Origin of the sequence: Streptomyces sp. NPDC002619, assembly GCF_042889305.1 — a bacterium.
Classification (GTDB): Bacteria; Actinomycetota; Actinomycetes; order Streptomycetales; family Streptomycetaceae; genus Streptomyces.
Genome location: NZ_JBIAQV010000013.1, coordinates 113,482 through 170,931, shown reverse-complemented (window position 1 = coordinate 170,931; position 57,450 = coordinate 113,482). Strand labels below are relative to the sequence as shown.

48 protein-coding genes and 1 pseudogene (2 of these 49 cut by a window edge) are annotated in these 57,450 nt (G+C 71.4%); 15 read left to right on the top strand and 34 right to left on the bottom strand.

Features of this window, described 5'->3' with window-relative positions:
• The 4 genes in view from ACFYXB_RS22070 to ACFYXB_RS22055 are tightly spaced (at most 25 nt apart) and all read left to right on the top strand, a layout consistent with a single transcriptional unit that may run on beyond the window.
• On the top strand, window positions 1-214 hold the final stretch of the coding sequence (locus tag ACFYXB_RS22070) for an ABC transporter permease (RefSeq protein WP_389584884.1). Its footprint begins 746 nt before the window's first position; 214 of the gene's 960 nt are visible here — the last part of the coding sequence; the start codon falls outside the window, past its left edge; it ends in the stop codon at window positions 212-214.
• Window positions 215-239: 25 nt separating this feature from the next.
• The gene (locus ACFYXB_RS22065) at window positions 240-2,216 is read left to right on the top strand and encodes a dipeptide/oligopeptide/nickel ABC transporter permease/ATP-binding protein (RefSeq protein WP_389584882.1); all 1,977 of its coding nucleotides are present in this window, start codon (window positions 240-242) and stop codon (window positions 2,214-2,216) included.
• The gene (locus ACFYXB_RS22060; RefSeq protein ID WP_389584880.1) at window positions 2,213-3,229 is read left to right on the top strand and encodes an oligopeptide/dipeptide ABC transporter ATP-binding protein; all 1,017 of its coding nucleotides are present in this window, start codon (window positions 2,213-2,215) and stop codon (window positions 3,227-3,229) included. The genes ACFYXB_RS22065 and ACFYXB_RS22060 overlap by 4 nt, the downstream gene beginning before the upstream one ends.
• On the top strand, window positions 3,229-4,164 hold the full coding sequence (locus tag ACFYXB_RS22055; protein ID WP_389584877.1) for a dihydrodipicolinate synthase family protein: 936 nt from the start codon (window positions 3,229-3,231) through the stop codon (window positions 4,162-4,164). The genes ACFYXB_RS22060 and ACFYXB_RS22055 overlap by 1 nt, the downstream gene beginning before the upstream one ends.
• On the opposite strand, the gene ACFYXB_RS22050 is transcribed toward ACFYXB_RS22055, so the two are convergent.
• The 6 genes from ACFYXB_RS22050 to leuA form a co-directional block, all read right to left on the bottom strand.
• Entirely contained in the window at window positions 4,161-5,339 is a 1,179-nt protein-coding gene (locus ACFYXB_RS22050; protein WP_389584875.1) for an exo-alpha-sialidase, read from the bottom strand. The two genes, ACFYXB_RS22055 and ACFYXB_RS22050, sit on opposite strands and share 4 nt — an antisense overlap.
• Window positions 5,336-6,007, bottom strand: coding sequence for a response regulator transcription factor (locus ACFYXB_RS22045; protein ID WP_351354502.1), 672 nt, complete (start codon window positions 6,005-6,007; stop codon window positions 5,336-5,338). Before ACFYXB_RS22045 ends, ACFYXB_RS22050 begins: the two co-directional genes overlap by 4 nt.
• A complete protein-coding gene (locus ACFYXB_RS22040) occupies window positions 6,004-7,227 on the bottom strand; it encodes a sensor histidine kinase (RefSeq protein ID WP_389584871.1) in 1,224 nt (407 codons plus the stop codon). Before ACFYXB_RS22040 ends, ACFYXB_RS22045 begins: the two co-directional genes overlap by 4 nt.
• Window positions 7,228-7,274: 47 nt before the next feature.
• Window positions 7,275-9,347 carry an MMPL family transporter gene (locus ACFYXB_RS22035; RefSeq protein ID WP_389584869.1) on the bottom strand — a complete coding sequence of 691 codons (2,073 nt, stop codon included), beginning with the start codon at window positions 9,345-9,347 and terminating at the stop codon, window positions 7,275-7,277.
• Between the two features lie 142 nt (window positions 9,348-9,489).
• A complete protein-coding gene (locus ACFYXB_RS22030) occupies window positions 9,490-10,185 on the bottom strand; it encodes a TerB family tellurite resistance protein (RefSeq protein WP_389584867.1) in 696 nt (231 codons plus the stop codon).
• Window positions 10,186-10,370: 185 nt separating this feature from the next.
• Window positions 10,371-12,092, bottom strand: coding sequence for a 2-isopropylmalate synthase (leuA, locus tag ACFYXB_RS22025; RefSeq protein WP_389584864.1), 1,722 nt, complete (start codon window positions 12,090-12,092; stop codon window positions 10,371-10,373).
• A 330-nt stretch (window positions 12,093-12,422) separates the two neighbouring features.
• Here leuA and ACFYXB_RS22020 point away from each other — a divergent pair, with 330 nt between their 5' ends.
• Genes ACFYXB_RS22020 through ACFYXB_RS22005 form a run of 4 tightly spaced genes read left to right on the top strand, consistent with a single transcriptional unit; the run spans window position 12,423 to window position 16,396 of the window.
• Window positions 12,423-13,493 (top strand): M4 family metallopeptidase, encoded by a 1,071-nt coding sequence (locus tag ACFYXB_RS22020; RefSeq protein WP_389584861.1) that lies wholly within the window; start codon window positions 12,423-12,425, stop codon window positions 13,491-13,493.
• A gap of 20 nt (window positions 13,494-13,513) precedes the next feature.
• Complete coding sequence (locus tag ACFYXB_RS22015) at window positions 13,514-13,780, top strand: protealysin inhibitor emfourin (RefSeq protein WP_351354484.1); 267 nt, start codon at window positions 13,514-13,516, stop codon at window positions 13,778-13,780.
• A 46-nt stretch (window positions 13,781-13,826) separates the two neighbouring features.
• Complete coding sequence (locus tag ACFYXB_RS22010; RefSeq protein WP_389584859.1) at window positions 13,827-15,143, top strand: GH1 family beta-glucosidase; 1,317 nt, start codon at window positions 13,827-13,829, stop codon at window positions 15,141-15,143.
• Window positions 15,140-16,396: an MFS transporter gene (locus tag ACFYXB_RS22005; protein WP_389584856.1), complete on the top strand. Its 1,257-nt coding sequence runs from the start codon at window positions 15,140-15,142 to the stop codon at window positions 16,394-16,396. Before ACFYXB_RS22010 ends, ACFYXB_RS22005 begins: the two co-directional genes overlap by 4 nt.
• A gap of 7 nt (window positions 16,397-16,403) precedes the next feature.
• Here ACFYXB_RS22005 and ACFYXB_RS22000 read toward each other — a convergent pair whose 3' ends face one another.
• A complete protein-coding gene (locus tag ACFYXB_RS22000) occupies window positions 16,404-17,258 on the bottom strand; it encodes an NAD-dependent epimerase/dehydratase family protein (RefSeq protein WP_389584854.1) in 855 nt (284 codons plus the stop codon).
• 119 nt (window positions 17,259-17,377) lie between these two features.
• Here ACFYXB_RS22000 and ACFYXB_RS21995 point away from each other — a divergent pair, with 119 nt between their 5' ends.
• Window positions 17,378-18,232 carry a helix-turn-helix transcriptional regulator gene (locus tag ACFYXB_RS21995; RefSeq protein ID WP_389584853.1) on the top strand — a complete coding sequence of 285 codons (855 nt, stop codon included), beginning with the start codon at window positions 17,378-17,380 and terminating at the stop codon, window positions 18,230-18,232.
• A gap of 24 nt (window positions 18,233-18,256) precedes the next feature.
• On the opposite strand, the gene era is transcribed toward ACFYXB_RS21995, so the two are convergent.
• A complete protein-coding gene (gene era / locus ACFYXB_RS21990) occupies window positions 18,257-19,210 on the bottom strand; it encodes a GTPase Era (RefSeq protein WP_389584851.1) in 954 nt (317 codons plus the stop codon).
• Window positions 19,211-19,459: 249 nt separating this feature from the next.
• Here era and ACFYXB_RS21985 point away from each other — a divergent pair.
• Together ACFYXB_RS21985 and ACFYXB_RS21980 are read left to right on the top strand one after the other, a co-directional pair.
• Window positions 19,460-19,963, top strand: a pseudogene (locus ACFYXB_RS21985) (ammonia channel protein); the annotation flags it as partial.
• On the top strand, window positions 19,960-20,298 hold the full coding sequence (locus ACFYXB_RS21980) for a P-II family nitrogen regulator (RefSeq protein ID WP_389584848.1): 339 nt from the start codon (window positions 19,960-19,962) through the stop codon (window positions 20,296-20,298). The pseudogene ACFYXB_RS21985 and the gene ACFYXB_RS21980, both read left to right, overlap by 4 nt.
• On the opposite strand, the gene ACFYXB_RS21975 is transcribed toward ACFYXB_RS21980, so the two are convergent.
• From ACFYXB_RS21975 to ACFYXB_RS21935, 9 genes are all read right to left on the bottom strand, one after another.
• Entirely contained in the window at window positions 20,192-21,181 is a 990-nt protein-coding gene (locus tag ACFYXB_RS21975) for a DUF916 domain-containing protein (protein ID WP_389584846.1), read from the bottom strand. The two genes, ACFYXB_RS21980 and ACFYXB_RS21975, sit on opposite strands and share 107 nt — an antisense overlap.
• 135 nt (window positions 21,182-21,316) lie before the next feature.
• A complete protein-coding gene (locus ACFYXB_RS21970; protein WP_389584843.1) occupies window positions 21,317-21,670 on the bottom strand; it encodes a cytidine deaminase in 354 nt (117 codons plus the stop codon).
• Window positions 21,671-21,724: 54 nt separating this feature from the next.
• Window positions 21,725-22,084, bottom strand: a complete 360-nt coding sequence (locus ACFYXB_RS21965) for an MmcQ/YjbR family DNA-binding protein (protein WP_389584842.1) — start codon at window positions 22,082-22,084, stop codon at window positions 21,725-21,727.
• On the bottom strand, window positions 22,081-23,382 hold the full coding sequence (locus ACFYXB_RS21960; RefSeq protein ID WP_389584840.1) for a hemolysin family protein: 1,302 nt from the start codon (window positions 23,380-23,382) through the stop codon (window positions 22,081-22,083). Before ACFYXB_RS21960 ends, ACFYXB_RS21965 begins: the two co-directional genes overlap by 4 nt.
• A 15-nt stretch (window positions 23,383-23,397) precedes the next feature.
• A complete protein-coding gene (gene ybeY, locus ACFYXB_RS21955; RefSeq protein WP_351354451.1) occupies window positions 23,398-23,895 on the bottom strand; it encodes an rRNA maturation RNase YbeY in 498 nt (165 codons plus the stop codon).
• A gap of 15 nt (window positions 23,896-23,910) precedes the next feature.
• The gene (locus ACFYXB_RS21950; protein ID WP_389584837.1) at window positions 23,911-24,978 is read right to left on the bottom strand and encodes a PhoH family protein; all 1,068 of its coding nucleotides are present in this window, start codon (window positions 24,976-24,978) and stop codon (window positions 23,911-23,913) included.
• A 215-nt stretch (window positions 24,979-25,193) separates the two neighbouring features.
• Window positions 25,194-26,339 carry a carbohydrate kinase family protein gene (locus tag ACFYXB_RS21945; RefSeq protein WP_389584834.1) on the bottom strand — a complete coding sequence of 382 codons (1,146 nt, stop codon included), beginning with the start codon at window positions 26,337-26,339 and terminating at the stop codon, window positions 25,194-25,196.
• Window positions 26,340-26,551: 212 nt separating this feature from the next.
• Entirely contained in the window at window positions 26,552-27,841 is a 1,290-nt protein-coding gene (locus ACFYXB_RS21940) for a glucarate dehydratase family protein (RefSeq protein ID WP_389584831.1), read from the bottom strand.
• Complete coding sequence (locus tag ACFYXB_RS21935; protein WP_389584973.1) at window positions 27,838-28,734, bottom strand: 5-dehydro-4-deoxyglucarate dehydratase; 897 nt, start codon at window positions 28,732-28,734, stop codon at window positions 27,838-27,840. The genes ACFYXB_RS21940 and ACFYXB_RS21935 overlap by 4 nt, the downstream gene beginning before the upstream one ends.
• A 146-nt stretch (window positions 28,735-28,880) precedes the next feature.
• Here ACFYXB_RS21935 and ACFYXB_RS21930 point away from each other — a divergent pair, with 146 nt between their 5' ends.
• Window positions 28,881-29,660: an IclR family transcriptional regulator gene (locus ACFYXB_RS21930; protein ID WP_389584828.1), complete on the top strand. Its 780-nt coding sequence runs from the start codon at window positions 28,881-28,883 to the stop codon at window positions 29,658-29,660.
• Between the two features lie 6 nt (window positions 29,661-29,666).
• Here the strand turns inward: ACFYXB_RS21930 and ACFYXB_RS21925 are convergent, their stop codons facing one another.
• The 9 genes from ACFYXB_RS21925 to hrcA all read right to left on the bottom strand — a co-directional run bounded on the left by ACFYXB_RS21925 (window position 29,667) and on the right by hrcA (window position 40,213).
• Window positions 29,667-30,659 carry an adenosine deaminase gene (locus ACFYXB_RS21925; protein WP_389584825.1) on the bottom strand — a complete coding sequence of 331 codons (993 nt, stop codon included), beginning with the start codon at window positions 30,657-30,659 and terminating at the stop codon, window positions 29,667-29,669.
• A gap of 20 nt (window positions 30,660-30,679) precedes the next feature.
• A complete protein-coding gene (locus ACFYXB_RS21920) occupies window positions 30,680-31,585 on the bottom strand; it encodes a ribonuclease Z (RefSeq protein WP_389584822.1) in 906 nt (301 codons plus the stop codon).
• 14 nt (window positions 31,586-31,599) lie between these two features.
• The gene (locus tag ACFYXB_RS21915; protein ID WP_389584819.1) at window positions 31,600-31,953 is read right to left on the bottom strand and encodes a histidine triad nucleotide-binding protein; all 354 of its coding nucleotides are present in this window, start codon (window positions 31,951-31,953) and stop codon (window positions 31,600-31,602) included.
• Window positions 31,954-32,099: 146 nt separating this feature from the next.
• The gene (locus ACFYXB_RS21910) at window positions 32,100-35,246 is read right to left on the bottom strand and encodes a S41 family peptidase (RefSeq protein ID WP_389584970.1); all 3,147 of its coding nucleotides are present in this window, start codon (window positions 35,244-35,246) and stop codon (window positions 32,100-32,102) included.
• A gap of 117 nt (window positions 35,247-35,363) precedes the next feature.
• Entirely contained in the window at window positions 35,364-35,873 is a 510-nt protein-coding gene (locus ACFYXB_RS21905) for a hypothetical protein (protein WP_389584817.1), read from the bottom strand.
• A gap of 160 nt (window positions 35,874-36,033) precedes the next feature.
• The gene (locus ACFYXB_RS21900; protein ID WP_389584814.1) at window positions 36,034-36,774 is read right to left on the bottom strand and encodes a 16S rRNA (uracil(1498)-N(3))-methyltransferase; all 741 of its coding nucleotides are present in this window, start codon (window positions 36,772-36,774) and stop codon (window positions 36,034-36,036) included.
• Window positions 36,771-37,847 (bottom strand): nitronate monooxygenase, encoded by a 1,077-nt coding sequence (locus tag ACFYXB_RS21895; RefSeq protein WP_389584812.1) that lies wholly within the window; start codon window positions 37,845-37,847, stop codon window positions 36,771-36,773. Before ACFYXB_RS21895 ends, ACFYXB_RS21900 begins: the two co-directional genes overlap by 4 nt.
• Window positions 37,848-38,059: 212 nt before the next feature.
• Window positions 38,060-39,196, bottom strand: coding sequence for a molecular chaperone DnaJ (gene dnaJ, locus ACFYXB_RS21890; RefSeq protein ID WP_351354414.1), 1,137 nt, complete (start codon window positions 39,194-39,196; stop codon window positions 38,060-38,062).
• Window positions 39,197-40,213, bottom strand: a complete 1,017-nt coding sequence (gene hrcA / locus ACFYXB_RS21885; protein WP_388502312.1) for a heat-inducible transcriptional repressor HrcA — start codon at window positions 40,211-40,213, stop codon at window positions 39,197-39,199. It abuts the gene before it with no gap.
• 161 nt (window positions 40,214-40,374) lie between these two features.
• Here hrcA and ACFYXB_RS21880 point away from each other — a divergent pair, with 161 nt between their 5' ends.
• Complete coding sequence (locus ACFYXB_RS21880) at window positions 40,375-41,097, top strand: MBL fold metallo-hydrolase (protein WP_389584808.1); 723 nt, start codon at window positions 40,375-40,377, stop codon at window positions 41,095-41,097.
• A gap of 34 nt (window positions 41,098-41,131) precedes the next feature.
• Window positions 41,132-41,941, top strand: coding sequence for a DUF3097 domain-containing protein (locus tag ACFYXB_RS21875; RefSeq protein ID WP_389584805.1), 810 nt, complete (start codon window positions 41,132-41,134; stop codon window positions 41,939-41,941).
• Between the two features lie 70 nt (window positions 41,942-42,011).
• Here ACFYXB_RS21875 and hemW read toward each other — a convergent pair whose 3' ends face one another.
• From hemW to lepA, 5 genes are all read right to left on the bottom strand, one after another.
• Complete coding sequence (gene hemW, locus ACFYXB_RS21870; RefSeq protein WP_389584803.1) at window positions 42,012-43,244, bottom strand: radical SAM family heme chaperone HemW; 1,233 nt, start codon at window positions 43,242-43,244, stop codon at window positions 42,012-42,014.
• 27 nt (window positions 43,245-43,271) lie between these two features.
• A complete protein-coding gene (locus ACFYXB_RS21865) occupies window positions 43,272-45,197 on the bottom strand; it encodes a SpoIIE family protein phosphatase (RefSeq protein WP_389584800.1) in 1,926 nt (641 codons plus the stop codon).
• Window positions 45,198-45,416: 219 nt separating this feature from the next.
• On the bottom strand, window positions 45,417-51,053 hold the full coding sequence (locus tag ACFYXB_RS21860) for an AAA domain-containing protein (RefSeq protein ID WP_389584798.1): 5,637 nt from the start codon (window positions 51,051-51,053) through the stop codon (window positions 45,417-45,419).
• Window positions 51,054-51,217: 164 nt separating this feature from the next.
• On the bottom strand, window positions 51,218-53,092 hold the full coding sequence (locus ACFYXB_RS21855) for an AMP-dependent synthetase/ligase (protein WP_389584796.1): 1,875 nt from the start codon (window positions 53,090-53,092) through the stop codon (window positions 51,218-51,220).
• A gap of 260 nt (window positions 53,093-53,352) precedes the next feature.
• Entirely contained in the window at window positions 53,353-55,221 is a 1,869-nt protein-coding gene (gene lepA, locus ACFYXB_RS21850; RefSeq protein WP_351366186.1) for a translation elongation factor 4, read from the bottom strand.
• 220 nt (window positions 55,222-55,441) lie between these two features.
• Here lepA and rpsT point away from each other — a divergent pair, with 220 nt between their 5' ends.
• Complete coding sequence (gene rpsT, locus ACFYXB_RS21845; protein WP_053750780.1) at window positions 55,442-55,708, top strand: 30S ribosomal protein S20; 267 nt, start codon at window positions 55,442-55,444, stop codon at window positions 55,706-55,708.
• Window positions 55,709-55,912: 204 nt separating this feature from the next.
• On the opposite strand, the gene holA is transcribed toward rpsT, so the two are convergent.
• The 3 genes from holA to ACFYXB_RS21830 all read right to left on the bottom strand — a co-directional run.
• Window positions 55,913-56,902, bottom strand: coding sequence for a DNA polymerase III subunit delta (gene holA, locus ACFYXB_RS21840; RefSeq protein WP_388502325.1), 990 nt, complete (start codon window positions 56,900-56,902; stop codon window positions 55,913-55,915).
• 95 nt (window positions 56,903-56,997) lie between these two features.
• Entirely contained in the window at window positions 56,998-57,243 is a 246-nt protein-coding gene (locus ACFYXB_RS21835) for a hypothetical protein (RefSeq protein WP_351366180.1), read from the bottom strand.
• Window positions 57,244-57,284: 41 nt separating this feature from the next.
• On the bottom strand, window positions 57,285-57,450 hold the end of the coding sequence (locus ACFYXB_RS21830; RefSeq protein WP_389584792.1) for a YceI family protein. Its footprint extends 716 nt past the window's final position; only the last 166 of its 882 coding nucleotides appear in the window; the start codon falls outside the window, past its right edge; its stop codon occupies window positions 57,285-57,287.

Genomic DNA, 57,450 nt, shown 5'->3' with positions numbered 1-57,450 from the left:
GCGGGTCGGCTATCTGCTGGGCGGCGCCGTCGTCATCGAGACGATCTTCTCGCTGCCCGGCATGGGCAAGCTGATGATCGACGCCGTACAGAACGGCGATCCCGCCGTCGTCCAGGGGGTTGTGCTGACGACCGCGGCCGGGTTCGTCGTCGTCAACCTCGTCATCGACATCCTCTATCTGCTCGTCAACCCACGGCTGCGGGAGGCGACTTGATGGTCACGCGCAGGGAGGCGACCTGATGCTCACGCGCAAGGACCTCGCCGAGCGGCTCTCCCGGCCCGGCGTCCGGCTGCTCGGCTGGCGCAGGCTGCCGCCGCTGTCGAAGGTCGCCGTCTGTTTTCTGGTCGTGGTGGTGCTGACGGCCCTGTTGGCGCCGGTCCTCTCCCCCGACGACCCGCTGGACCAGCAGCCCCCGGTGGACGGCACCGGGCACCCGTCCACCGAGCACTGGATGGGGCAGGACAGTCTCGGCCGGGACATCCTCAGCCGTTTGATGTACGGCGCCCGCTGGTCCCTTGCCATCGGGCTCGGCGCGACCGCCCTCGCACTGGTGGTGGGGGCGGTGATCGGGGCCGTCGCCGCCACCTCCCGCAAGGCGGTCGACGAGACGCTGATGCGCTGTCTGGACGTGGTGATGGCGTTCCCGGGCATCGCGCTGGCCGCGGTGCTCGTCGCGGTGTTCGGCGGCGGCATCACCGTACTGATCTGCGCGATCGCGTTCCTGTTCACGCCGCCGGTGGCCCGGGTCGTACGGGCGAACGTGCTGGACCAGTACGGCGAGGACTATGTCACGGCGGAACGGGTCATCGGCGCCCGCACCCCGCACATCGTCCTACGGCACGTGGCGGTCAACTGCGCCGCCCCGGTGCTGGTGTTCTGCACGGTGCAGGTCGCCGAGGCCATCGTCTTCGAGGCGTCGCTGTCCTTCATCGGCGCGGGCGTCCGGCCGCCGGACCCGTCGTGGGGCAGCGTCATCGCGGACGGCAAGAACATGGTGCTGACCGGGGGCTGGTGGGCGACCGTCTTCCCGGGCCTGTTGATGCTGGTCACCGTCCTGTCGCTGAACATCCTGTCCGAGGGTGTGTCGGACGCGTGGGCGGCTCCGGCGGCGCGGGACGTGGAGGTGCGCGAGGAGGACCGGCTGGAGACGCCGGAGCCCAGCAGTGGCGAGGTGATCCAGCTGCCCGGTCTCACGGAGGCGGCCCAGCGGCTGCGCTCACGGGCCCGGCCGCTGCCCGACGCGGACGGGCAGCCGGTGCTCGCGGTGGAGAACCTCGCCATCGGCTTCGAGGGCCGCCATCGCGGCGTGGACATCGTCGACGGGATCAGCTTCGAGGTGCGGCCCGGTGAAGTCCTGGGCCTGGTGGGCGAGTCGGGCTGCGGCAAGTCGCTGACCGCGCTGACCATCATGGGGCTGCAGCCCGCGGGCGCCCGGATCAAGGGCCAGGTCCGCTTCAACCAGCGGGATCTGCTCGCCGAGCCGATGCGCGTCCGGCGCCGGCTGCTCGGCCACGAGATGGCGATGGTGTACCAGGACGCCCTGTCCTCGCTGAACCCGGCGATGACCATCCGCGCCCAGCTCAAGCAGCTCGTACGGCGTGGTGGGCGCCGCAGTCCCCAGGAGCTGCTCACCCTCGTCGGCCTCGACCCCGAGCGCACCCTGCGCAGCTATCCGCACGAACTCTCCGGCGGGCAGCGGCAGCGCGTCCTGATCGCCATGGCGCTGTCCCGGGACCCGAAGCTGATCGTCGCCGACGAGCCGACGACCGCGCTGGACGTGACGGTGCAGGCGCAGGTCATGGAGCTGCTGCTGGGGCTTCGGGCGGAGCTGGGGTTCGCGCTGATCCTGGTCTCGCACGATCTGGCGCTGGTCGCGGACGTCACCGACCGGGTGGTGGTGATGTACGGCGGGCAGATCGTGGAGACGGGCGTGACCGCCGACCTGGTGGCGGCGCCGGCCCATCACTACACACGCGGACTGCTGGGCAGCGTGCTGTCCCTGGAGTCGGCGGCCGAGCGTATGACGCAGATCAGGGGCGTCGTGCCGGCCCCGGCCGACTTTCCGGCGGGCTGCCGCTTCGCCGACCGGTGTCCGCTGGCGAGCGAGGTGTGCCGTACGACGGCGCCCGTGCTGGCCGGTACCCGCACGCACACGGCGGCCTGCCATCACCCGGCGGTCGACCTCGTGACGACCGAGAGCGAGGCCGTGAAGTGAACGCCGTCGTCGAACTCTCCGGCGGCCATGTCGTCCACAAGGCCCGCAGCGGCGGTGTGTTCACCCGGGACCGGGTGTACGCCCTCACCGGCGCCGACCTCGCCGTGGCGCCCGGCGAGACGGTCGGGATCGTCGGTGAGTCGGGGTGCGGGAAGTCGACGCTGGCGAAGGTGCTGGTGGGCATCCAGCGGCCGACGGCCGGGACGGTGACCTTCCACGGCCGCGATCTGTGGGCCCTGCCGGACGGCGAGCGCCGGGCGACCGTGGGTGCCGGCACCGGGATGATCTTCCAGGACCCGGCGACGGCCCTGAACCGGCGGCTGCCGGTGCGGAAGATCCTGCGCGATCCGCTGGACGTCCACCATCGCGGCTCCAGGGCCGGGCGGGACGAGCGAGTGCGGGAGTTGATGGGTCTGGTCGGGCTGCCCCGGGCGCTCGGCGACGCCCTGCCGGGGCAGCTGTCCGGCGGGCAGCGGCAGCGGGTCGCCATCGCCCGCGCGCTGGCCCTCGATCCCGATCTCGTGGTCGCCGACGAGCCGACGAGCGCCCTGGACGTCTCCGTGCGCGCCCAGATCCTCAACCTCCTGCTCGACCTGAAGGAACGCCTGGGGCTTGCCCTCGTCTTCGTCTCGCACGACATCCAGACCGTGCGGCGGATGAGCGACCGGGTGATCACCATGTACCTCGGCCGGATCGTCGAGGAGACACCGGCCGACCGGGTGACCGACCAGGCCCGGCACCCGTACACCCGCGCCCTGTTCTCCGCCACGCCCGGCCTGCTCGACCCGATCGACCCGATCCCGCTGACCGGGCCGGTGCCGTCGGCGACCCGGCCGCCGGGCGGATGCCCGTTCCGCACCCGCTGCTGGAAGGCGGACGAGGTGTGCGTTTCGGTCATGCCGGACTTTTCGGCCGCGTCGCGCCCGGAACATCGCTATCGGTGTCACCATCCTGTGGGGGAGGACCAGTCGACCCGCGACCTCGTGCGCCAAAGTCTCCCCAGGGAACCTTGATGACCTTCCCCGCCCCGCTCACCGGTGTCGTACCGCCCGTCTGCACGCCCCTGACACCGGACCGCGAGGTGGACGTCGCCTCGCTGATCGGGCTCGTCGACCATCTGGTGGAGGGCGGGGTGCACGGGCTGTTCGTGCTCGGCTCGACCTCCGAGGTCGCGTATCTGACCGACCGGCAACGCAGGCTGGTCACGGAGACCGTGGCCGCGCATGTGGCAGGTCAGCTGCCCGTCCTCGCGGGCGTGATCGACATGACCACGCCCCGGGTGCTCGAGCACGTCGCCGCCGCCACGGCGGCCGGGGCGGACGCGGTCGTCGCCACCGCGCCGTTCTACACCCGCACCCATCCCTCGGAGATCGCCCGCCACTACCGGCTGATCGCGGCCAGGAGCGGCGTCCCGGTCGTCGCGTACGACATCCCGCCCGCCGTCCACACCAAGCTCCCCGCCGAGCTGGTCCTGGAGCTCGCCTCCGACGGCGCGCTGGCCGGCCTGAAGGACTCGAGCGGTGACCTGGCCGCCTTCCGGGAGGTCGTCACCGGTGCCGGCAACCTCCCCGGCACCAGCGGCTTCGCCGTGCTCACCGGCTCCGAGCTGGTCGTCGACGCGGCGCTCGCGCTGGGCGCCGACGGTGCCGTGCCCGGTCTCGCCAACGTCGACCCGCACGGCTACGTCCGCCTCTACCGCCTGTGCCGGGCCGGCGACTGGACCGGTGCCCGCGCCGAACAGGAGCGACTGTGCGCCCTGTTCGGCATGGTGCGGGTCGGGGATCCGGCACGGATGGGCGGCAGTTCGTCGGCTCTCGGCGCGTTCAAAGCGGCGCTGCATCTGCGCGGGGTGATCGACTGCCCGGCGACCGCCGAACCGCAGGTCCCGCTGTCGGCGGAGGAGACCGAGCGGGTGGGCAAGTTCCTGGCGGCCGCCGGGCTCCTCTAGCTCAAGGACAGCCTTCGGAAGGTGATCGTGTCGTACGTCCCGGTCGTGCCCGTCTCGTAGAGAAGACCGACCGTGCCTTGGCCGAGCTGTACGAGGTCGGAGTAGGCGGCCCTGTCCTGCGACAGCGTCAGCGCCTTGGTGAAGGTCAGTCCGCCGTCCGTGCTGCTCCATACGGCCATGGCCTGGCGGGCGGTGGGCACGGAGGGGCCGGAGAACAGCAACGGGGCCTGTGCACCGCGGAGTTGGAGGACGGAACCCTGGACCACGGGGACGTCGTCCAGGGTGTGCTGGACGGCGTAGGGGCGGTCGAGGCTCCGCCCGCCGTCGCTGGAGTAGGTGTCGAGGCGGTTGCCGGGGGTGGTGCCGTTCTGGTCGCGGGAGCTGAAGTAGAGGCGGCCGTCGGGGAGTTGGGCGGCCGTGGACTCGTTGGAGTTCTCGCGGCCGTCGTACGAGTCGTCGACGAAGCCCAGATGCCAGGTGCGGCCGCCGTTGTCACTGTAGAGGGCGTGCGCGCCGTAGTACTTGGCCTCCTGGCCGGTGTCGGCGGAGCCCACGGGCGGGGCGGCCGAGTGGTTGGCGGGGACGACCATGCGGCCCCGGTGCGGGCCCCGGGTGAGCGCCACCGCGTGCCCGGGGCCGGTGGCGTACCAGCGCCAGCCGGACGGTTTCACGGCGGCCGTGATGTCGTACGGCCGTGAGAAGTGCTGTCCGTCGTCCCAGCTGCGCTGCACGAACACCCGCCGGCTCTGTTGCGGCGTGACCTCGCCGCGCATGATCTGCGCCTCGGTCACATCGCCGCTGTTGTAGGAGGTGACGAGCACGACGGCGCCGGTGCGCGGGTCGACGACGGGGGCCGGGTTGCCGCGGGTGTCGCCGTCCCCGGCGGCCACGACGCTCATCGGGCCCCAGGTGCAGCCCCCGTCGGTGGAGCGTCTGAGGACGACGTCGATGTCCCCGGTGTCGCCGGCGCTGTTGTGCCGGCCCTCGGCGAAGGCGAGCACGGTGCCTCGGCGCGTGGTGACGGTGGCGGGGATGCGGTACGTGTCGTAGCCGCCCGCCCCCGAGACGTACGGCACGGAGGAGGTGCACCCGGGGCTCGCGGCAGCGGTGTGGACGGTGACGAGGGGAGTGAGGAGCACGGTCGCGGCGAGAATGGTGCGGCTCAGGAAGGTCACGGGGACATGTTCCCCGGAGTCACCAGTCCCGACTCGTACGCCACGATGACCAGTTGTGTGCGGTCCCGCGCCCCGAGCTTCCCCATGATCCGGCTGACGTGTGTCTTCGCGGTGAGCGGGCTCAGACCGAGCGCCTCGCCGATCCCGGTGTTGTTGAGGCCCCGCGCGACCAGGGTCAGCACCTCCCGCTCCCGGTCGGAGAGGCAGTCGGGGCCGCCCGTCACCGGGGTGGTGGGGCTGCGCAGGAAGCGGGCGATGAGGCGGGCCGTGGGTCCCGGGGAGAGCAGGGCGTCGCCCGCGGCCACCGTCCGGATGGCGTCGAGCAGTTCAGCCGGACGAGTGTCCTTCACCAGGAATCCGGAGGCGCCGGCGCGCAGCGCCTCGACGATGTTCTCGTCGGTGTCGTAGGTGGTGAGGACGAGGACTTTGACCCCGGCCAGGTCCTCGTCGGCGGCGATGAGCCGGGTGGCCTCGATGCCGTCGAGGTCGGGCATGCGGATGTCCATCACGACGAGGTCGGCCCGCGCGCTGCGGGCCAGGGCGACCGCCTCGCGGCCGGTGCCGGCCTGCCCGACGACCTCCATGTCCCTGGCGGACTCGACGAGCATCGCGAACGCGGCCCGTACCAGGGTCTGGTCGTCGGCGAGCAACACCCGGATGGTGCTCATCGGGTCGCCTCCAGGGGCAGTACGGCGCTCACCTCGAAGCCCTGGTGGGGCAGCGCCCCCGCGTCGAGCGTGCCGCCGACACTGCGGACCCGCTCCCGCATCCCGGCCAGCCCGAAGCCGGGGGTGCCTGCACCGGCGCCGGTCCCGTCGTCGATGACGCGGACCTGGAGGGCGCCGTCGTGCGCGGCCACGCTCACCCGTATGGAGAGGTCGTCCCGGCCGCCGTGCCGTACGGCGTTGGTGAGCGCCTCCTGCACGATCCGGTAGACGGCCGCGCCCACGGCGGGCGGCACCCCGTCGGCGGTCACGGCCAGGTCGACCTCGGCTCCGGCGGCGCGGGCGGTCTGCGCGAGGTCGGGCAGACCGTGCAGGCCGGGCAGGGGGTCGCGGGTGTCCGGGGAGCCGGGGTCGCGCAGGACCTCCAGGGTCGTACGGAGTTCACCGCGGGCGGTGCGGCAGGTCTCGGCGATGTCGTCGAGGGCCTTGGCCACGGCGGCGCGGTCGAGGCGGTCTGGGTCGGCGGCGAGGACGTGGGCGGCCACGGAGGTCTGGACGCCGATGAGGGTGATGGTGTGGGCGAGGAGGTCGTGCAGATCGCGGGCGATGCGCAGACGTTCCTCGGCGACGCGGCGGCGGGCCTCCTCCTCGCGGGTGCGTTCGGCGCGTACGGCGCGTTCGACGATGCCCGCGACGTACTGGCGGTAGTAGCGGACGTCGACGCCGAAGAAGAGCACGGCGATGACCCAGCCGGACACCCGCAGCAGCTCGAAGGCCCGATGGGTGTCGACGGTGAGCATCACGCTCATGGAGACGGTCAGCACGATGATACCGGTCAGCACCGTGCGCAACGGGCGGCCGGTGACGGCGACCGTGTAGAGCGCGATGTACGCGGCCGGGGTGGGGGCGATGTGGTTGTAGTCGAGAGCGTGGAACGGCGCCACACAGGCCGCCACCGCCGCCAGAACCAGGACCGGACGGGTGCGTCGCCACACGAGCGGCACATGGGCCGCGAGCAGCAGGACCCAGCCGAGCGCGCCGGGAACGCGCTCCCCGTCGCCGAGGAGCGCGATGACCGTGGCGAGAGCGGCGACACCGGCCGCCAGCAGGGCGTCGTTGCGGGTGCGGTGCGGCGCTGTCAGCGGGTCACGGTTGATCGCCGCCATGATCCGCTCGCCCCGGCGGGGCCGCTCGGCTGTCGTGGTTGGTTGCACGGGGTTCATCTTCCGACAGGCGGGCGCCCCTCGGGGAGGGAGGGGCGCCCAGCGGTTCACACGGGCTCCGGCTGCCGTTCGGTTCGTACCGGGTCCGGCTTCCGGGACAGCCGGCCCGGCCACCAGACCTTGCGGCCGAGTGCCACGCTCGCGCTGGTCACCAGGTAGGTGCGGACGAGGAAGGTGTCCAGGAGGACGCCGACCGCGATGACGAAGCCCAGCTCGACGAGTTGGACCAGGCCCATGTTCGTCAGCACGGCGAAGGTGGCGGCGAGAACGAGTCCGGCGGAGGCGATGACGCCGCCGGTGGTGCGCAGGGCGGTGAGCGCCGCTGCGGAGGGTTCCGCGCCGTTCAGGGACTCCTCGCGCATGCGGTGCATGAGGAAGATGCCGTAGTCGACGCCCAGGGCGACGAGGAACACGAAGGACAGCAGGCCGAGTCCGGGATCGGTGCCCTCGAAGCCGAGGACCGGTCCGAACACCAGGCCGCCGATGCCGAGCGCGGCGCCCCACACCGCGACCACCGCGGCGACCAGCATCAGCGGCGCGACGAGGGAGCGCAGCAGGGCGATGAGGATCAGCAGGACGGAGAGCAGGACGATCGGGACGACGACGAGCCGGTCGCGGGCGTTGGTGTCCTCGAGGTCGATCTGCTGGGCGCTGGGCCCGCCGACGTAGGAGCCCTTCAGGGTGTCCCGTAGGTCCTTGATGGTGGCGGTCTCGCCCGCTGACTGGGGCGGGGCGGAGGCGATGACGGAGATCTCGGTCCAGCCTCCTCCCGTACGGCCCTGCTGGGCGCTCGCGACGCCGTGCGTGCCGCGGATCGCGGTGAGCGTGGCGTCGGCGCGGGCGGCCGGGGTGATGATGTCGATGGGCTGCGCGGACCGCTCGGGGTAGGCCGTGGCGAGGGTCTCCAGGGCGGCGACGGACTCGGGCTTGTCGACGAAGGAGTCCTGCTGCTTGACGGTGCCGGGCAGGTTGAGGGCGCCGAGGGCGAGCGCGCCGAGCAGGACGGCGCCGGAGGCGAGGACGGTCAGCGGGCGGCGCCCGGCGGAGCTGCCCATCGCCGCGAACAGGGACCGGCGGGCCTTGGGTGTGCTGCCGAACGCGGGCACGAGCGGCCAGAACACGCGGCGGCCGAACAGCACGAGCAGCGCGGGCAGCAGCGTGAGCATGGCTACGAGCGCGCACAGCACACCGACGGTCCCCAACGGGCCCATGCCGCGGCTGGAGTTGAGGTCGGCGGCGAGCAGGCAGAGGACTCCGACGGCCACGGTGCCGGACGAGGCGAGCACGGCGGGTCCGCAGCCGCGCAGTGCGGCCCGCATGGCGTCGTACGGCCGCTCGTGGCGCCGTAGTTCCTCGCGGTAGCGGGAGACGATGAGCAGGGCGTAGTCGGTGCCGGCGCCGAAGACGAGGATGGTCATGATGCCGGTGCTCTGGCCGGAGATGGTGGTGCCGAAGGCCTGGTTGAGGCCGTAGGCGACGCCGGTGGAGAGGTAGTCGGCGGTGCCGACGACGACTAGCGGGACCAGCCACAGCAGGGGGCTGCGGTAGATGAGGATCAGCAGGACGGCGACGACGGCGACCGTGGTGTAGAGCAGGGGTCCGCCGAGGGACTGGTACACGTCCGAGGCGTCGGTGGCCAGGGCACCGGGGCCACCGACCTGGACGGTCAGCCCGTCCTGGTCGTGGGCGACCTGGCGTACGTCGTCGACGAGGGCGTCGCGCTTCTTCTCGTCGGTGCCGGGCTCGTTGCTCGCGACCGGGTACATGACGGTGGTGCCGTCGCGGGACGGCACCGGCTGCGGTGTGCCCGTGAGCACGTGCTGCTCGGCGATGGTCTCGACCTGCCGTGCCGCGGTCGTGCGGTCGGCGGCGGTGAGGCCGCCGTCGCGGTGGTAGACGAGGACCAGCTCAGTGGTCTGGCCGCCCGGCAGCCGGTCCTGGATCTTGGCGACCTGGGTCGAGTCGGCGCTCGCGGGCAGGTAGTCGGTGACCCGGTCGTGCTGGGCGTCGGCGAGTTTCGAGGCGAACGGCGCGACGACGGCCAGGACGCCGATCCACAGTGCGAGCAGCAGCCAGGGAATGGCTCGTCGTCGCGTACGTGATGTTTCTGCGGCCCCCATGGAATGGGCCCTCCCTCCGGCGCGGATGTCTGGATGCGTGTCCCAGACTCCCGGCGCGGTGGGCCGGAATCGTCGCGCGGGAGGGCGAGTTCGGGGGTACTGCGACGGGTGGCCGGACGGGCGGATTACTCCCCGGGGAGTATCAGGAGGGGGTGCGCGCGGCGGCGAGCAGCCGGGCCACGTCGTCGGAGCAGATGGTGAGGGCGGCGCCGACGGTGGTGAGGACGTCGCGTTCGGCGGGGGTGTAGGGGGCGTCGGCGAGGGCGATGCGGGCGGCCTGGAGGAGGATCGACTCGCGGCCGGCGGGGGCGAGGTGCGGGGCGAGGGGGTCGAGGGCCTCGTGCAGTTCTATGGCCAGGCTCGCGCCGGACGGCTGGTCGAAGACCCGGCCGGTGTCCGCGGCCAGCGCCTCGACGAGTGCGGCGAGCTGTTCCTCGGTGCAGTCGTTGGAGCCGGCGGCGCGGACGGTGCTCGCGGCGGTCTCCAGGGCCGTACGGGCGCAGGCGCCACCGGCGGCCAGGACGGCGAGGGCGACGGTGTGCACGGCGTCGCGGAGCATCGCGGAGAAGCGGGAGGTGGTCGGGTGGTCGAGGACGTCGGTGCCGAAGTGTTGCCGGCAGCTCGCGCACTCGACGACCGGCCCGGTGGTGCCGCGTGGCAGGACGGGCACGCCGAGGAGCGTGAAGCGGCGGCGTCCGGTGAGGCGCTGGTAGTTGCGGTCGCCTCCGCAGCCCGGGCAGAAGAACTCGCCGTCTCCGACGGGTGTCCAGACGGTGCGGATGCCCAGGATGCGGGCAGCCCTGGTGCCACGGCCGTTTCGTCCCCGTACTGGCAGCACGTCGCACCTCCGTAACCCCGCGGCAACATCGCCGCGCTGGCGTGATGTTAGCCACATCGGGGAGGTGCAGTCAGTACCTTGGACGAGACCTTTCCGTGACCTCCATGGCCACGTGGCCGATAACAGACGGGGCCCAGACCGCCGTATACGGCGGTCTGGGCCCCGAAATGCCCGGTCAGAAGGGGTCAGCGGGCGGCGCGGTTCACCGCGGAGACGACCGCCTTCAGCGACGCACGCGTCGTGTTCGCGTCGATGCCGATGCCCCACAGAACCTTGTCACCGATCGCGCACTCGATGTACGAGGCGGCCTGCGCGGAGGCGCCCTCGCTCATCGTGTGCTCCTGGTAGTCCAGGAGGCGTACGTCGATGCCGATGGACTGCAGGGCGTCGAAGAAGGCCGAGATCGGACCGTTGCCGGAGCCGGTCAGGACGGTGTCCTCGCCGTCGACCGTGGCCTCGACGGTGAGCGTGTCCACGCCGTCGGTGTCGGTGGTCGACTGGCCCTTGCGGACCTGGATGCGACCCCACGGGTTCTCGGGGTTGGGCAGGTACTCGTCCTGGAAGACCGTCCAGATGTCGCCCGGCGTGATCTCGCCGCCCTCGGCATCCGTCTTCGCCTGGATGAGCTTCGAGAACTCGATCTGCATCCGGCGGGGCAGGTCCAGCTTGTGGTCGTTCTTCAGGACGTACGCGACACCGCCCTTGCCGGACTGCGAGTTGACGCGGATGACGGCCTCGTAGGAGCGGCCGACGTCCTTCGGGTCGATCGGCAGGTACGGCACCGCCCACTCGAGGTCGTCGACGGTGACGCCGTTGGCCTTCGCGTCGGCCTCCATGGCGTCGAAGCCCTTCTTGATGGCGTCCTGGTGGGAGCCGGAGAAGGACGTGTAGACCAGGTCGCCCACGTACGGGTGGCGCGGGTGGACCTCCATCTGGTTGCAGTACTCCCACGTACGACGGATCTCGTCGATGTCGGAGAAGTCGATCTGCGGGTCGACGCCCTGCGAGAACAGGTTCATGCCCAGGGTGACCAGGTCGACGTTGCCGGTGCGCTCGCCCTGCCCGAACAGACAGCCCTCGACGCGGTCGGCGCCGGCCATCACGGCCAGCTCGGCCGCCGCCACGGCCGTACCGCGGTCGTTGTGCGGGTGGACCGACAGGCACACGTACTCGCGGCGGGAGAGATTGCGGTGCATCCACTCGAAACGGTCCGCGTGCGTGGACGGCGTCGAACGCTCCACCGTGGCGGGCAGGTTGAGGATGATCTCGCGGCCCGGGCCGGGCTGCCAGACGTCCATGACCGCCTCGCAGACCTCCAGCGCGAAGTCCAGCTCGGTGTCGGTGAAGATCTCCGGCGAGTACTGGTAGCCGAACTCCGTCTCCGGGCCCAGCAGCTTCTCGGCGTACTCCATGACCAGCCGCGTGCCGTCGACGGCGATCTGCTTGATGTCGTCCTTGGAGCCGCGGAAGACGACCCGGCGGAAGACGGGGGCGGTGGCGTTGTAGAGGTGGACGTTGGCCCGCTTCGCGCCCTTCAGGGACTCCACGGTCCGCTCGATCAGGTCCTCGCGGGCCTGGGTCAGGACGGAGATCGTCACGTCCTCGGGGATCGCGCCCTCTTCCTCGATGATGGAGCGCACGAAGTCGAAGTCGGTCTGGCCGGAGGCGGGGAAGCCGACCTCGATCTCCTTGTAGCCCATGGTGACCAGCTGGTCGAACATCCGGCGCTTGCGCTCGGGCGACATGGGGTCGATCAGTGCCTGGTTGCCGTCGCGCAGGTCCGTGGAGAGCCAGCGGGGGGCGGCGGTGATCCGCTGGTTCGGCCAGGTGCGGTCCGGGATGTCTACCTGCTCGTACCGGCCGTACTTGTGGATCGGCATGGAACTGGGCTGCTGGCGGTTCGCCATGATTGCGTGGGCTCCTCAGGGTGTCCGGACTGGCCGGCCGACGACGCAACGCAAAGCTCCGCGGGGAGGGAGTCGGCCTCGACTACAGGCCCTCGCCGCGGCAGCTAAGAAGAAGCAGCCCGAAACGCATGATGCTCGGCAGCCTAGCCGAGCCACGCCGGATGCGCGGGCCTGTATCAGTATGCGGGACCCGAACGACAAAAAGAATAAACAGGACAAAAAGTGCGCCATACCACTCTGGGCGACGATCACGCGCCGAATGTCCGCGTATTTCACCAATCATGGTTGCGGGTCGTGACAACAAAGTCACTCAGTGCAAGGGTGCCGGACATGACGACCAACGGGGGCTTCCAGCCCGTCTTCTGCACCATCGTGCCGCCCCACGTCCTCGACAAGCTCGCCCAGCACGGGGACTCCGCCCTGGCCGACCCCGCGCGCCGGACCCTGGAACGCGACGCCTACGAGCGCACCCACCGCCGCCTGACCACGGTCCTCGGCGCGCCCGCCGTCGCCCCGCCCGCGGACGCAGCCGCCGACCAGCCGCACCGCACCATCTACGACGCGGGCCACCAGGAGGAGCTGCCCGGCGAGAAGGTCCGCGAGGAGGGCTCGGAGCCCGGCCAGGACGCCACCGTCAACCGCGCCTACGCGGGCCTGGGTGCCACCTTCGAGCTGTATCTGGAGGCGTACGGGCGCAACTCCATCGACGGCGAGGGACTGCCGCTGGACGCCACCGTGCACTTCGGCGAGGGCTACGACAACGCCTTCTGGAACGGCGAGCGGATGGTCTTCGGCGACGGCGACAACGAGATCTTCCTCGACTTCACCATCCCGGTGGACGTCATCGGCCACGAGTTGACCCACGGCGTCACCCAGTACACGGCGAATCTCACCTACTTCGGGCAGCCCGGTGCGCTCAACGAGTCGCTGTCCGATGTCTTCGGCTCGCTGATCAAGCAGTACTCGCTGGGCCAGAGTGCCGCCGAGGCCGACTGGCTGATCGGCGCGGGCCTGCTCGCCCCGCGTGTCACCGGCACCGCGCTGCGCTCGATGAAGGCACCGGGCACGGCGTACGACGACGACGTCCTCGGCAAGGACCCGCAGCCCGCGACGATGGACGGCTTCGTGAAGACCGGCCGCGACAACGGCGGCGTGCACATCAACTCCGGCATCCCCAACCACGCCTTCTATCTGGCGGCCACCACCCTCGGCGGCAACGCCTGGGAGCGGGCCGGGCAGATCTGGTACGACGTGCTGACCAGCGGCGAGCTCCCGTCGCAGGCGAGCTTCTCGGACTTCGCGAAGCTGACGGTCGCGGCGGCGAAGACGCGCTTCCAGGAAGGCGAGGAGCTGCAGGCCGTGCTGAAGGCGTGGGAGCAGGTCGGGGTGCAGACGGCCTAGTTCCGTACTAGACAGGGCCCATGCGTATTCAGGTGAGGCGTACGGGCGGGTTCGCGGGCATCGAGCGCCGTGCCGAGGTGGACACCTCGGGGCGGGCCGACGCGCACGAATGGCAGGCCCTGGCCGAGCGGGTACTCGCCGCCGGCCGGGGCACGCCGCCCGCCGGGGTGCCGGACGGCTTCAACTACCAGATCACCGTGGACGGCAGGACCGTGTACGCGGCGGATCCCCGGCTGACCGAGGAGCAGCGGACCCTCATCACGCGGGTACTCAAAGAGGGGGCGTAACTTCCGCTTCACTCCTGGGCGTTGACTTCCGTTACCGTCGGTAAGGATGATCCGGCCCATGGTGACGAACCCGATACCTCAGTTCCCGGCCGGATTCCTGTGGGGCGTGTCAACCTCGGCCCACCAGATCGAGGGCGCGGCAGACGAGCGCGAGCCCTCTGTGTGGGACGCGTTCACGGCAGAGCCGGGGCGGGTGAAGGACGGCTCGACGGCGGCGGTGGCCTGCGACCACTACCACCGCCACGCCGAGGACGTGGCGCTCCTGGCCGGCCTGGGCGTGGACGCGTACCGCTTCTCGATCTCCTGGCCACGGGTGAACTCCCCCCAGGGCCTGGACTTCTACGACCGCCTGGTGGACGAGCTGTGCGCGGCGGGCGTCCGCCCGGTGCCGACGCTGTTCCACTGGGACCTGCCGGTCGGGCTCGACTGGCTGGAGCGGGACACGGCGTCGCGATTCGCGGAGTATGTGTCGCTGGTCGTGGGGCGGCTCGGCGACCGCGTCACGAAGTGGATCACTCTCAACGAGCCCGCCGAACACACCCTGCTGGGACACGCGTTGGGCGCCCACGCCCCCGGCAAGCGGCTCCTGTTCGACGCGCTCCCGGTGGCCCACCACCAGCTCCTCGCCCACGGCCTCGCGGTACGGGCCCTGCGCGCGGCCGGCGCGACGGACATCGGCATCGCCAACTCCCACGGGCCGACCTGGGCGGCCTCGGACGAGGCTGCGGACGTGGAGGCGGCGGGCTTCTACGACCTCCTGCTCAACCGCATGTTCGCCGAGCCGGTCCTCCTCGGTGCATACCCGGAGGGCATCGGCGAGTTGATGCCGGGGGACGTCGAGTCGGACCTCAAGATCATCGGCGAACCCCTCGACTGGTACGGCGTCAACTACTACGCCCCGACGAAGGTGGGCGCCCCGCAGGGCACCGAGATCGAGTTCGGCGGGCTGACGATGCCAGCCGAACTCCCTTTCTCCGTACGGGAGATCGAGGGCCGCCCGGTGACCGACTTCGGCTGGCCCGTCGTACCGGAAGGGCTCACCGAGCTGCTCACCGGCTTCCGTGACCGCTACGGCGAACGGCTCCCGCCCGTCGTCATCACCGAGAACGGCTGCTCGTACGAGGGTTTCGACGACCAGGAACGGATCGCCTATCTGGACGGCCACATACGGGCGTTGCACCGGGCAGTGGAGGCCGGCGTGGACGTACGCGGCTATTTCGTCTGGTCGCTGCTCGACAACTTCGAGTGGGCGCAGGGGTACGCGCGCCGCTTCGGGCTCGTGCACGTGGACTTCGAGAGCCTGGAGCGGACCCCGAAGGCCTCGTACCGCTGGTTCCGTGACGTGCTGCGGGCGCAGAGATGACGACGACCGAGTCCCTTCCGGGTGCCCTGGCCGAGCCCGTCGAGCCGGTCGGCCGGGGCTGGACGACGGCGCTCTCGCTCGCCAACGGGGCGATCTGGGTGGGCTGGTTCGGCCCGCTGCAGATCCTGCTCGCCTCCCAGGCCGAGGACTTCTCGCCCGGCTCCGGCATGTCCAAGGAGACGATGCTGGCGTGGGTCACGGGCGTGGGCGCGGTGGTGTCGCTGGTCGCCAACCCGCTGTTCGGCGCGCTCTCGGACCGCACGACGTCACGCGCGGGCCGCCGTACGCCGTGGATCGTGGCCGGTGCGGCGGGCGGCGCGCTCTCGCTGCTGCTGCTCGCGGGCGCGGGCGGGCTGTGGACCATGGCGCTGGGCTGGTGCCTGGTGCAGCTCACGCTGAACGCGGCGTTCGCGGCAGTGACTGCGGCGGTGCCGGACCGGGTGCCGCGGCTCCAACGGGGAGCCGTGGGCGGCTGGTTGGGAGCGGCGCAGATCCTGGGCGTGGTCGTCGGGACGGGGCTCGCGACCGCGGCGGGCGGCATCGCTGCCGGGTATGCGGCGTGCGCGGTGTTCACGGCGGTGGGCGTGCTGCCGTACGTGCTCAGGTACCCGGATCTGCGGCTGGCCGAGGCGGACCGGCCGGCCCGGTCCTGGCGGGGCTTCCTCGCGGGCTTCTGGCTGAGCCCGCGCCGGTACCCGGACCTGGGCTGGGCATGGCTGACCCGCTTCCTGATCAACCTCAGCAATTCGCTGGTCCTGCTGTACCTGCTCTACTACCTGCGCGACCGCATCGACTACCAGGACCCCGAACAGGGCGTGCTGATCCTGACGGCGGTGAACGGTCTGACGCTGCTGGGCACGGTCGTGGTCGGCGGCGTCTGGTCGGACCGGGTTGGTCGGCGGAAGCCGTTCGTGATCTGGTCCGGGGTGCTGATGGCGGTGGCCACGGCCGCGCTGGCCGGCTGGCAGACCTGGCCGGGCGCGATCGCGGCGGCGGCGGTGCTGGGCGTGGGCTTCGGGGTGTTCACGTCGGTGGACTTCGCGCTCATGACGGACGTACTCCCGAAGGCGCTGGACCGGGGCAAGGACCTGGGCGTCATCAACGTGGCCAACGCCCTGCCCCAGGTCGCGGCCCCCGCCCTGGCCGCGCCGATCGTGACCTATCTCGGCGGCTACCGGGTGCTGTACCTGGTGGCGGCGGTGATCGGGCTGGCCGGGGCGGGGCTGGTGGGCCGTATCAGGGGCGTCGAGTAGCGAGGTGTCAGAGGGCTCCGGCGTCCCGGGCCGTGAACGCCGTCGGGTACTGCGGGCGGTAACCCAGCTCGCGGCGGATGCGGTCGGTGGAGACGATGAGGTGCCAGGGGTCGGGGTCCGAGCGGGTGTGGGCCTCCTCGGGCAGGTCGGCGCCGAGCAGCCGATGGATGTCGAGGGTGGTGACGGGGGCGTCGTCGGCGATGTTGTAGACGCGGCCGTCGGCGCCGGGGGCGTACAGCAGGCGCAGCAGGCCCTGCGCGACGTCGGCGACGTGGACCAGGTGGAAGAGCTTGGTGGCCGGCCAGTGCGTGAGCCACTGCAGGGAGTTGGCGAGGTGCGGGTCGCCCTCGCCGTACACGAAGGCGAGGCGGCCCACGCGGACGTCGAGCCCGTCGAGCGCGAGCAGCCCGCGCTCGGCCTCCGCCTTCGACGCCGGGTAGGTGCCCCAGAACGCCCCGCCCGGGATGCTCACATCGTCCTCGTCGAGCGGGCGGGCGCGCCCCTCTCCGTAGACCGTGTTGGTGCTGACCTGCACGAACCGCTGTACGCCGGAGGTCACGGCGGCCCGCCCCAGCTCCAGGGCCGCATCACGATTGACGGCCCGCGCCTCGTCGTCCGGTACGCCCCGGAAGGAGGCGGCGATGTTGACGACGGCGTCGGCTCCCGCGAGGGCCTTGCCGACGGCCTCGGCATCGCGCAGATCACCGACGACGATCTGGGCGCCGCGGTCGGCGAGCGCGGCGGCCCGTGTCTCGTCGCGTACGAGGACACGTACGTGTTCTCCGGGGCGGGTCTGCGCCAGCAGCCGGGGTACGAAGCCGCGGCCCACCTGTCCTGTCGTGCCGGTCACCAGGGTCAGCATGATGGTGCTCCTCTCGTCCCCGCCAGCTTCGGCCGACGGCGCGGGCGACGGGAGAGACCTCTCGATCGGGGGATCGGCACTCCCTGGATAAGCCGGGCGGGCTCGGCCACGCTGGAGGAGTGAACCGAACCGAACTCGCCGACTTCCTGCGCCGCGGCCGCACCCGTCTGGACCCGGCCGACGTGGGCCTGGCCCCGGGGGCCCGTCGTCGTACGCCGGGGCTGCGCCGGGAGGAGGTCGCGTCGCTGGCCGGAATGTCGGTGGACTACTACACGCGCCTGGAGCAGTCCAGGGGCCCGCGCCCCTCACGCCAGATGCTGACGGCACTGGCCCGCGCCCTGCGCCTGACGGACGACGAACGGGACCACCTCTTCCATCTGGCGGGCGAGGAGCCCCCGCGCCACGCGACCACGTCCGGCCACGTCCGCCCCGGCCTCCTGCTGGTCCTGGACCGCCTGCACGACGCCCCGGCGATGGTGATCACGGACTGCGGTGACGTCCTGGCGCAGAACGCGCTGTCGAGGGCGCTGTCGGGTGATGTGTCGGCCCGTCCACCCGGGGACCGCAACCTACTCCGCCGCTACTTCCTGGACCCGTCGGCGCGCGACATGTTCCCACCGGAGGACCGCGAGGAACACGCCCGCCAGCACGTGGCGAACCTACGAGCGGTGACGGCGTCCCGCCCCACGGACCCGCGACCGGCCGCGCTGGTAACCGAACTACGCGACCGCAGCGAGGAGTTCGCCCGTATGTGGACGAACCACGAGGTGGCGGTACGCCGAGCCTCGACAAAACGCTTCCTGCACCCTTTGGTGGGCCTCCTGGAACTGGACTGCGAGATCCTGCTCAGCACGGAACACCACCAACACCTCATCATCCACACGGCCCGCCCCGGCACGGAGTCGTACGAACGGCTCCAACTGCTGCGGGTGGTGGGGCTGCAGGACATGACACCGTCACCAAGCGCACCCTGATCCGATGAATCAGAGACGCCCCCGCTAGAACCCCAGCCGCCGCAGCTGCTTGGGATCCCGCTGCCAGTCCTTCGCCACCTTCACGTGCAGGTCCAGGAAGACCGGCGTGCCCAGCAGGGCCTCGATGTGCTTGCGGGACTTGATGCCGACCTCCTTCAGGCGCTTGCCCTGGGGGCCGATGATGATGCCCTTCTGGCTGGTGCGTTCGATGTAGAGGTTGGCGTGGATGTCCAGGAGGGGGCGGTCGGCGGGGCGGTCCTCACGCGGGAGCATCTCCTCCACCACCACCGCGATGGAGTGCGGCAGTTCGTCGCGGACGCCCTCCAGTGCCGCCTCGCGGATCAGCTCGGCGACCATGACCTGCTCGGGCTCGTCCGTGAGGTCGCCCTCGGGGTAGAGCGCCGGGCCCTCGGGCATCATCGGGATGAGCAGGTCCGCAAGCAGCGCCACCTGCTTGTCGCCCACCGCCGACACCGGGACGATCTCCGCCCACTCGATGCCCAGCTCCTTGCCCAGCTGGTCGATCGCGATCAGCTGCTCGGCCAGAGCCTTGCCGTCGACCAGGTCGGTCTTGGTGACGATCGCCACCTTGGGGGTCTTGCGGATCCCGGCGAGTTCCTTCGCGATGAAGCGGTCGCCCGGGCCGATCTTCTGGTCCGCGGGGAGGCAGAAGCCGATCACGTCGACCTCGGCCCAGGTGGTGCGGACCACGTCGTTCAGGCGCTCGCCCAGCAGGGTGCGCGGCTTGTGCAGACCAGGCGTGTCGACCAGGATCAGCTGGGCGTCGGGGCGGTGCACGATGCCCCGTACCGTGTGCCGGGTCGTCTGCGGCCGGTTGGACGTGATCGCCACCTTCCGCCCGACCAGAGCGTTCGTGAGGGTGGACTTGCCCGCGTTGGGGCGGCCCACGAAGCAGGCGAAGCCGGCACGGTGGACGGACTCGGCCGGCTGCTCGGATGACTGGGTACGCACGCTCATGGCGTTCATTGTCCCTGATCCACGAGGCCCGAAGGCACCACCGCCCACGACGTGAGCTTCCGGTAACCCGCACGCAACGAAACGTCACGGAAACATACCCGTACGCAATCGGAAATCCTGAGCCGTGAGCCTCTGACGCGAGCCCCCCACCGTTGGAGACCGACCGTGACCCTCGCCGCAGCGCACGCGGACACCGGCGACACCGCCTGACTGCTCGCCGCCACCGCCCTGGTCCTGCTGATGACCCCCGGCCTGGTCGCCATCACGCCGTCCTGCGGCTCGGTCTCGCTGCTCGGCGCGCTGGTCGTGGGCCTCGCCGCCGGCGTCATCTGCTCCTACGCCGTGAGCTGGAAGTTCAAGCTCGACTACGACGACTCCCTCGACGTCGTCGGCGTCCACCTGGTCGGCGGTGTCGTCGGCACCCTCTTGATCGGCGTCTTCGCGGAGAAGGCGATGACCGGCGGCGCCGAGGGCCTGCTGTACGGCGGCGGGCTCGGGCAGCTGGGCAGGCAGTTGGTGGCGGTCCTCGCCGTAGGCACGTACGCCTTCGCCGTGACGTACGGCATCGGCAGGCTGATCGACCGGACGATCGGGTTCCGTGCGAGTGAGGAGCAGGAGCACACCGGGCTGGACCTTACGGTGCACGCCGAGAGCGCCTACGATCACGGGGTCCTGGGCCATGGCGCCCCGGTCGGCCACTCCGTCGTCCCCTCCGTGATCAACTCCGCCCAGAAGGTCGAGCCGCAGGCATGAAGCTCATCACCGCGATCGTCAAGCCCCACCGCCTCGACGCGGTCAAGACCGCGCTCCAGGAGCTGGGCGTGCGCGGTCTGACCGTGACCGAGGCCAGCGGGTACGGCCGTCAGCACGGCCACACCGAGGTGTACCGGGGTGCCGAGTACCGGGTCGACCTGGTGCCCAAGGTGCGCATCGAGGTCGTCGTCGAGGACGCGGACTCCGAGGCCGTGATCGACGCGATCGTCAAGGCCGCGCAAACGGGGAAGATCGGGGACGGGAAGGTGTGGGCGCTGCCCGTCGAGACGGTCGTACGCGTACGGACGGGCGAGCGCGGCCCCGACGCGCTCTGACCAGCAGCACCCCGCCCACGACTCCGGCGGCGAACACCACCGCCACCACCAGCCACGGCAGCGCCAGGAACGAGGCGCTCGCCGACTCCCGCGTGCCCGTGGCGCTCGCCGTCAACGTCACGTCTCCCCAGTCGAGTTGGAGTGCGCCGCGCCAGCGCTCGGTGAGCCGCACCCGCTGCCCGAGCAGCAGTTCGGAGGGGACGCGGCTCAGGTCGCGGGCGAGGAGCGTACGGCCGAACAGGCCCCGGGCGCGCAGTTCCACCTTCGGGTCGAGGGTGACGTTGCCGGTGTTGTGCAGGGTGCAGGAGATCGTCGCCGTGCTGTCGCCGAGGCCGGGGACGAGCGGCTGGTGGTGGGTGAGATGGACGTGCTCGACGGAGATCGCGGGCAGCGTGGGTCCGCCGACCCGGAGGTAGACGCGGGCGCCGACGGCCCGCTGCACGCCGAGCGCGACTGAGCCGGTGCCGGGGTCCACCTGCTCGTCGAGGGCGACGATCGCGCCGGGGTGGTCGCCCGGTTCGGCGGCGGTCGGCACGTGCAGGGTGAAGGGCACGGTGACCGTTGTGTGGGGGGCGACGGTGATCCGGGATTTCGCGAGCCTCGCCCAGGCGCCGACGCCCCGCATCCGTTCCTTCACCGTCCGTACGGCGAACCCGCCGTCGCGCGCGGTGTTGTAGGCGTCGGCCGCGTACAGCCGGAAGCTCCGCGGACCGCCGGTCTTGTTGGCTACGGCGTGCCCGCGGCGCCGGCCGGACAGGCGAGCGCGCCGCCCGTGGTGACCGCGAGTGCGGTCGCACCGAGCAACGAAGCCCAGCGCCGCCGTGGGGATCTTCGGGGTGTCGAACCCATGGGCCCCCTCCTCAGGGATGTGACAGGGGGCCATTGATGTGCAGGTCTCGTGAGAAGTCAATGGAGATGCCGCAGAAGTCTGACGCACTATCAGTTTCTACTGACGCTGCATCAGTTCTGCGGCATCCGGAACGGAGCGCTCAGCAGGCTGCTCCGAAACCCTGGGCCGTCAGCCCGCCGTGACGGTCTGCCGTACAACCCCGTCGGGCCCGGCCACCAGCACCGGTGTGTCCGGACCGCCCAGGTCGCGTACGGCGGCCCGGTCCTCCTCGGACGCGGACTCCGCCTCCGTGACCACCGCCGCCGCCTCCAGCGACTTCGCCCCGGACGCCACCGCCATGGCGACCGCCGTCCGCAGGGCACTGAGCTTCAGGGAGTCGAGGTCCACGGTCCCGGCGACGTACGTACGACCCGTCTCGTCCCGTACGGCCGCCCCCTCGGGCACGCCGTTGCGGGCCCGCGCGGAACGGGCCAGGGTGACGATCTTCCGGTCCTCGGGGTCAAGCCCGTTGCTGTCAGTCATGTGCCGAGCATACGGATCGGGGCCCCGCCGTCGGGGCTGGGACTCAGGAAGCGCTCAGGGGCGGTCGAGGCGGAGCCGGTCGGCGCGCGGTAGACCGGCGACGACCAGGTCGTACGAGTCCTCGACGAGCTCCCCGACCAACCCGTCCGGGAGCTCTCCGTCGACCGTGACGGTGTTCCAGTGGCGCTTGTTCATGTGCCAGCCGGGGACGATCAGTCCCTCGTGCTCGGCGCGCAGCCGGATCGCGTCCTCCGGATCGCACTTGAGGTTCACCGTCAGGGGGCGGGCGTTCAGGTGCGTTAGCGCGAACAGTTTGCCCTGGACCTTGAAGACCGACGTCTCCGGGTTGAACGGGAAGTCCTCGACGGCCGCGTTGAAGGAGAGGCAGAGGGCGCGCAGTTGGTCGGCGGTCACTCCGGCTCCTTCTCCGTGGGCTCGGCCGGGCCCGTCGGCTCCACCAGCACCGTCACGATCTTGTTCCGGCGGCCGGCCGCGGCCTCGGCGGTGAGCCGGAGTCCGCGGCCGTCGGGCAGTTCGACGACCGCGGAGGCTCCGGCGATGGGCACCCGGCCCAGCGCCTTGGCGAGCAGTCCGCCGACGGTCTCCACGTCCTCGTCGTCGTACTCCTCGAGCCCGTACAGCTCGCCGAGGTCGGTGATGTCGAGGCGGGCCGTGACCCGATAGCGGTCGTCGCCCAGCTCCTCCACGGGCGGGAGTTCACGGTCGTACTCGTCGGTGATCTCGCCGACGATCTCCTCGAGGATGTCCTCGATGGTGACGATCCCGGCCGTGCCGCCGTACTCGTCGATGACGACGGCGACGTGGTTGCGCTCCTTCTGCATCTCGCGCAGCAGGTCGCCTGCGTTCTTGGTGTCGGGCACGAAGAACGCGGGGCGCATGGCCGTGGACACCAGGTCGTTCTCGGCGTCGCGGCTGATGTGCGTCTTGCGGACCAGGTCCTTCAGATACACCATCCCGACGATGTCGTCCTCGCTCTCGCCCGCGACCGGGATGCGCGAGAAACCGGAGCGCAGGGCGAGCGTAAGGGCCTGGCGGATGGTCTTGTAGCGCTCGATGACGACCAGGTCGGTCCGCGGGACCATGACCTCCCGCACGAGAGTGTCGCCGAGTTCGAAGACGGAGTGCACCATGCGGCGCTCCTCGTCCTCGATCAGCGACTCCTGCTCGGCGAGGTCGACCAGCGCGCGCAGCTCCGCCTCGGAGGCGAACGGGCCGCGGCGGAAGCCCTTGCCCGGGGTGAGCGCATTGCCGATGAGGATCAGCAGATACGGGATCGGGCCCATGATCCGGGCGAGCGGCAGCAGGACGTATGAGGCAACCGTCGCCGTGTTCAGCGGGTGCTGGCGGCCGATGGTGCGCGGCGAGACGCCCACGGCGACGTACGACACGAGGACCATGACGACGATGGCGATCAGGAGGGCCTCGGCCGTGTCCGAGAACTCCTGGAGGCAGGCATAGGTGACCAGCGCGGCGGCGGCCATCTCGCAGGCGACACGGACCAGCAGTGCCACGTTGAGGTAGCGGGTGGGGTCGGCGGCGACCTGGGCGAGCTTGGCGCTGCCGCGCCGCCCGGACTTGACGGCCTCCTCGGCGCGGAAGCTGGAGACGCGCGCGATGCCGGCCTCGGCGCAGGCGGCGAGCCAGGCGACGACGACGAGGGCGATCGCGCCGATGACGATCTGCGGACTCATACGGGGCCCGCCGGTCTACGAGACCGTGGGCGCCGGAGAAGGACCGGTCAGGCCCTTCTCCGCGCGCCAGCCGTCCACGATGGCGGCCTGCAGGCCGAACATCTCGGCCTTCTCGTCGGGCTCCTCATGGTCGTAGCCCAGCAGGTGCAGCACACCGTGGACGGTGAGCAGCTGGAGCTCCTCGTCCATGGTGTGCTGCGTGGCCGCCTCGGTCCCCTGCTTCGCGGCGACTTCGGGGCACAGCACGATGTCGCCGAGGAGGCCCTGCGGGGGCTCGTCGTCGTCCTTGGTGGGCGGGCGCAGCTCGTCCATCGGGAAGGACATGACGTCGGTCGGGCCGGGCAGGTCCATCCACTGGATGTGCAACTGCTCCATGGCGTCGGCGTCCACGACGATCACCGAGAGCTCGGAGAGCGGGTGGATGCGCATCCGCGCGAGCGCGTAGCGGGCGATGTCGAGGATCGCCTGCTCGTCGACCTCGGTTCCGGACTCGTTGTTGACGTCGATCGACATGGTGTTGCCGTGTCTCTACTTCCCCTTGTGCCCGGACCTGCCCCGGCCGCCCTTGTGGGTGCCGTTCTCGGTGCCGTGCGTGCTGTCGTACTTCTCGTACGCGTCGACGATACGGCCCACCAGCTTGTGCCGTACGACATCGTGGGACGTGAGCCGGGAGAAGTGGACGTCGTCGAGGCCCTCCAGGATGTCCTGCACCTGCCTCAGACCGGACTTGGTGCCGTTCGGCAGGTCGACCTGGGTCACGTCACCGGTGATGACGATCTTCGATTCGAAGCCGAGCCGGGTGAGGAACATCTTCATCTGCTCGGGGCTCGTGTTCTGGGCCTCGTCCAGGATGATGAAGGCGTCGTTCAGAGTACGGCCGCGCATGTAGGCCAGCGGCGCGACCTCGATCGTGCCCGCCGCCATCAGGCGCGGGATCGAGTCGGGGTCGAGCATGTCGTGCAGCGCGTCGTACAGCGGGCGCAGATAGGGGTCGATCTTCTCGTAGAGCGTGCCGGGGAGGAAGCCCAGGCGCTCGCCCGCCTCGACCGCGGGGCGGGTCAGGATGATGCGGTTGACCTGCTTGGACTGCAGGGCCTGCACCGCCTTGGCCATGGCGAGGTAGGTCTTGCCGGTGCCGGCGGGGCCGATGCCGAAGACGATCGTGTGCTTGTCGATCGCGTCGACGTACCGCTTCTGGTTGAGGGTCTTGGGGCGGATCGTGCGGCCGCGCGAGGACAGGATGTTCTGCGTAAGAACCTCGGCCGGGGTTTCCGCCGGGCCCTCCCCGTTCTCACTCGCCCGCAGCATCGCGATCGAGCGTTCCACTGCGTCCTCCGTCATCGGCTGCCCGGTGCGGAGCACCAGCATCATCTCGTCGAACAGGCGCTGGACGAGGGCGACTTCACCGGGGTCGCCGACCGCGCTGATCTCATTGCCCCGAACGTGGATGTCGGCCGCCGGGAAGGCCTTCTCGATCACGCGCAGGAGGGAGTCGCCGGATCCCAGAACGGTGACCATCGGGTGCTGGGCGGGGACCGTGAACTGTGCTCTCGCCTGCCCCTGCGCGGGGGTGTGAGCTGTGGGTGTCTGAGTCATGGGCCGGCGCTTAAGGCCTGCGGTTCCTCCTCGTCACGGCCGCGTAGCTGAGGGCGGCCTCGCGATTCAAGAGTACGACGGTGCACCGACAACGCCGTAGGCCTTTTCCACAGGCCTTTTCCTTGAGCCTTTCCGTGGACCTTCCTTGTGCCCGCCGCACTCCGCCGTGTGCCCACCGCACCACACGTCACACGCGTACGGCGCCCTGGATCGCGTCAGGCCGAGCGCCGGAAGCCGATCGTCGGCACCGCCCGCCGCAGCGGCCAGGGGCGCGCCTGCTCCTCCGGGACCAGCCGCTCCAGGAAGGCGTAGCGGCGCAGGGCTGTCGGGTCCTGGCCCGCCACGGACTGGACCTTCCGCCACCAGGCGCCGATCTCGGTCCAGCCGGGGGCCGACAGCGAGCCGCCGAACTCCTGGACGGACAGCGCGGCGGTGAGCCCGGCGAAGGCCAGCCGGTCCGCCAGCGGCCAGCCGGCGAGGGTGCCGGTGACGAAGCCGGCGACGAAGACGTCTCCGGCGCCGGTCGGGTCGAGGGCCTCCACGGCGATCGCGGGGACCTCGGCGGTCTCGCCGGTACGGCGGTCTACGGCGTAGGCGCCCTCGGAGCCGAGGGTGACGACCGCGAGCGGTACGTACTCGGTGAGGGCGTGGGCGGCCGCTCGGGGGGAGTCGGCGCCGGTGTAGCGCATGGCCTCGGCGGTGTTCGGCAGGAACGCCTCGCAGTGTTCGAGGTCGGCGAGGCTGGACAGGTCCCACGCGCCCGTGTCGTCCCAGCCGACGTCGGCGAAGATCCGGGTGCCCTTGCGGGCGGCCTGGGTGATCCAGGGCGCGTGCCTGCCGGGGGTGAGAGAGGCGACGGCGGCACGCGCGCGTGGGGGGCAGTCGGGGGTCGGCTGGTCCTCGGGGGGCGGTTCGTGGCCGTGGGAGACCATCGTGCGTTCGCCCTCGTACGCCATGGAGACGGTGACCGGTGAGTGCCAGCCTGCCACCGTGCGTGACGGCGACAGGTCGATGCCCTCGCCCTGGGCGAGCGCGTCCCAGCAGTACTCGCCGTAGTGGTCGTCGCCGAACGCGGCGGCGAGGGAGGTCTTCAGGCCGAGGCGGGCCAGCGCGGCGGCCATGTTCGCCACGCCGCCGGGGCTCGCCCCCATCCCGCGTGCCCAGGACTCGGTCCCGCGCACCGGGGCGGAGTCGAGTCCGGTGAAGATGATGTCCAGAAAGACCGTGCCCGTGAGGTAGACGTCCCAGGGCGGATCGTCCGGTGTGCGCAGGCCGGCCAGGGGGTCGACCTGGGTCTGACAGCGGGCTGCCTCGACGACGTACTCCGGTTCCTCTCCGGCGAACGCTTTGGACGCGGTCACGGTGCGCTCCCTGACGTGGTGCGGATCTGGCCAGTGTGCACCACGCCACGGACAGTGAGGGTCAGGTCACGCCAAAGGGGTCAGATCGCAGCAGGTCCCGGGCGTACGCCGGTGCTGCATCTCCCGGGGGACAACCCCCGGACCCCCGGCAGAAACGCCAGAGGGCCCAGAGCCGGACAGCGTTCAGCCGTGCATACGACACCGGTCAATCCCTACCAACGAGGCACCGTAGGTGTGACCCAGTCGGGGTCGGCGACGCGCATCGCCGCCGCGTCGTCGCGGTCGTGCAGGGTGCCGTCGTCGTCGAGCCACCTCTGGTGCAGGAAACGCAGCTTCTCGTGGTCGAGTTCGACGCCCAGGCCGGGGAGGTCCGAGACGGCGACCTTGCCGGCCTCGAACGTCAGGCGTTCGGTGAGGACGTCCTCCGACTGCCAGGGGTAGTGGGAGTCGCAGGCGTGGTGGAGGTTCGGGACCGTGGACGCGACGTGGGTCATCGCGGCCAGGCTGATGCCCAGGTGGGTGTTGGAGTGCATGGAGACGCCGACGCCGAAGGTGCGGCAGATGGCGGCGAGTTGCTGGGTGTTGCGCAGTCCGCCCCAGTAGTGGTGGTCGGAGAGCACGACCTGGACGGCGCCCTTGGTGAACGCCACCTCGATCTCGGCGAAGGTCGTCACGCACATGTTGGTGGCGAGGGGCACGTCGGTGCCGGCGGCCACCTCGGCCATGGCCGGAGTGCCGAGGGCGGGGTCCTCCAGGTACTCGAGTACGTCGCCGAGTTCCTTGGCGACCTTGAGCGAGGTCTCCACGGACCAGGCGCCGTTGGGGTCGAGCCGCAGCGGGTGCCCGGGGAACGCCTCGGCGAGGGCGCGTACGGCGGCGATCTCCTCGTCCGGCGGGAAGACACCGCCCTTGAGCTTGAAGGACGTGAAGCCGAAGCGCTCCTTGAACTTCCGTGCCTGCTCGACGACTCCGGCCGGTTCGAGGGCCGCGCCCCAGTCGTCCCGCTCGCCGGTCACTCCGGCCGGGTGGTCGGCCCACTTGTAGAAGAGGTACGCGCTGTACTCGACCGCGTCGCGCAGTTTGCCGCCGAGCAGGGCGTGCACGGGCAGGCCGAGCGCCTTGCCGAGGGCGTCGAGGCAGGCGACCTCGAAGCCGGAGACTACGGACAACCGCAGCTTGTCGGCGGTCTGGACGCCGCGCAGCCCGCCGACGTCGACCTGGCCGGAAACCCGGGAGACGTCCACGGCTACCTCGTCCGCGATGGCGAACAGGCCGTTCGGTTCACTGACTTGACGGCCCTTCAGCTTCTCCGCGAACGGCCGGGCCAGCTCCAGGTACCTGGTGTCGCCGTACGTCTCGCCGATGCCCGTGATGCCGTCGGCCGTCTCCACCTCCACGATCAGGCGGGGCGTGTACGGCTGGTGGACGCCCTGGGTGTTCAGCAGCGGCGGGTCGGCAACCAGGATCGGCGTCAGCCGGACGTCGGTGATGGTGAGGTTCACAGGGCGGCTCCTACGAGGTCGAGTCCGGTGGCGAGCAGGGTCTTCAGGTCGGCGAGGTCGGCGGGCGAAGGGTCGGTGAGCGGGGCGCGCACCGGCCCCACGGGGCGGCCGCGCAGCCGGGCCGCCGCCTTCACGAGCGAGACGGCGTATCCGGGCACCCGGTCGCGCAGTTCGACGAAGGGGACGTAGAAGTCGCGCAGCAGCTTCTCGACGGTGCCGTGGTCGTCGCCGTGCAGGGCGGTGAAGAAGGCGTTCGCGATCTCGGGGGCGAAGGCATGGACGGCGGAGGAGTAGGCGGGGACCCCGACGGTGGCGTAGGCGCGGGCCTGGATCTCGGCGGTGGCGGCACCGTTGAAGAACAGGAAGTCCTCGGGGGCGGCGAGAGTGAGCCGCTGCAGCCGGTCGAGGTCGCTGTGGCCGTCCTTGAGTCCGATGACGTCCGGGATGCCGGCGATGCGCCTCAACGCGTCGGCAGTGAAGGCGACTTGGCCGCGCTGGTAGGCGATGAGCGGCAGCCCGGTGCGGGCGGCCAGCTGCTCCAGCTGGGCGACGAGCCCGTCCTGCGGGGCGGCGACGAGGTAGTGCGGCAGGACGAGCAGCGCATCGGCGCCCGCCTCCTCGGCAATGCGGGCGAAGCGCGCGGCCTGCGCCCAACCGTACCCGGTGCCGGCGACGACGGGCACCCGGCCGGCCGCCTCCTCCACGGTGACGGAGACGACCCGACGGTATTCGTCCTCGTCCAGCGAGAAGAACTCGCCGGTGCCGCAGGCGGGGAAGACGGCCCCGGGGGCGGTGGCGATCTGCGCCGCGACATGGGTGCGGAAGCCGTCGGGGTCGAGGGAACCGTCCGTGTGGAAGGCGGTGAGCGGGAAGGACAGCACGCCGTCCGCCATCCCGTCCCGCAGCCGCCGTACCACTTCCGTATGGAGGGTCACCCTTACTCATCTCCCTATGTAGATGTTATCCACGTATGAAGACAGAGATTAGATACGCGAACCTGAGGCGTCAACGGTGCGGGCGTCCTGACTACCATCGGCGCATGTCAGAGTCAGAGGGCGTCCGTGAGGTGAAGTCCGCGGCACGCACGGTGGAGCTGCTGGAACTGCTCGCGGCACGCGCCGACCGCCCGGCACGGCTGCAGGAGCTGGCGGACGAGCTCGAGGTGCCGCGCAGTTCGATGTACGCACTGCTGCAGACCCTGATCGGCCGCGGCTGGGTCCGCACCGACATCACCGGCTCGCTCTACGGCATCGGCATCCACGCTCTGCTGACCGGCACCGGCTACCTCGACTCGGACCCGCGCGTAGGCGTCGTACGGCCGTATCTCGACGAGGCGTCCGAGGCGCTCGGCGAGACGATCCACCTGGGGCGGCTGGACGGGCGCGACGTGGCCTACCTGGCGACGCGGGAGTCCCACGAATACCTGCGGACCATCAGCCGGGTGGGGCGCCGGCTGCCGGCCCACGTGGGCGCGCTGGGCAAGGCCCTGCTGGCCCAGCGCCCGGACGCCGATCTGCCCGAGGGCCCGTACGAGGCGCGTACGCCGCACACGCACACGACCCGCGCGTCCCTGGTGGCCGACCTCGCCGCGACCCGCTCGCGCGGCTACTCCATCGACCGCGAGGAGGGCGTCCTGGGCATCGTCGGCTTCGGCTTCGCCCTGCGCTACGACTTCCCCGCCCAGGACGCCATCAGCTGCTCCGTGCCGGTCGCGCGGCTGACGCCGGAGCACGAGGGGCGGATCGTGGCGGTGATGCGGGAGGTCAGGGCGAAGATCGAGGCGGCGGCACCCTCGGGGGGAGCGCCGCACTGGCGTTAGCCGCGCTCACCCGAACTTGTACGCCTCCACCTCGGCGAGGTACCGCGCACGCCGCTCCTCGTCGTCCTCCAGGAACGAGGCCAGGAAGGAGTTGCGCGCCAGTTCCCGCAGCTTCTCCTCGTCGAGGCCCAGCACTGAGCGCACCGCGTCGAAGTTGTCGCCCGCGTAGCCGCCGAAGTAGGCCGGGTCGTCGGAGTTGACGGTGCACAGGAGGCCCGCGTCGAGCATGGCGGGCAGGGGGTGGTCGGCGAGGGTGTCGACCGCGCGCAGCCGTACGTTGGACAGCGGGCACAGGGTGAGTGGCACCCGGTCGCGGACCAGACGGGCGACCAGCTCCGGGTCCTCCATGCAGCGCAGCCCGTGGTCGATCCGCTCGACGCCCAGCAGGTCCAGGGACTCGGTGATGTACGCAGGCGGCCCCTCCTCACCCGCGTGCGCCACGCGCCGCAGGCCCAGCGCGGCGGCTGCCTCGTACACCTCGCGGAACTTCGCCGGCGGATGCCCGACCTCGGCGGAGTCGAGGCCGACGCCGGTGATCCGGTCCAGGTAGGGCCTGGCCGCCTCCAGGGTCTTCAGTGCCGAGTCGGCGGACTGGTCCCGCAGGAAGCACATGATCAGCCGCGTGGAGACACCGTGGTTCTCCTCGCTGCGGCCGAGCGCCCGCCACAGCCCCTCCACGACCATGCCCAGCGCCACCCCCCTGGCGATGTGGGCCTGCGGGTCGAAGAAGATCTCCGCGTGCCGCACGCCCTGCGCGGCGGCACGGGCGAGGTAGGCGTTCGCGAGGTCCTCGAAGTCCCGCTCGGTGCGCAGGACGGCCATCAGCTCGTAGTACAGGTTCAGGAAGGACTGGAGGTCCGAGAAGCGGTACGCCTCACGGAGCGCGTCCGTGTCGGCGTACGGCAGCTCGACACCGTTGCGCGCGGCGAGCGCGAAGGCCAGCTCGGGCTCCAGGGTGCCTTCGATGTGGAGGTGCAGTTCTGCTTTGGGGACGGGCATCAAAGCATCGTACGGCCGTTTCACCTGCGCTTCGGAACCGGCACGGTCTGCAGGTCGTGCGCCACGGTCAGCTCCCCCTCGAAGCCGGCGGCCCGTGCCTGCCGCTCGCACACCTCCGGCTCGGAGTAGCGCTGGCTGAAGTGGGTGAGCACGAGGTGCCGTACGCCTGCCTCTTGGGCGACCCGGCCGGCCTGACCGGCCGTCAGATGGCCCGAGTCGTCGGCGAGTTCGGCGTCCTCGTCCTGGAAGGTGGACTCGATGACGAGCATGTCGCAGCCGTCCGCGAGGGCGTACACCCCGTCGCACAGCCGGGTGTCCATGACGAACGCGAACCGCTGTCCGTGGCGGAGTTCGCTGACGTCGTCCAGCGTCACGTCCCCGAGGGCGCCCTCGCGCTGGATCCGCCGCACGTCCGGCCCCTTGATCCCGTTGGCGGCGAGCCGCTCGGGGAGCATGCGGCGCCCGTCGGGTTCGACGAGCCGGTAGCCGTACGCCTCGACAGGGTGGGACAGCTTGTGGGTCTGGAGGGTGTAGGACGGGGTCACCACGAGGTCGCCGTCCCGGTCCACGGGTGCTTCGGTGATCTCGACCGTCTCCCGGTAGGCGCTCGCGTAGCGCAGCCGGTCGAAGAAGCGCTGGCCGGAGCGCGGGTAGTGGGCGGTGACCGGGTGCGGCACCCGGTTCAGGTTGATGCCCTGGATGACCCCGGGCAGGCCCAGCGAGTGGTCTCCGTGGAAGTGTGTGACGCAGATCCGGTTCAGGTCGTGCGCCGCGACCCCGGCACGCAGCATCTGGCGCTGCGTGCCCTCGCCGGGGTCGAAGAGGATGCCCTCGCCGTCCCAGCGCAGCAGATAGCCGTTGTGGTTGCGGTGCCGGGTGGGGACCTGGCTTGCGGTGCCCAGGACCACCAGTTCACGTGCGGACACGGTGACTTACCGGCTTAGCCGGGGGGCCACTGCATACCGCGGCCGCCGAGGATGTGCGCGTGGGTGTGCCAGACGGTCTGGCCGGCGCCGCTGCCGGTGTTGAAGACGACGCGGTAGCTCTCCAGCTTGTCCTCGTCGGCGACCGCCTGGGCCTCGCGCAGTATGTCGGCGGCGATGGCCGGGTCGGCGGCGGCCAGTTCGGCGGCGTTCTTGTAGTGCACCTTGGGGATCACCAGGACGTGGGTGGGCGCCTGGGGGTTGATGTCCCGGAAGGCGACGGTCGTCTCCGTCTCACGGACGATCGTCGCCGGGACGTGGCCCGCGACGATCTTGCAGAACAAGCAGTCGTCCTGCGGCTCCCCTGCCATGTTCCCTCCGGGGGTGAGTGATCGGATACGGGGGCATCGTAGCGTCGGTTGGGGTCGGTGCCCGGTGCTGGTGCTGGCCGGGTGGGTTTCGCTTGCCCGCGCTGACGGGGCCCCCGCTCGAAGAGTGGGGGCACGACTGCCCGCAGCTAGGACGGGAGGCCCGGGGGAGTTTTCGCCGGCTGCTCCTCGAGTGACTCCAGTGCGAGCCTGATCGCCTCGTCGAGCTGGGGATCGCGGCCCGCCGCCCAGTCCTGGGGGCATTGCAGTACCTCCACGTCCGGGTCCACTCCGTGGTTTTCCACGCCCCAGTCGTAACCCTCCAGCCAGAAGGCGTACTTGGGCTGGGTGACCAGGGTGTCGTCCACCAGGTGGTAGCGGCTGTCGATGCCGATGACGCCACCCCACGTGCGTGTGCCGACCACGGGGCCGATACCGAGGGCGCGTATCGCCGCGTTGACGATGTCGCCGTCGGAACCGGAGAACTCGTTGGCGATGGCGACCACGGGCCCCCGGGGCGCGTCCTCGGGGTAGCTGCGGGGGCGTCGGCCGCGTGGTACGACCCAGCCGACGATCCGCCGGGCCAGCTTCTCCACGACGAGTTGGGAGGTGTTGCCGCCCCGGTTCTCCCGGATGTCGACGACGAGCCCCTCCCGGGCCACCTCGACCCGCAGGTCCCGGTGGATCTGCGCCCAGCCGGGGGCCTGCATGTCGGGCACGTGGAGGTAGCCGAGCCGGCCGCCGGAGCGTTCGTGGACGTAGGCGCGGCGGTCGGCGACCCAGGCGTGGTAGCGCAGGGGCTCCTCGTCGCTGATCGGGACCACCACCGCGTGCCGCAGATCGCCCCCGCCGGACGGCGAGATGGTCAGCTCTATGGCGTGGCCGGCCGTACCGACGAGCAGCGGCCCGGGTCCGGTCACCGGGTCGACGGGGTGGCCGCCGACGGCGACGATCGCGTCCCCGGCCCGCACCGCGACGCCGGGTGCGGCGAGCGGGGAGCGGGCCGCCGGGTCGGAGGTCTCCGCGGGCAGGATCCGGTCGATGCGCCAACTGCCGTCCGGATGGCGGGAGATGTCGGCGCCGAGCAGTCCCTGCCGGGCGCCGGAGCCGAAGGAGCCGCGCGGGGAGACGTAGGCGTGCGAGGTGCCGAGTTCGCCCTGCACCTCCCACAGCAGATCGACGAGGTCGTCGTGGGTGGCGATCCGGTCGAGGACGGGGCGGTAGCGGTCGAGGACGCCGTCCCAGTCGACCCCGCTCAGGTCGGGCCGCCAGAACTGGTCGCGCATGATGCGGCCGTTCTCCTCGTACATCTGCCGCCACTCGGCGGCCGGGTCGACGGTCTGCCGTACCCGGGCGAGGTCGACCGTGACGCTGTTGTCGCCGTCGTCGTCGGTGGAGGCGCGCCGGTCGCTGAGTACGACGCGCAGCCGCTCGTCGGTCCACAGCAGGACGCGTTTGCCGTCGCCGCTGACCTCGAAGTGGTCGGCGTCGGCGGCGAGATGCTCGATGCGCTGCTGGACGAGGTCGTAGCGCTCCAGCTCTGTCTTGGGGTCCGGGTCGTCGGGGGTGGCGCGGGAGGCACCGAGGACACCGCGCACGGGGTGCCGCAGCCACAGCACGCCGTCCTTCGCGGCGCGCAGGTTGGAGTAGCGGCCGGCCTCGACCGGGAAGGGCACGATCCGGTCGGCGAGGCCCTCCAGGTCGATACGGGTGACCGGGGTGCCCTCGCTGTCGGGGGTCTCGTCGCGGTCCGGGGTCTCGAAAGGCCGGCCGTGCCGCTGCGGGCCGAACGGGGAGGGCGTGGTCGCCGCGAGGGTGATCAGGTGCGGGCGGTCGCCGACGACGAAGGCCAGGTCGAAGACGTACTCGTCGTGGACCGGATCGAAGGAGCGCGTCGACAGGAAGGCGAGGTGCTTGCCGTCCAGGGTGAACGCGGGTGCGTAGTCCTGGAAGCGCAGCGGGGTCGCCTCGGTGACCGACAGGTCGGTGGTGTGGGCGATGCGCAGCTGGGAGAGGGGGCGCGGGCCGGGGTGTGACCAGGCGAGCCAGGCCGAGTCGGGCGAGAAGGCGAGGCCGGACACGTCGCCGTCCTCGCTGCGGTCGACCTCGCGCACCTCGCCGGTCTCGCGCTCGACGAGCAGTAGCCGTCCGTCGTGCGAGGCGACGGCGGCCCGGCTCCCGTCGGGCGCCATGGCCAGTGCCAGCACACGGCCGAGCTGTCCCACGGCGAGCCTGCGCGGGATCGCGCCCGGGGCCGGTCCGGTCGCCGGGGCGAACTCCAGGGCGTCCTCGCCCTCGGCGTCCGTCACCCACACCGCCCAGTCCTCGCCGTCGGCCCGGAAGGCGCGCGGCAGCCGGGCCCGTACGCCGGGCCGGGCGGCCAGCGCGCGGGCGGGACCCGAACGGTGGGTGACCCAGTGGACGCCGCCGCGCACGGAGACGGCGCTGCCGCGTGCGGTGTGGTCGGGGGAGGCCTTGCCGAGCCAGCGGGACGCGTTCACGGGGTACGGCTGCAGGTCCAGGCGCGGACCGCCGAGCCGTATGTCGAGCCGCCGGGGCTCGGCGCCCTCCAGGTCGTCGAGCAGCCACAGTTCACCGGCACTGGCGTAGACGACCCGGCGGCCGTCGGTGGCCGCGTGCCGGGCGTAGAAACCGTCGAGAGGGGTATGGCGGCGCAGGTCGGAGCCGTCGGCGAGGGAGGAGTAGAGGGCGCCCGTCCCCTCGTGGTCGGAGAGGAACGCGATGCGCTCCCCCACCCACAGCGGGTGCTCGAGGTTTCCGTCCAACTCCTCGTGCAGCCTGGCGAATTCGCCGACGCCCTCGCGATCGATCCACAACTTGCCCGCCGTACCGCCCCGGTAGCGCTTCCACCAGGCGGCCTCGCGGCCCATCGGCGCGGACAGCAGGACGGTGGACGGGCCGAACGCCACGTCGCCGACGGGCCCGTACGGCAGCGTGGCCGCCGGTCCGCCGTCCAGCGGAACGGCGCGGGCCCAGCTGCGGCGCAGGCTGGGCTGGCCCTGAGTGCTGAGCGCGAGAACGTGTCCCTCCGGGGTCCAGCCGCGCACCTGCGTGCGCCAACTGCCCCAGTACGTCAGCCGTTTGGCGGGGCCGCCGGCGACGGGGGCGATGTGCACCTCGGGGGCGCCGTCGCGGGTGGAGGTCCAGGCGACGGTCGTACCGTCGGGCGAGATCCGGGGCAGGGTCACCGGCACGTTGTCGGCGCTGACCCGCCAGGCCCGGCCGCCGTCGAGCGGCGCCAGCCAGACGTCGTCCTCGGCGGTGAAGGCGACCAAGTCGCCTTGCACATGGGGAAAACGGAGATAGGAAGAGGAATCTGCGGAACCCGCCGTCGTGGACTCAGTCACCCGATCACCATAAACATCGCGCGACCTCGGCGGACCCCGTTCCGATCACTTCCCCTCGACGGGCCAGCAGATCGGATCGCCCTTGCACCAGATGGTCCGGGTGACGGTGACCGTGGGGCCCGGCTGCTGCCCGCCCGAGGGGCGGTAGGTGACGGGCGGGGTGTACGCCGGGGCGGGCGTGGCGTCGCAGTTGCCGAGGCCGTTGACGTGGAACGACTCCTTGCCGCCCACCCGCGCGATGAGGTCGCCGCGCACGCAGGCGCCGTCCACGGCCCGGGTGACCCGGCCCTTGACGGTGATCTTCCGGTCGTCGCTCGTCTGCCCCTGGCAGTCGACGGAGACGACGGTGCTCTCGGCGGGCGAGGGCGTCTTCCCGGGCGTGTAGGCCTTGTTGCCATAGGTGCCGGTGCAGCTGAGCCAGCGCACGTCGACATGCCGCCGTTTCAGCTCGGCCGTCGCGGTCTTGTCGGTCGTGTAGGCGACGCTCGCGGAACCGAACCCGCCGGGCTCGCACGCCACGACTCCGCCCACGGCCAGCACCGCCAGTCCTGCCACGGCCGCCGCACGCGTCCCGCGCGGGCGACACCAAATCCGCGTGAATGCCCCCATGCAGGGCAGCCTGCCACCGCGGCGGACGTGGCGGTAGGGCACAAACGGCCACTCAAGTGTTCGTGCACGTCACGGTCGAGGGCACTCCGGACCGTATACCCCGGTGTCAGGACCAGCGGCCGGTGCGTCCCAGGAGCAGGGCCGCCGCGGCGGTCCCGGCGGTCGACGTCCGCAGCACGGTAGGCCCAAGGACGTACGGTTTCGCACCTGCCTGATCGAAGAGCTCCAACTCCTCGGGCGAGACGCCCCCTTCGGGCCCGACCACGAGCACGATCTCGCCCTCGGCGGGGAGTTCGGCGGTGGCCAGTGGGGTGCCGCCGCTCTCGTGGAGTACGGCGGCGAAGTCGGCTCTGGCGAGAAGTGCGGCAACCTGCTTGCTCGTCGCCGCGTCCGCGACCTCGGGGAAGCGGACCCGGCGGGACTGCTTGCCGGCCTCGCGGGCGGTGGCCCGCCACTTGCCGAGCGCCTTCAGGCCGCGGTCGCCCTTCCACTGGGTGATGCAGCGGGAGGCCTGCCACGGCACGATCGCGTCGACGCCGACCTCGGTCATGGTCTCGACGGCGAGCTCACCGCGGTCGCCTTTGGGGAGGGCCTGGACGACGGTGATGCGCGGGGACTCCTCGGGCTCCTCGGAGAACGAGGTCAGGTGGACGATCAACCGGTCCTTGCCCTCGGTGCCGATCACGTCGCACACCGCGTAGCGCCCGGCGCCGTCGGTGAGGACGACTTCCTCCCCGGGCTGCAGCCGCTTCACGGAGACCGCGTGCCGGCCCTCGGGTCCGTCGAGGACGTACTGTCCCCCGCGGCCCGCGTCGAAGTGGTCGACGACGAAGACCGGGGCTGTCATCGCGAACCGCCCCCGGTCGACAACGTTGCCCGGGCGTCGGCCAGTTCGGCGGCCAGAGTCTCCACCAGCTGCCCGGCGGGCAGCTCGCGAGTCATGCGGTGCCCCTGGCCCGCCCACAGCGCCATGCCCTGCGCGTCGGCGGCCTTGGCGGCGGCTTTGCGCAGCGGGGAGGTCAGGTGGTGGACCTCGGGGTAGGCGGCGGGGGCGTACGGGCCGTGCTCGCGCATGAAGCGGTTGACCAGGCCGCGGGCGGGCCGGCCGGAGAAGGCGCGGGTCAGTGCCGTACGCGTGAACAGCGGGTTGGTCAGCGCCTCCTTGTGCACGGCGGCGGCGCCGGACTCGGGGGTGGCGAGGAACGCGGTGCCGAGCTGGGCCGCGCTCGCGCCCGCCGCGAGGACGGCGGCGATCTGGCTGCCGCGCATGATGCCGCCGGCGGCGACGACCGGGATGTCGACGGTCTCGCGGACCTGCGCGACGAGCGAGAGCAGGCCGAGCGCCGAGCCGTCGTTCTCCGGGACGTCACGGTGGGTGCCCTGGTGGCCGCCGGCCTCCACACCCTGCGCGATCACCGCGTCGGCGCCGGAGCGCTGCACGGCGAGGGCCTCCTCGGCGGTGGTCGCGGTGACCAGGGTGAAGGTGCCGACGCGGTGGAGGGAGTCGATGACCTCGCGGCTCGGGACGCCGAAGTGGAAGGAGACCACCGGCACCGGGTCGTCGACGAGTACGGCGAGCTTGGCGTCGTAGCCGTCGTCGCGGCCGCTGTCCGGGTCGCCGAGCTCGGTGTCGTACCAGGCGGCCTCGCCGGCGAGCTGGTGCGAGTAGACCTCCACGCTCGCGCGGTCGGCGCACTCCGGCTGGGGCATGAAGAGGTTCACCCCGAAGGGGCGGCCCGTGAGCCCACGCAGCTGTTTGATCTCCTGGTACATGCCGTCGGCGGTCTTGTACCCGGCGGCGAGGAACCCGAGACCGCCCGCCTCGGACACAGCGGCGGCGAGCTGCGGAACGGAGACACCGCCCGCCATGGGGGCCTGCACGATCGGATGTGGGAAGAGATCGGTCAGTGCGGAGGACATGACGGCATGTTGTCACGTCCCCCGAACAAGTCCGAATCCACCCGTCAGTTGGCATAGGCCTCCGGCATGAGGTGCTGATCAACAAACCGGCCGACGGGCGTCAGCGGCCGTTGAAGGCGTCCTTCAACCGCGAGAACAACCCCTGCCGCCCCGGCTGACCGTGCCTGCCCGGGGGCCAACCCCCGGACCCCCGGCAACCGCCCCAGCTCGCGTCAGCGACCGTTGAACGCATCCTTCAACCGCGAGAACAGCCCCTGCTGCCCAGGCTGGAACTGGCCCTGAGGCCGTTCCTCGCCGCGGAGCTTGGCCAGCTCGCGCAGGAGGCGTTCCTGTTCGGGGTCGAGCTTGGTCGGGGTCTGGACCTCGACGTGGACGATGAGGTCGCCCCGGCCGCCGCCGCGCAGATGCGTGACGCCCCGGCCGTGCAGCGGAATCGACTGGCCGGACTGGGTGCCCGGGCGGATGTCGACCTCTTCCAGGCCGTCCAGGGTCTCCAGCGGGACCTTCGTGCCGAGCGACGCCGCCGTCATCGGGATCGTGACCGTGCAGTGCAGGTCGTCGCCGCGGCGCTGGAAGGTCGAGTGCGGGAGTTCGTGGATCTCGACGTACAGGTCGCCCGCGGGACCGCCGCCCGGCCCGACCTCGCCCTCGCCGGCCAGCTGGATGCGCGTGCCGTTGTCGACACCGGCCGGGATCTTGACGGTCAGGGTGCGGCGCGAGCGGACGCGGCCGTCGCCGGCGCACTCCGGGCACGGCGTGGGGACCACCGTGCCGAAGCCCTGGCACTGGGGGCAGGGGCGCGAGGTCATGACCTGGCCCAGGAAGGACCGGGTGACCTGCGAGACCTCACCACGGCCGCGGCACATGTCACACGTCTGGGCGGTCGTCCCCGGCGCGGCGCCCTCACCGTTGCAGGTGTTGCAGACGACCGCCGTGTCGACCTGGATGTCCTTCGTCGTGCCGAAGGCCGCCTCGTCGAGCTCGACCTCCAGCCGGATCATGGCGTCCTGGCCCCGGCGCGTGCGCGAGCGCGGCCCGCGCTGCGACGCCGTACCGAAGAACGCGTCCATGATGTCGGAGAAGTTGCCGAAGCCACCGGCCCCGAAGCCGCCCGCGCCGGCGCCGCCGGCCTGGGAGAGCGGGTCGCCGCCGAGGTCGTAGACCTGCTTCTTCTGCGGGTCCGACAGCACCTCGTAAGCGGCGTTGATCTCCTTGAACCGCTCCTGGGTCTTCGGATCCGGATTGACGTCCGGGTGCAGCTCGCGCGCGAGCCGCCGGAAGGCCTTCTTGATCTCTTCCTGCGACGCGTCGCGGCGCACGCCGAGAACGGCGTAGTAGTCCGTGGCCACTTACGACTCCGCCAGGATCTGTCCGACGTACCGTGCCACTGCGCGTACCGCTCCCATCGTTCCCGGGTAGTCCATGCGGGTCGGTCCGACCACGCCGAGCTTGGCGACTGCCTCGCCGCCCGAACCGTAGCCGACCGACACCACCGACGTGGAGTTGAGTCCCTCATAGGCGTTCTCGTGACCGATCCGTACGGTCATGCCCGAATCTCCGGCCTCGCCAAGCAACTTGAGGAGCACGACCTGCTCCTCGAGCGCCTCCAGGACAGGCCGGATCGTGAGGGGAAAGTCATGTCCGAAGCGGGTGAGATTGGCGGTGCCGCCGATCATCAACCGCTCCTCGTTCTCCTCGACGAGTGTCTCCAGCAGTGTGGAGAGCACCGTCGCGACCGTGCCGCGGTCCTCGGCCTCGAAGGCCTCCGGCAGGTCCTCGACCAGCCGCGGCACGTCGGCGAAGCGGCGGCCCGCGACCCGGCTGTTGAGCCGGGCCCGCAGATCCGCCAGGGACGCCTCGCCGAAGGGTGCCGGGCAGTCCACCATCCGCTGCTCGACCCGGCCGGTGTCCGTGATCAGCACGAGCATCACGCGCGCGGGGGCGAGCGAGAGGAGTTCCACGTGCCGCACGGTCGAGCGGGTCAGGGACGGGTACTGCACGACGGCGACCTGCCGGGTGAGCTGCGCGAGCAGCCGTACCGTACGGGCCACGACGTCGTCGAGGTCGACGGCGCCGTCGAGGAAGTTCTGGATCGCGCGCCGCTCGGGTCCGGTCATCGGCTTGACGCCGGCGAGCTTGTCGACGAACAGCCGGTAGCCCTTGTCCGTGGGGATCCGCCCGGCGCTGGTGTGCGGCTGGGCGATGAACCCCTCGTCCTCCAGGGCCGCCATGTCGTTGCGGACCGTCGCCGGGGACACACCGAGGTTGTGCCGCTCGGTGAGGGCCTTGGAGCCCACCGGCTCCTCGGTGCCGACGTAGTCCTGGACGATGGCGCGCAACACCTGAAGCCTGCGTTCACTCAGCATCGCGCACACCTCCAGAACTCGTCCCCTTGGCGCCTTTCCTGGCACTCTGCGCGTGTGAGTGCCAGCGTTCCCCGGCCCAGTGTACGGCCGTGGGGTACGCCCCGGGCAAGGCTGGTCACGGCGATGGTGCCCGGTGTGACCCGCACCGCTAGCGTCGCGGTGTGACGGTGACTTGGGAAGGGCTGGGATGGGAGCGGGTGGCCGCCGGGGTCGGGCGGTGCCGACTGCCGGGGTGGGACTGCACGGTGGGGCTGGTTCTCGGGGAGGGTACGGCGCTCTTGGTGGACGCCGGGTCGAGCCTGGAAGAGGGCGCGCGGCTACGGGCGCAGGCGGAGGAGCTGTCCGGGCGCCGTGTGACGCACGTCGCGCTCACACATCCGCACTTCGACCATGTCTTCGGTGCGGCGGCGTTCCCGGGCGCGGAGGTGTACGCGGCGGTGGGCGTGGACGCGGTGTTCGCGTACGAGGGCGAGGAGCTGGGCCGGGACGCGATCACCCATGGCCTGGCGCCGGCACTCGCGCACGAGGCGGCGGCCGCCCTCGCCCCGCCCCGCCGTCTGGTCTCCGGCGAGTGGACGCTGGACCTGGGCGGCGGCCGGCAGGTGCTGCTGGCCAACGTGGGTCCGGGCCATACGGCGTACGACCTGGCGGTGCTGGTGCCGGGCGAGCCGGAGGTCGTCTTCTGCGGGGACCTGGTCGAGGAGTCCGGCGAGCCGCAGGCGGGCTCCGACGCCGTTCCGTCTCGCTGGCCGGCGGCACTGGACCGGCTCCTGGCCCTGGGCGGCGCGGACGCACTGTACGTGCCCGGTCACGGAGCGGTGGTCGACGCGGGGTTCGTAGGGGCGCAGCGAGCCGCGCTGGCGGCGCGTTTCGGCGTGTCGTGAGTGCGGGCCGACGGCTTCTCCTATCGTCATCCGAATGCGCCAGTACTCTCCGGACCTGACCCCGCCGTGGAAGAAGCCCAAGCCCGTGCCGGAGGTCCCGGCCGAGCCCGGTCTGGTGGTGGAGGAGCCCGGCACCGGCTTCTGTGGCGCGGTGATCCGCTGCGAGGCGGGCACGGTGACCCTGGAGGACCGCTTCGGCAAGCACCGGGTGTTCCCGCTGGAGCCGCACGGCTTCCTGCTGGAGGGCCGCGTGGTGACGCTCGTACGGCCCTCGTCGGCTCCGGTACGTCCCTCCCGTACGGCATCCGGCTCGGTCGCCGTCCCCGGCGCACGCGCGCGTGTGGCCCGTGCCGGGCGGATCTATGTCGAGGGCCGGCACGACGCGGAACTCGTCGAGAAGGTGTGGGGCGACGACCTGCGCATCGAGGGCGTGGTGGTGGAGTACCTGGAGGGCGTCGACGACCTGCCCGCCATCGTGGCCTCCTTCGCACCGGGTCCGGACGCCCGCCTCGGCGTCCTGGTTGACCACCTGGTGCCGGGCACGAAGGAGTGGCGGATCGCGGAGTCGGTGACGAGCGAGCATGCGCTGGTCGTCGGCCACCCGTACATCGACATCTGGGAGGCGGTGAAGCCGTCGTCCCTGGGCATCGAGGCGTGGCCCCGGATCCCGCACGGCCAGGACTGGAAAACGGGCGTGTGCAGGGCCCTGGGCTGGCCGGAGAACACCGGGGCGGCCTGGCAGGGGATCCTGTCGCGGGTGCGCTCCTACAAGGACCTGGAGCCGGAGTTGCTGGGGCGGGTGGAGGAACTGATCGACTTCGTCACGACCGGCGGTGGGGCCTGACGTCCGAGCAGGCACCGAGTTCGCCGACGTGGAGCGCGATCCCCAGGGGCTCCAAGGGAAGCCGGAGTGATCAGTCCACCAGGTCCCTGACCACCGCGTCCGCCAGCAGGCGCCCGCGCAGGGTGAGGACCGCGCTCCCCTCGTCGTACGGGCCGTTCTCCAGCAGTCCGTCCGCCAGTGCCCGTCGGGAGGCGGCGAGGCCGTCCTCCCGCAGCAGCTCCAGGGGTACGCCCTCCCGCAGCCGCAGCTCCAGCAGGATCCGCTCCACCCTGCGGTCCTCGTCCGTCAGGAGTTCGCGTCCGGCGCCCGGTGTGCGGCCCGCCGCGAGCGCCGCCGCGTACGCCCCCGGGTGCTTCACGTTCCACCAGCGCACTCCGCCCACGTGCGAGTGCGCGCCCGGGCCCGCGCCCCACCAGTCGGCGCCGCGCCAGTACAGCTCGTTGTGCAGGCAGCGGGCCGGGTCGGACGTGGACCAGTTGGACACCTCGTACCAGTCGAAGCCCGCGCCCGACAGCACCTCGTCGGCGATCAGGTAGCGGTCCGCGTGGACGTCGTCGTCCGTCGTCGGGATCTCGCCTCGGCGGATGCGGCGGGCGAGCTGGGTGCCCTCCTCGACGATCAGGGCGTACGCGGAGATGTGGTCCGGACCGGCACCGAGCGCCGAGTCCAGGGAGGCGCGCCAGTCGTCGTCCGACTCCCCCGGCGTGCCGTAGATCAGGTCGAGGTTGACGTGCTCGAAGCCCGCCACCCTCGCCTGAGCCACGCACGCCTCGGGGCGGCCCGGGGTGTGGGTCCGGTCGAGTACGCGCAGCACATGCTGCTTCGCGCTCTGCATGCCGAAGGAGATCCGGTTGAAGCCGCCCTCCCGCAGCGTCGCGAGATACGCCGGGTCGACCGACTCGGGGTTCGCCTCCGTCGTGACCTCCGAGTCCTCCGCCAGGCCGAACTCGTCGCGGATCGCGCCCAGCATCCGTACGAGATCGTCGGCGGCCAGCAGCGTCGGCGTGCCGCCCCCGACAAAGACCGTGCGGACCTCGCGCGGGTCGTCGCCGAGCACCTTGCGGGCCAGCCGGACCTCGTCGATCAGCGTGTCCGCGTAGTTGTCCCGGGAGGCGAGCACACCGCCGGTGCCGCGCAGCTCGGTGGCGGTGTACGTGTTGAAGTCGCAGTAGCCGCAGCGGGTCGCGCAGTACGGGACGTGGAGGTAGAAGCCGAGGGGTCGCTCGGCGGCCCCGGCGAGTGCGGACGCGGGCAGCGCGCCGTCGGCGGGGACGGGCTCGCCGTCGGGGAGTGCGGAAGGCATGTCCTCCATTGTCCCGCACGTGCCGGACTAGTCCGCCTGGAGCACCAGCAGCGCCAGGTCGTCCTCCGGTGGCCGGCCGCCGAACTCGTGCACCAGCCGACTGATCCGTTCCGCGATCAGCTCGGCGCTCAGCCCCACGCACCCGGCAAGGGCCTGGGCGAGTCCGTCGCCGTCGTCGAACTGGCGGGAGCCGGAGCGGCGCTCGGTCACGCCGTCGGTGACGCACAGCAGGCTGTCGCCGGGCCCGAGCTCGATGGTCTCGCTGGTGTACGTGGCGTCCTCGACGACCCCGAGGAGCGTCTGCGGCTGCGCTGCCGTACGGACCTCGCCGTCGCGCCCGAGGAGCAGCGGCAGCGGGTGTCCGGCGGAGGCGAGGGTGCAGCGGACGCCGCCGTCGAAGGGGACCAGTTCGCCGTAGAGGAGGGAGAGGAAGCGGGTCTGGTCCGCGGACGCCACGGCCCGGCCGCCGGCGGCGACGAGTGCGCGGGCCGCCGCGTCCGCGGCCTCCGTGGCGTCGTCGAGGAGGAGCTGGTTGAGGCGGTCGAGGACGTCGGCGACCCGGTAGCCCTCGCGTGCGAGCAGCCGCAGCCAGGGGCGGGCCAGCCCGATCACGACCGCCGCCTCGGGGCCCTTGCCCTGGACGTCGCCGACGGCGAAGCACCAGCGGCCTTCGCCGGCCGGGAAGAGGTCGTAGAAGTCGCCGCTCGGCCCGCCCTTGTCGCACGGCTCGTAGACAAGGGCGCTGCTCAGCCCGGGGATCTCGGCGACCGCGCCAGGCAGCAGGCCGCGCTGCAGGACGGCGCTGATGGTGGCCTGGCGGGCGTACTGGCGGGCTGCGCCGATGGCGAGCGCCACCCGGCGGCCGAGGTCCTCGACGAGGCCGGTGATCTCGTCGGGGAAGCGCGGCAGCCCGCGCCTTCCGATGACCAGCGTGCCGAGCGGCCGCCCGCCGGCGATCAGCCGGTAGGCGAGCGCCGCGCCCTCGGTGCCGTGCGGACCGAGGGCGTCGCCGGGCCACGGATACGGCTCGGGTCCGGATCTCCCCCACTCTCGGCTGCGCTCGAGCGGGGGGACCCCCATGCCACCGTCCCGCGGACACGGCGGCTCCTTCTCCAGGGCCCGGCGCAGTTCCTCGATGCGGTTCTCGCTCTCGTGCCAGACCCGGGCGAGCCGCGGCCCGGCCAGGCCGGTTCCGTCCCCCCAGCCGCCCCGCTGCGTCGACTCGTCCTCCAGCCACACCGCGCACCAGTCGGCGAGGCGCGGCACGATCAGCTGTCCTGTGAGCGCGGCGACCAGGTTCTCGTCGAGCTGTCCGGCGAGCAGGTCGGAGGCCTCGGCGAGGAACGACAGCGCGCCCCGGCCCAGCCAGTCCCGGTCCCGTTCGGCCCGCCGGGCATCCGGCGCGAGGATCTCGGCGACCTGCAGCCCGCGTTCCCCGGCGTACGTCTCGATGTCGTCGGCGGCCGCGTTCGGCTCGGCGGGCAGCCGCGCCCACACGGTCTTGGTGCCGATGCTATAAGTGACGCCCCAGGCCTCGGCGAGGGCGGCGACGAGGCGCAGGCCGCGCCCGAACTCCGGTGTCTCGTACGGCGATTCGACGGCGTTGTCGCGGGGCGCGCGGGAGGGGTGGTGGTCGGTGACCTCGACGGACAGGGCGCCGGTGTCCGGGTCCACCCGGCAGACCAGTTCGATGTCGGTGCCGGCGTGGACGACGGCGTTGGTGACGAGTTCGCTGACGGCCACCATGACGTCGTCGGCGAGCCGTTCGCAGCCGACGAGCCCGAGGTCCGTCCACTCGGCGAGCGCGCTGCGCACGAGCGCACGGGCGGACCCCGGCGCGAGGGGGCTCCCGGGCAGAGTCGCGCACACCTCCGTACGCTCCCCCGCGCCCAGGTGCACGGGCGCGTCGCAGACACGGGAAACGGTCTCCCGTTGCGCGGGTATGGCCCCCATTGCCGCTCCTGGAGCAGTTCGGACGAATACACCTCGGTCAATGCGGACAGGGTGACAGACCGGCTGCACTCATAAGCACCGAGTTACCGAAGTGGGCCGCCTTGACCGAGAACAGTGGTACGCGCGCGCTCGAAGCCGGTCAGAAACCGGAACAACTCCGAGCATCCGCTTCACGAGGGTCCGGGAGACCGGGCCGGCGGACGGTGACCTGACCCCCGTTCAGTCCTCGACGTAACGCACGATGACGTGGTGCCTGGTGCCCAGCTCCGTCCGCCACTCCACCTCGTCGCCCACCTCGCGCCACATCAACGCCCTGCCGAGCGCGGAGTCCGGGCTGAGCCGCTCCGCCTCGTCGCCGGGAAGCACCGCGATCTCGTACGTCGTCACGCCCGGCTCGTCCGGGTCCTCGACGCCCACGAGGCACCCCGGCACGACCATCGCCCCACCGGACAGGGTGGAGTCGGGGATGACCTGATCGAGTACGTCACGCAGCTGTGCGCGCCGTTCCCGCAGCGCTTCGGTTCTCCTGTCGTGGTCGGCCATTTGGGCCTTCCGGGAGGACGAGTCGACGGCCACGACCTCGGGCACCGGCTGGTCCAGCGCGTCCTGCACGCGCTGGAGCTCCCGCTGCACCCTTCGGTGGGCGGCGAGGCTGAGGCGGTCGACGCGGAGCCGGGCGTGGGAGGCACCTACGGGGGCCGGTTCGACGGTGCGGACCGGCTGCCGGGGAATCGCGGGCGCCGTCCGTGCCGGAGCCGGCTCGGACACGGTGTGCGCCCGCAGCAGTTCGGTCGTACGGCCGTCGGCGGCGCCCGGGGTGCCGGGGCCGTGGTGACGTGCCACGCCCACCTGCCCGGCGTCGCCGAGCACCGGCACGTCGATCCGGGCGATCGCGGCGCGGATCATGGCCTGCACCTCGGCGTGCGCGAGACGCACGACGGCCCGCCCCTCGCGCAGCACCTCCACGGCATCGACGCCGGGAAAGCCTGGCGCTCCCGCCCCACCGAGGAACCGGGCGACCCCGCCCACGGTCCCGCGCATGCTGAACGCGTGCTGCGCGGCGTTGACCTCGTCCCGATGCAGCCGCACGACGGACACGAACCGCGATTCCGGCACACTCGCAGCACCGGCGCCGCTCGTCCGAGCGTCCCGCGGATCTCGGGCCCCCGGCCGGGCAACGCCCCAACCCGCCTTACCAACCCTGTCGGCCGCGCCTTGCGTGCCCCGTGCGCCGGACGCGGGTCGGTTGCCGCGCGTGGAGGTGCGTGGGCGCGGTGCGTGGCCGGCCCCGCCCGACGGCGTTTCCGTCTCGTCGTGTTCCGGACCGTACGGCGCCTGCTGCGGGATCGTCTCCCCGGGCTCCCCCGTCGTGCCGGGCTGCTCCTCCTGCGTCTCCTCGGCCCCCGGAGTTTCCGTCTCCGTCTCGATGCCGAGACGGTCCAGTTCCCGCCACAGCGGCTCCAGTGCCTGTTCCGGGTCGAGGAAGAACCGGCTGCCGCGGATCCGGACGAACGTCCAGCCCACGCGCTCCAGTTCACGCTGGCGTGCCGCGTCCGCGTCGGCGTTCTCGTCCGTGTGGAACGCGTCGCCGTCGCACTCCACCGCGAGTCGCTGTGTACCACCCTCGACGACGAGGTCGATGCGATAGCGGCCGGCCGGGTACTGGGGCCGCACCCGGTAGCCCTTGGCGCGCAGGGCCAGGAAGACCCGCTGTTCGAAGAGGCTGTCGAAGGCCTCGTGCGGAACGTCCGGCCGGACCTCGCCGAGTCCGAGGCGGGTGCGTTCCTCGGCCGGCCGGGAGAACCAGTCCAGATAGGCGCGCCGCAGATCGGTCTCGCCCAGTTCCGTGAGGGTCACGCTGTGGAAGAGCCACACCTGGTCGCGGGCGCGGGAGGCCGCCACGTTGATGTGCTGCCGGTAGAGCAAGCTGTTGTACGAGCCGATACGGCGCGGCCCGTCGGGACCGGTCAGCGAGACCACGAGGCTCACGAAGACGATGTCCCGCTCGTCGCCCTGGAACTCCTCCGCGTTGCCCACCCGCAACCGCCGCCGCTGTCGCTCGTCGAGCGGGATCCGGTCGGCCAGCAGGTCCTCGATGAGGAACTTCTGCCCTGCTCCCAGCAGGGTGATCACGCCCATGGTGCGCCCCGCGTACGCGGGATCGGCTATGCACCGGGCGATCTCGTCCACCAGCCGCTGCGCCTCGGCCCGGTTGACCTGCTTCTGTCCGCTGCCCTCGACGTACCCGTCGGCCACGTGCACCGACCTCAGCGGCGGCAGCCGGTCGGCGCCGTACTGCCGCAGCGGCTGGAGCCTGCCGCCGTAGCACAGCTCGTTGGAGAAGCCGATGATCTCCGGCATGCAGCGGAAGTGCTCACGCAGCATCAGTCGGCCCCGCCCGCCGGCGAGGCCCGACGCGATGTCGAAGAGGCTGGCGGTCGGCCCGAACAGCGAACGCCGGAAGTCGGGCAACTCGCCGAGCAGCCGCTTCTGGAGCGCGAACTGCTCCTCGTGGTCCACGCCCACCTGTGCGGGGCTGACCTGCTGGTCGTCCCCGACGACGATCACCTTGGCACCGAGCCAGGCGAGCAGCAGCGCCTCGGGGCCCGACTGGCTCGCCTCGTCGATGATCACGACCTCGAAGCGTCCAGCGCGGTCCATGGGGATGGTCTCGGTGACCTGGTGCAGCGGCATGATCCAGGCGGGTACGGCCGACTGGCTGGCCTGGAGGCTCTCGCGGGCCTGCCTGCGGTAGGTGGCCGCGTACTTGCCGGTGCCCTTGCCGAGCCGTCGTACGTTCTGCTGATACGAGGTGAGAGCGACGGCCTGGTCGTCCGTGAGCCGGGACAGGCAGCTGAACCAGGCCTTGTCGGCGGCCAGCCGCTCCAGGCTGATGCGGATCTCGCCGTCGGCCTCGGCCAGCCGCCGCAGCTGCTTGAACTCGGCCTCCGGGTCGGTCAGTTCGCGCATACGCGCGTGCCAGGCCGACCAGGACCAGGCGGCGTGGAGGTCCGGCAGCCGGATGTCCCAGTCAGGGTCCTGGGGGCCGGACTCCAGAGCGTCGGCGATGTCGGGCAGTTCGGCGGCGACGGTGCGGTACGCGTCGTCGCAGGCCTTCTTGCGGGCCAGCGCCTCCCGGAGGTCGTCCAGTTCGTCCACCGCCGCGCCGTACCCGGCGGTGTCGCGGGCCTCGACCGCGGCAAGCGCCGTCTGCACGGCAGCCGCCGCGCCCCTACGCTCGGCCGCCGCACGCAGCACGGCACGGGCTCCGTCGATCAAGGTGCGGGCGGGATCGGCAGCGCGGCGTGCCGCCCTGGCCCTGAGGACTCTGCGGACGCTGCCCGCCGCTGCTTCGTCGCCCCAGTAGACGCCCGCGAGCCCCGGGGCGGCCGATGCCGCGCGCACCACGTCCTGGCGGCGGTCGGCCAGCGTCGTCAGGGTGGTGAGCACGATGCTGTCCTGACGCAGTCGCGCGATGCGGCGTGCGGTGGCCTGCCACGGCTCGGCGCCCTCGCCCCACTCCGCCTCGACGCCCTGGAGGTGCCGCTCCAGGGTGACCCGGTGCAGCACGGCGTGCGCGGCGGCCTCCGTCTCCAGGGCGCGCCCGTCGACGCGTACCGTCTCGGGGAAGTCCCCGACCGCCTTGCGCAGCTTCGTCTTCAGGCCCAGAGTGCCGCGCAGCTTCTCGCCGGCCGCGAGCCCGTCGCGCAGGGTGGTGGCGAGGCCGAGCGCCGTCGGTACGTCGTACCGCTCGAGGCCGCTGAGCAGTGCCGTGCCGAGAGCTTGGTGCGCCTCGTCGATTCCGGTCAGCGCGGCCTCGGTGCGCTCGCGGCGGCTGCGCGCCCCGAAGTCCTGGCCGGAGAGCACGTCGCGGCGCACCTCGGCGGCCCAGCCGGCCGGGAGCGCGGCCGCCGAGGCCGCGGCAGCGGTGAAGTGGTCCAGTGTGGTGGCCAGTTGCTCCTCCTGTGCCACGGTCAGGGTGGACACGGCGTCGTCCAGACGTGAGACGGTGCCGTCCTGCCTGAGCCCTGCGAGGTCGGCCTCCGCCGTGCGAATCGTCTCGACCGCCTCGATGAAGGCGAGACCGGACGGCAGGACGCCGGGGTCGGGAAGGTGGGCGCTGACGGTGGCGGCCAGGGCGCGGTGCCGGTCGGTGAAGGCGAGGGCCGCGCGCCGCAGTTCCGTGAGGGCCTGCGGGGGCAAGGTGGGTTCGTCGGCGGGGACGGCACCGATCCAGTCGTATCGGGGGCGTTCGTCGGCGAGGCGCTCGGCGATGCGGGCGAGGGTCCCCTCGTAGTCGGCGATCTCGGCCGGGTGCCGGTAGGTCTCCTGTTCCCGCAGGGCCCGCAGGGCCTTCAGTGCGAGGGCCTGGGCGGACCGGGCCGTTCGGAGTCGCTCTTCGTGCTCCCGGATCCGCCGCTGGTAGGCGCGGGCGGAGAAGTCGCCCTGGCGATCGAGGATGGCCTTGACGGACTGTTCGAGTTCCTGCTGCCCGGCGCCGTCGTCGGTGCGGCTGACGCACAGTTCGCGGACGCTGGCCGGCAGTTTGTCCTTCAGAACCTTCAGGGCACGCGCCGTGTGGCTGGTGATCAGCACGCGGTTGCCATGCGCGAGGAGGTCGGTGACGAGGTTCGCGATGGTGTGGGTCTTGCCAGTGCCGGGCGGGCCCTGGACAACGACGAGGTCCCGGTCGCGCAACCGTTCGGCGATGGTGCGCTGTTCGTCGTTGGAGGGCAGCGCGAAGTACAGCTCCCGTGACTGTCCCGCAGTGGCCGCTTCGTCGGGTTCGCCGAGCGGCCGGTCGCCGCCCGCGCCGGCGATCGCCCTCAGCAGTGCGGTGGGTTCGGCGCCCTGCTCGATGCTCACCGCGATCCCGCGCAGCGCTTCGAGCATGCTGCGCCGGGTGCGTTCCCGCAGCAGCAGGACGGGGGCGTAGGCGACGACGGGCGCGGCCGGGTCGCCCGTCACGCGCTGCCGGGCCGGTGCGGGGTCGTAGCGGCCCGCCTCGTGCGCGGCGATGGTCCAGGTGGTCAGGGCGCGGTGCAGGGGCCCGGCGAGCGCGGGGTCCGTGGTGTCGCCGGCGGCCTCGAGTTCCTGGCGTACGAGGGCGCGTATGTCGGAGCGTGCCTTCTGACCGGCGTCGAGCATGGACTCCTCGAGGACCGGGCTGCCGTGCTCCGGGTCGGGCCCGACGGTGATGGCGCCGGTGTCGGGGTCAAGAGCGATGACGGCCCGGCAGGTGACGAGGTGGCGGCGGATCGGCTCGCCCTGCGCGGACCAGGTCAAGTGGCCGAATCCGACGACGAGTTCGTAGCTCTCGCCGAGTTCGGAGGCGTCCACGCACAGCTGGTAGAGCTTGTCGTAGGCGCGGACCACCGGTTTGATGATGCGGTCGCGGCTCGCCCACCGCTCCCAGTCGCGCGCCCAGACGCGATGCTGTTCACGCACAACGTCACGCTGCGGCGCGTCGTCGAGGGCGACGGTGACGTGCCCGGCCCGCGAACCGCCGCCTGCCAGGACCTCGTCGGCCGGTACGTCCGCCCGCTCCCGTGGCTCGGGGACGCTCTCCCGTGCGGAGTCGCGGATCTCCCCGGCGTCCAGCCAGTGGGTCAGCGGCAGGGGCGCGGGCGGCGGCTGGCGGCGGACCGGCCGGTCGGCGCGCAGCCACAACGGGCTGTCGCCCGCCACGGTTTCGGTGAGGAAGCAGTCGAACCGGTCGGGCAGATCGGCGAACCACATCTGATGCCGGGCGTCGTCGTATGTGCGTATCGCTCGGGTGCGGCTCTCGCCCACCTCCGCGAGATAACGGAACACGTGACGGACGACGTCGTCGGGCGTCGCGGCGGTGACGGGCACGGGCACCTCGCTGAACGGGCGGGACCGAAATATGGAGAGAGTGTGTGCATCCTATGTGGCACACATGAAACCCGTGGCCCTGCAATCCATTTCGGCGCGCACGCCCGCACCGCAGGCATACGACGGCCCCGGAACGCCGTGTGCGTTCCGGGGCCGTTCGGCCGTCATGCCTCGCGCGTACCCGCGTACATCTCGTCGATCAGAGACTTGTACTCCCGCTCCACCACAGGCCGCTTCAGCTTCAGGCTCGGGGTGATCTCGCCGTGTTCGACGTCGAGGTCGCGCGGCAGGAGGCGGAACTTCTTGATGGTCTGCCAGCGCTGGAGGCCCTCGTTGAGCTGCTTGACGTAGCCGTCGATCAGTTCGACCGTGGCGGGCGCGGCGACGATCTCGGCGTACGACTTGCCGTCCAGGCCGTTCTCCTTCGCCCACTCCAGGATGGAGGGCTCGTCGAGGGCGATGAGGGCGGTGCAGAAGTTCCGGTCGGCGCCGTGCACCAGGATGTTGGAGACGTACGGGCACACGGCCTTGAACTGGCCCTCGACCTCGGCCGGCGCGATGTACTTGCCGCCGGACGTCTTGATCAGGTCCTTCTTGCGGTCGGTGATGCGGAGATAGCCGTCGGGCGACAGCTCGCCGATGTCGCCGGTGTGGAACCAGCCGTCGGGCTCCAGGACCTCGGCGGTCTTCTCGGGCAGCTTGTGGTAGCCCTGCATGATGCCGGGGCCGCGCAGCAGGATCTCGCCGTCGTCCGCGATGCGCACCTCGCAGCCGGGCAGCGGCTTGCCGACCGTGCCGGTGCGGTAGGCCTCGCCGGGGTTGACGAAGGAGGCCGCGGAGGACTCGGTGAGGCCGTAGCCCTCCAGGATGTGGATGCCGGCGCCGGCGAAGAAGTAGCCGATCTCGGGCGCGAGCGCGGCGGAGCCGGAGACGCAGGCACGCAGCTTGCCGCCGAAGGCCTCGCGGATCTTGGCGTAGACGAGCGCGTCGGCGACCTTGTGCTTGACGCCGAGGCCGAACGGCACGGTCGCGGCACCGGTGCGCCGGAAGTTGTCCTGGCCGGTCTTGGCGTACTCGCGGGCGACCTCGGCGGCCCACTGGAAGATCTTGTACTTGGCGGCGCCGCCCGCGCGGGCCTTGGCCGCGACCCCGTTGTAGACCTTCTCGAAGATGCGCGGCACAGCCGCCATGTACGTCGGCTGCACGACCGGCAGATTCTCGATGATCTTGTCGACGCGGCCGTCGACGGCAGTGACGTGACCGATCTCGATCTGCCCGGAGATGAGCACCTTGCCGAAGACGTGCGCCAGCGGCAGCCACAGGTACTGCACGTCCTCGCTGCCGAGCAGCCCGGTCGAGGCGATCGCCTTCGCCATGTACGACCAGTTGTCCTGCGGCAGGCGCACGCCCTTGGGGCGGCCGGTGGTGCCGGAGGTGTAGATCAGAGTGGCGAGCTGGTCCTTGGTGATCGCCGCCACCCGGTCCCTGATCAGCTCCGGGTGCTTCTCCAGGTGGGCGGCGCCGCGCTGCTCCAGCTCGGCAAGGGTGAGCACGTCGTCGCCGGTCTGCACGCCGGCCCCGTCGATCACGACCACATGGGTGAGGTCGGGCAGCTCGGCGCGCCTTTCCTGCACCTTGGCCAGCTGGGCCGCGTCCTCGGCGATCAGCACCCGGCTCTCGGAGTCGGAGAGGATGAACGCCGACTCGTCCTCGTTGGTCTGCGGATAGACGGTCGTCGTGGCCGCGCCCGCGCACAGGATGCCCAGGTCGGCGAGGATCCACTCGACGCGGGTCGAGGAGGCCAGCGCGACGCGCTGCTCGGGCTGTACGCCCAGTTCGATGAGGCCCGCAGCGATCGCGTAGACCCGCTCGGCCGCCTGCCCCCAACTCAGCGACTTCCACTCGTCCGGGCCCTGACCCGACGCGGGAGGCACCGGGTAGCGGTAGGCCTCGGCGTCCGGTGTGGCCGCGACGCGGTCCAGGAAGAGGGCCGCCACGGACGGCGGACGGTTCTCGATCAGGGTCTGTGTGTCGCTCACGACATCCTCCGGGGCCCGCGACAGTGCGGCTGGCTCAGTGCGGCTGGGTTTACTCACGGTATTGCTCGAGCTGTTGCTTAACTCGCGAGTAACTATCGAGCAGAGATCAGGGTAGAGCCCGACCCGCCGGTGCGTAAGGGGCAGCGGCCTGTCACTTCCCACAGAGAGCGACCGGATACATGCACAGGGGCCCGCCGCGCTTTCGCACGACGGACCCCTTTTGCGCCCGGTTTGCTCGGGGCACCCGATGTAACCCGCGGTTACTTCTTGCCCTTGGCCGACCCCGCGCTGTCATCGCTGGACAGGACGGCGATGAAGGCCTCCTGCGGAACCTCCACGGAACCCACCATCTTCATCCGCTTCTTGCCTTCCTTCTGCTTCTCCAGCAGCTTCCGCTTGCGGGAGATGTCGCCGCCGTAGCACTTGGCGAGGACGTCCTTGCGGATGGCGCGGATGGTCTCGCGGGCGATCACCCGGGAGCCGATGGCGGCCTGGATGGGCACCTCGAAGGCCTGCCGCGGGATGAGCTCGCGCAGCTTCGCGACCAGCCGCACACCGTAGGCGTAGGCCGCGTCCTTGTGGGTGATCGCCGAGAAGGCGTCGACCTTGTCGCCGTGCAGCAGGATGTCGACCTTGACCAGGCTCGAGGTCTGCTCGCCGGTGGGCTCGTAGTCGAGGGAGGCGTAGCCGCGGGTCTTGGACTTCAGCTGGTCGAAGAAGTCGAAGACGATCTCGGCGAGGGGCAGGGTGTAGCGGATCTCGACGCGGTCCTCGGACAGGTAGTCCATGCCGAGGAGGGTGCCGCGCCGGGTCTGGCACAGCTCCATGATCGAGCCGATGAACTCGGAGGGCGCGAGGATCGTGGCGCGCACGACCGGCTCGTACACCTCGGTGATCTTGCCCTCGGGGAACTCGCTCGGGTTGGTGACCGTGTGCTCGGTGCCGTCCTCCATGACGACGCGGTACACCACGTTGGGCGCGGTCGCGATCAGGTCGAGGCCGAACTCGCGCTCGAGCCGCTCACGGATGACGTCCAGGTGCAGCAGCCCCAGGAAGCCGACCCGGAAGCCGAAGCCGAGGGCGGCGGAGGTCTCCGGCTCGTAGACGAGCGCGGCGTCGTTGAGCTGGAGCTTGTCGAGTGCGTCGCGCAGCTCGGGGTAGTCGGAGCCGTCCAGCGGATACAACCCGGAGAAGACCATCGGCTTGGGGTCCTTGTATCCCCCGAGAGCCTCGGTCGCGCCCTTCGCCTGGCTGGTGATCGTGTCACCGACCTTGGACTGACGGACGTCCTTCACACCGGTGATCAGATAGCCCACCTCACCGACGCCGAGCCCGTCGGCGCCCAGCATCTCGGGCGAGTTCGTACCGATCTCCAGCAGCTCGTGCGTGGCGCCGGTCGACATCATCCGGATCCGCTCGCGCTTGTTGAGCTGCCCGTCGATGACACGGACGTACGTCACGACGCCCCGGTAGGAGTCGTACACGGAGTCGAAGATCATCGCGCGCGCGGGAGCGTCCGCGACCCCGACCGGGGCCGGGATCTGCTCGACGACCTTGTCGAGGAGCGCCTCGACACCGAACCCGGTCTTGGCGGACACCCTGAGCACGTCGTCCGGCTCGCACCCCACCAGGTTGGCGAGCTCCTCGGCGAACTTCTCGGGCTGCGCGGCCGGCAGGTCGATCTTGTTGAGCACCGGGATGATGGTGAGGTCGTTCTCCATCGCCAGGTAGAGGTTGGCGAGAGTCTGGGCCTCGATGCCCTGGGCGGCGTCGACGAGGAGGACGGTCCCCTCGCAGGCGGCGAGCGACCGCGAGACCTCGTACGTGAAGTCGACGTGCCCCGGGGTGTCGATCATGTTGAGGATGTGCGTGTTGCCCGGTTCGTGGGTGGGAGCCCACGGCAAACGCACCGCCTGGGACTTGATCGTGATGCCACGCTCACGTTCGATGTCCATGCGGTCGAGGTACTGAGCACGCATCTGCCGCTGCTCGACCACACCGGTCAGCTGGAGCATCCGGTCGGCGAGCGTGGACTTTCCGTGGTCGATGTGCGCGATGATGCAGAAATTGCGGATCAGAGCCGGGTCGGTACGGCTCGGCTCGGGCACATTGTTAGGGGTCGCGGGCACGCAGGGTCCTGTCTCTTGAGGCGCCTTATGCCTCGGGTCGGATCGATACGTAGCTTCCATGGTCCCACGGGCGGCGACCGGGAGCGGGTTTGGGCTGGCTGCCGGGCCACTGGTACTCTGAGTGGCTGTGCCTCATGCCCTCTCAGCGCGAGGCACAACTTCAAGAAATCATCGGTACGGGTCCCGTGCGGCCCCGTGCCAGAACCTGAAAAGGCTCTTCGTGGCGAACATCAAGTCCCAGATCAAGCGGATCAAGACCAACGAGAAGGCGCGGCTGCGCAACAAGGCCGTCAAGTCCTCCCTGAAGACCGCGATCCGCAAGGCTCGCGAGGCCGCTGCCGCGGGTGACGTCGAGAAGGCCACCGAGTACCAGCGCGCTGCCGCGCGTCAGCTCGACAAGGCCGTCTCGAAGGGCGTCATCCACAAGAACCAGGCCGCCAACAAGAAGTCGGCGCTTGCTTCCAAGGTCGCTACCCTCAAGGGCTGACACTTGTTTTGACGCCGGAAGGACCCAGGCGGGCCCTCTCTCATCCGCCTCCACCCGGCACTCCAGGATCCGCGCGCGGCCTGCGTTCGCCACGCGGGCGCGGATCCGCACAGCGTGAACCGAAAACCCCGGCACCGGCCCTTCCCCAGGGCGGCGGCGGGGTTTTTCGGTTGCCGCCTCACCCCGGCCCTCGACGGCCCTCGACTACCCTCGCCCCCGCGACCGAGCCGCCCGAGCAACGGTCACCACGGCCTTCTCCAGCGCGTACTCCGGGTCGTCCCCGCCGCCCTTCACCCCCGCATCCGCCTCAGCCACCGCCCGCAGCGCCACCGCCACCCCGTCCGGCGTCCACCCCCGCATCTGCTGCCGCACCCGGTCGATCTTCCACGGCGGCATCCCCAGCTCCCGCGCGAGATCGGCAGGACGCCCGCCCCGCGCCGACGACAGCTTCCCGATCGCCCGCACCCCCTGCGCCAGCGCGCTGGTGATCAGCACCGGCGCCACCCCCGTCGCCAGCGACCACCGCAACGCCTCCAGCGCCTCCGCCGTACGCCCCTCGACCGCCCGGTCGGCGACCGTGAAGCTGGAGGCCTCGGCACGCCCGGTGTAGTACCTCCCGACGACCGCCTCGTCGATCGTCCCCTCCACGTCGGCGACGAGCTGCGTCACGGCCGAAGCCAGCTCTCGCAGATCACTCCCGATGGCATCGACGAGCGCCTGGCACGCCTCCGGTGTGGCCGAGCGCCCGAGGCCCCGGAACTCGCTCCGCACGAAGGCCAGCCGGTCCGCCGGCTTGGTCATCTTCGGGCAGGCCACCTCCCGCGCCCCCGCCTTGCGCGCCGCGTCGAGGAGCCCCTTGCCCTTCGCGCCGCCCGCGTGCAGCAGCACGAGCGTGATCTCCTCGGCGGGCGCCCCGAGATACGCCTTCACGTCCTTGATCGTGTCGGCCGAAAGATCCTGCGCGTTGCGTACGACCACCACCTTGCGCTCCGCGAAGAGCGACGGGCTCGTCAGCTCGGCGAGGGTGCCCGGCTGCAACTGGTCCGGTGTCAGATCGCGTACGTCCGTGTCGGCGTCGGCGGCCCTGGCGGCGGCCACCACCTCCCGCACGGCACGGTCGAGCAGGAGGTCCTCCTGGCCCACGGCGAGCGTCACCGGGGCGAGAGGGTCGTCTTCAGCAGTCTTCCTGGCCATCGCGACAAGCATCCCACGCACCACTGACAACGGACCGCGCCGAGCTCCAACCACCCCGCGGGACTACGCCCGCTCGTGCCGCCGGCCCCGTAGACCTACGGCTCCTCCCGCCACCCGTCCCACTCCCCGGCGAACGTGTCCAGCGCAGCCGGGTCCAGTCGCGCGTCCTCGTCCCGCAGGACGACGAGCCACTGCGCATCCTCCGCGTCGTCCTCGCCGGCCAGGGCGTCCCGCACGAGCCGCGGCTCCTCGTCGACGCCGAACCGCTCGGCCAGTGCCTGCGCCACCTCCTCCGCGGCATCACGGTCGGGCAGCACCAGGACGTGTCTCACATCGCTCACGGGCCCATTGTCCGGCACCGGGCGCAGCGCATCCGCGCAGGTCAGCCCTTGGGCACGAGCTGCACGTCCAGGTCGACCCTGATACTCGGCCCGACCACCGCAATCCCGCGCGCCAGCATCGTCTGCCAGCTCACCGTGTAGTCGTCCCGGTGCAGCTCCGTCGAGGCCCGGAACGCGGCCCGCGCTTCGCCCTCCATCCCGTTGCCG

What these genes read in the sequence shown, in the direction of transcription:
- ACFYXB_RS22065 (WP_389584882.1), top strand. Translation starts at nt 240, where the DNA reads ATGCTCACGCGCAAGGACCTCGCCGAGCGGCTCTCCCGGCCCGGCGTC.
- ACFYXB_RS22055 (WP_389584877.1), top strand. Translation starts at nt 3,229, where the DNA reads ATGACCTTCCCCGCCCCGCTCACCGGTGTCGTACCGCCCGTCTGCACG.
- ACFYXB_RS22045 (WP_351354502.1), bottom strand. Translation starts at nt 6,007, where the DNA reads ATGAGCACCATCCGGGTGTTGCTCGCCGACGACCAGACCCTGGTACGG.
- ACFYXB_RS22040 (WP_389584871.1), bottom strand. Translation starts at nt 7,227, where the DNA reads ATGAACCCCGTGCAACCAACCACGACAGCCGAGCGGCCCCGCCGGGGC.
- ACFYXB_RS22035 (WP_389584869.1), bottom strand. Translation starts at nt 9,347, where the DNA reads ATGGGGGCCGCAGAAACATCACGTACGCGACGACGAGCCATTCCCTGG.
- leuA (WP_389584864.1), bottom strand. Translation starts at nt 12,092, where the DNA reads ATGGCGAACCGCCAGCAGCCCAGTTCCATGCCGATCCACAAGTACGGC.
- ACFYXB_RS22020 (WP_389584861.1), top strand. Translation starts at nt 12,423, where the DNA reads ATGACGACCAACGGGGGCTTCCAGCCCGTCTTCTGCACCATCGTGCCG.
- ACFYXB_RS22015 (WP_351354484.1), top strand. Translation starts at nt 13,514, where the DNA reads ATGCGTATTCAGGTGAGGCGTACGGGCGGGTTCGCGGGCATCGAGCGC.
- ACFYXB_RS22010 (WP_389584859.1), top strand. Translation starts at nt 13,827, where the DNA reads ATGATCCGGCCCATGGTGACGAACCCGATACCTCAGTTCCCGGCCGGA.
- ACFYXB_RS22005 (WP_389584856.1), top strand. Translation starts at nt 15,140, where the DNA reads ATGACGACGACCGAGTCCCTTCCGGGTGCCCTGGCCGAGCCCGTCGAG.
- ACFYXB_RS22000 (WP_389584854.1), bottom strand. Translation starts at nt 17,258, where the DNA reads ATGCTGACCCTGGTGACCGGCACGACAGGACAGGTGGGCCGCGGCTTC.
- era (WP_389584851.1), bottom strand. Translation starts at nt 19,210, where the DNA reads ATGAGCGTGCGTACCCAGTCATCCGAGCAGCCGGCCGAGTCCGTCCAC.
- ACFYXB_RS21980 (WP_389584848.1), top strand. Translation starts at nt 19,960, where the DNA reads ATGAAGCTCATCACCGCGATCGTCAAGCCCCACCGCCTCGACGCGGTC.
- ACFYXB_RS21975 (WP_389584846.1), bottom strand. Translation starts at nt 21,181, where the DNA reads ATGGCCCCCTGTCACATCCCTGAGGAGGGGGCCCATGGGTTCGACACC.
- ACFYXB_RS21970 (WP_389584843.1), bottom strand. Translation starts at nt 21,670, where the DNA reads ATGACTGACAGCAACGGGCTTGACCCCGAGGACCGGAAGATCGTCACC.
- ACFYXB_RS21960 (WP_389584840.1), bottom strand. Translation starts at nt 23,382, where the DNA reads ATGAGTCCGCAGATCGTCATCGGCGCGATCGCCCTCGTCGTCGTCGCC.
- ybeY (WP_351354451.1), bottom strand. Translation starts at nt 23,895, where the DNA reads ATGTCGATCGACGTCAACAACGAGTCCGGAACCGAGGTCGACGAGCAG.
- ACFYXB_RS21950 (WP_389584837.1), bottom strand. Translation starts at nt 24,978, where the DNA reads ATGACTCAGACACCCACAGCTCACACCCCCGCGCAGGGGCAGGCGAGA.
- ACFYXB_RS21935 (WP_389584973.1), bottom strand. Translation starts at nt 28,734, where the DNA reads ATGGCGGACGGCGTGCTGTCCTTCCCGCTCACCGCCTTCCACACGGAC.
- ACFYXB_RS21930 (WP_389584828.1), top strand. Translation starts at nt 28,881, where the DNA reads ATGTCAGAGTCAGAGGGCGTCCGTGAGGTGAAGTCCGCGGCACGCACG.
- ACFYXB_RS21925 (WP_389584825.1), bottom strand. Translation starts at nt 30,659, where the DNA reads ATGCCCGTCCCCAAAGCAGAACTGCACCTCCACATCGAAGGCACCCTG.
- ACFYXB_RS21915 (WP_389584819.1), bottom strand. Translation starts at nt 31,953, where the DNA reads ATGGCAGGGGAGCCGCAGGACGACTGCTTGTTCTGCAAGATCGTCGCG.
- ACFYXB_RS21900 (WP_389584814.1), bottom strand. Translation starts at nt 36,774, where the DNA reads ATGACAGCCCCGGTCTTCGTCGTCGACCACTTCGACGCGGGCCGCGGG.
- ACFYXB_RS21895 (WP_389584812.1), bottom strand. Translation starts at nt 37,847, where the DNA reads ATGTCCTCCGCACTGACCGATCTCTTCCCACATCCGATCGTGCAGGCC.
- hrcA (WP_388502312.1), bottom strand. Translation starts at nt 40,213, where the DNA reads ATGCTGAGTGAACGCAGGCTTCAGGTGTTGCGCGCCATCGTCCAGGAC.
- ACFYXB_RS21875 (WP_389584805.1), top strand. Translation starts at nt 41,132, where the DNA reads ATGCGCCAGTACTCTCCGGACCTGACCCCGCCGTGGAAGAAGCCCAAG.
- hemW (WP_389584803.1), bottom strand. Translation starts at nt 43,244, where the DNA reads ATGCCTTCCGCACTCCCCGACGGCGAGCCCGTCCCCGCCGACGGCGCG.
- ACFYXB_RS21865 (WP_389584800.1), bottom strand. Translation starts at nt 45,197, where the DNA reads ATGGGGGCCATACCCGCGCAACGGGAGACCGTTTCCCGTGTCTGCGAC.
- holA (WP_388502325.1), bottom strand. Translation starts at nt 56,902, where the DNA reads ATGGCCAGGAAGACTGCTGAAGACGACCCTCTCGCCCCGGTGACGCTC.